Source organism: Taylorella asinigenitalis ATCC 700933 (genome assembly GCF_000687755.1).
GTDB classification, from domain to species: domain Bacteria; phylum Pseudomonadota; class Gammaproteobacteria; order Burkholderiales; family Burkholderiaceae_B; genus Taylorella; species Taylorella asinigenitalis.
This window is the reverse complement of record NZ_JHXN01000010.1, coordinates 1-49,112: the sequence shown is the minus strand read 5'-3', so window position 1 is coordinate 49,112 and position 49,112 is coordinate 1. Positions and strand designations below refer to the sequence as shown.

At 39.5% G+C, this 49,112-nt stretch carries 40 protein-coding genes and 2 tRNA genes; 22 read left to right on the top strand and 20 right to left on the bottom strand.

The window, feature by feature from the left end:
* Positions 1-682: 682 nt before the first annotated feature.
* The 3 genes from T432_RS07995 to T432_RS0106305 form a co-directional block, all read right to left on the bottom strand.
* On the bottom strand, positions 683-1,507 hold the full coding sequence (locus T432_RS07995; protein ID WP_081799302.1) for a nucleotidyl transferase AbiEii/AbiGii toxin family protein: 825 nt from the start codon (positions 1,505-1,507) through the stop codon (positions 683-685).
* Positions 1,500-1,931: a hypothetical protein gene (locus tag T432_RS0106310; RefSeq protein WP_248646291.1), complete on the bottom strand. Its 432-nt coding sequence runs from the start codon at positions 1,929-1,931 to the stop codon at positions 1,500-1,502. The genes T432_RS07995 and T432_RS0106310 overlap by 8 nt, the downstream gene beginning before the upstream one ends.
* Positions 1,932-2,234: 303 nt before the next feature.
* Positions 2,235-2,310, bottom strand: a tRNA-His gene (locus tag T432_RS0106305).
* Positions 2,311-2,431: 121 nt separating this feature from the next.
* Here T432_RS0106305 and T432_RS0106300 point away from each other — a divergent pair.
* Positions 2,432-2,508: transfer RNA gene (locus T432_RS0106300), tRNA-Arg, on the top strand.
* Between the two features lie 197 nt (positions 2,509-2,705).
* Here the strand turns inward: T432_RS0106300 and T432_RS0106295 are convergent.
* Entirely contained in the window at positions 2,706-3,044 is a 339-nt protein-coding gene (locus T432_RS0106295; RefSeq protein ID WP_028884608.1) for a helix-turn-helix domain-containing protein, read from the bottom strand.
* A complete protein-coding gene (locus T432_RS0106290; RefSeq protein ID WP_028884607.1) occupies positions 3,035-3,349 on the bottom strand; it encodes a transcriptional regulator in 315 nt (104 codons plus the stop codon). The genes T432_RS0106295 and T432_RS0106290 overlap by 10 nt, the downstream gene beginning before the upstream one ends.
* A 261-nt stretch (positions 3,350-3,610) precedes the next feature.
* Between T432_RS0106290 and dapA the strand changes: the two genes are divergently transcribed.
* From dapA to T432_RS0106215, 15 genes are all read left to right on the top strand, one after another.
* Complete coding sequence (dapA, locus tag T432_RS0106285) at positions 3,611-4,510, top strand: 4-hydroxy-tetrahydrodipicolinate synthase (RefSeq protein WP_028884606.1); 900 nt, start codon at positions 3,611-3,613, stop codon at positions 4,508-4,510.
* 12 nt (positions 4,511-4,522) lie between these two features.
* A complete protein-coding gene (locus T432_RS0106280; protein WP_028884605.1) occupies positions 4,523-5,851 on the top strand; it encodes an NlpB/DapX family lipoprotein in 1,329 nt (442 codons plus the stop codon).
* 93 nt (positions 5,852-5,944) lie between these two features.
* Entirely contained in the window at positions 5,945-7,891 is a 1,947-nt protein-coding gene (locus tag T432_RS0106275; protein ID WP_028884604.1) for an SrfA family protein, read from the top strand.
* Positions 7,892-7,908: 17 nt separating this feature from the next.
* Complete coding sequence (locus tag T432_RS0106270) at positions 7,909-10,944, top strand: virulence factor SrfB (RefSeq protein ID WP_028884603.1); 3,036 nt, start codon at positions 7,909-7,911, stop codon at positions 10,942-10,944.
* Positions 10,937-13,618 carry a putative virulence factor gene (locus T432_RS0106265; RefSeq protein WP_028884602.1) on the top strand — a complete coding sequence of 894 codons (2,682 nt, stop codon included), beginning with the start codon at positions 10,937-10,939 and terminating at the stop codon, positions 13,616-13,618. The genes T432_RS0106270 and T432_RS0106265 overlap by 8 nt, the downstream gene beginning before the upstream one ends.
* A 17-nt stretch (positions 13,619-13,635) precedes the next feature.
* Positions 13,636-14,838, top strand: coding sequence for a hypothetical protein (locus T432_RS0106260; protein WP_028884601.1), 1,203 nt, complete (start codon positions 13,636-13,638; stop codon positions 14,836-14,838).
* Positions 14,835-16,799: a vWA domain-containing protein gene (locus T432_RS0106255; protein ID WP_028884600.1), complete on the top strand. Its 1,965-nt coding sequence runs from the start codon at positions 14,835-14,837 to the stop codon at positions 16,797-16,799. Before T432_RS0106260 ends, T432_RS0106255 begins: the two co-directional genes overlap by 4 nt.
* 3 nt (positions 16,800-16,802) lie before the next feature.
* A complete protein-coding gene (locus tag T432_RS0106250) occupies positions 16,803-17,498 on the top strand; it encodes an ABC transporter ATP-binding protein (protein ID WP_028884599.1) in 696 nt (231 codons plus the stop codon).
* The gene (locus T432_RS0106245; protein ID WP_028884598.1) at positions 17,495-18,718 is read left to right on the top strand and encodes an ABC transporter permease; all 1,224 of its coding nucleotides are present in this window, start codon (positions 17,495-17,497) and stop codon (positions 18,716-18,718) included. The genes T432_RS0106250 and T432_RS0106245 overlap by 4 nt, the downstream gene beginning before the upstream one ends.
* Entirely contained in the window at positions 18,708-20,258 is a 1,551-nt protein-coding gene (locus tag T432_RS0106240) for a formylglycine-generating enzyme family protein (protein WP_044971190.1), read from the top strand. Before T432_RS0106245 ends, T432_RS0106240 begins: the two co-directional genes overlap by 11 nt.
* A 39-nt stretch (positions 20,259-20,297) precedes the next feature.
* A complete protein-coding gene (locus T432_RS0106235) occupies positions 20,298-20,978 on the top strand; it encodes a hypothetical protein (protein ID WP_028884596.1) in 681 nt (226 codons plus the stop codon).
* 9 nt (positions 20,979-20,987) lie between these two features.
* Complete coding sequence (locus T432_RS0106230) at positions 20,988-21,443, top strand: hypothetical protein (protein ID WP_028884595.1); 456 nt, start codon at positions 20,988-20,990, stop codon at positions 21,441-21,443.
* Between the two features lie 15 nt (positions 21,444-21,458).
* On the top strand, positions 21,459-23,093 hold the full coding sequence (locus T432_RS0106225; RefSeq protein ID WP_028884594.1) for a VWA domain-containing protein: 1,635 nt from the start codon (positions 21,459-21,461) through the stop codon (positions 23,091-23,093).
* A 22-nt stretch (positions 23,094-23,115) separates the two neighbouring features.
* Entirely contained in the window at positions 23,116-24,471 is a 1,356-nt protein-coding gene (gene gdhA / locus T432_RS0106220) for an NADP-specific glutamate dehydrogenase (protein ID WP_028884593.1), read from the top strand.
* A gap of 185 nt (positions 24,472-24,656) precedes the next feature.
* Entirely contained in the window at positions 24,657-27,164 is a 2,508-nt protein-coding gene (locus T432_RS0106215) for a TonB-dependent receptor (protein WP_049959891.1), read from the top strand.
* Between the two features lie 49 nt (positions 27,165-27,213).
* Here the strand turns inward: T432_RS0106215 and T432_RS08695 are convergent, their stop codons facing one another.
* The 4 genes from T432_RS08695 to rpsO form a co-directional block, all read right to left on the bottom strand.
* Positions 27,214-27,405, bottom strand: coding sequence for a YadA C-terminal domain-containing protein (locus tag T432_RS08695; RefSeq protein WP_248646290.1), 192 nt, complete (start codon positions 27,403-27,405; stop codon positions 27,214-27,216).
* Positions 27,406-27,494: 89 nt separating this feature from the next.
* On the bottom strand, positions 27,495-29,066 hold the full coding sequence (locus T432_RS07985; RefSeq protein ID WP_044971186.1) for an invasin: 1,572 nt from the start codon (positions 29,064-29,066) through the stop codon (positions 27,495-27,497).
* Between the two features lie 151 nt (positions 29,067-29,217).
* Complete coding sequence (gene pnp, locus T432_RS0106205; protein WP_028884591.1) at positions 29,218-31,419, bottom strand: polyribonucleotide nucleotidyltransferase; 2,202 nt, start codon at positions 31,417-31,419, stop codon at positions 29,218-29,220.
* A gap of 145 nt (positions 31,420-31,564) precedes the next feature.
* Positions 31,565-31,834: a 30S ribosomal protein S15 gene (gene rpsO / locus T432_RS0106200; protein ID WP_028884590.1), complete on the bottom strand. Its 270-nt coding sequence runs from the start codon at positions 31,832-31,834 to the stop codon at positions 31,565-31,567.
* Positions 31,835-31,987: 153 nt separating this feature from the next.
* Between rpsO and T432_RS0106195 the strand changes: the two genes are divergently transcribed.
* On the top strand, positions 31,988-32,536 hold the full coding sequence (locus T432_RS0106195; protein ID WP_028884589.1) for a hypothetical protein: 549 nt from the start codon (positions 31,988-31,990) through the stop codon (positions 32,534-32,536).
* Positions 32,537-32,567: 31 nt separating this feature from the next.
* Here the strand turns inward: T432_RS0106195 and T432_RS0106190 are convergent, their stop codons facing one another.
* From T432_RS0106190 to T432_RS0106150, 9 genes are all read right to left on the bottom strand, one after another.
* On the bottom strand, positions 32,568-33,911 hold the full coding sequence (locus tag T432_RS0106190; protein ID WP_028884588.1) for an alanine/glycine:cation symporter family protein: 1,344 nt from the start codon (positions 33,909-33,911) through the stop codon (positions 32,568-32,570).
* 147 nt (positions 33,912-34,058) lie between these two features.
* The gene (gene ilvC, locus T432_RS0106185; protein ID WP_028884587.1) at positions 34,059-35,075 is read right to left on the bottom strand and encodes a ketol-acid reductoisomerase; all 1,017 of its coding nucleotides are present in this window, start codon (positions 35,073-35,075) and stop codon (positions 34,059-34,061) included.
* Positions 35,076-35,087: 12 nt separating this feature from the next.
* Complete coding sequence (gene ilvN / locus T432_RS0106180; protein ID WP_014111817.1) at positions 35,088-35,579, bottom strand: acetolactate synthase small subunit; 492 nt, start codon at positions 35,577-35,579, stop codon at positions 35,088-35,090.
* Positions 35,579-37,330 carry a biosynthetic-type acetolactate synthase large subunit gene (gene ilvB / locus T432_RS0106175; RefSeq protein ID WP_028884586.1) on the bottom strand — a complete coding sequence of 584 codons (1,752 nt, stop codon included), beginning with the start codon at positions 37,328-37,330 and terminating at the stop codon, positions 35,579-35,581. Before ilvB ends, ilvN begins: the two co-directional genes overlap by 1 nt.
* Before the next feature lie 252 nt (positions 37,331-37,582).
* Positions 37,583-38,362 (bottom strand): peroxide stress protein YaaA, encoded by a 780-nt coding sequence (yaaA, locus tag T432_RS0106170; RefSeq protein ID WP_028884585.1) that lies wholly within the window; start codon positions 38,360-38,362, stop codon positions 37,583-37,585.
* Positions 38,356-39,693 carry a serine--tRNA ligase gene (serS, locus tag T432_RS0106165; protein WP_028884584.1) on the bottom strand — a complete coding sequence of 446 codons (1,338 nt, stop codon included), beginning with the start codon at positions 39,691-39,693 and terminating at the stop codon, positions 38,356-38,358. Before serS ends, yaaA begins: the two co-directional genes overlap by 7 nt.
* A 32-nt stretch (positions 39,694-39,725) precedes the next feature.
* On the bottom strand, positions 39,726-41,042 hold the full coding sequence (locus tag T432_RS07980; RefSeq protein WP_044971184.1) for a replication-associated recombination protein A: 1,317 nt from the start codon (positions 41,040-41,042) through the stop codon (positions 39,726-39,728).
* Positions 41,039-41,725 carry an outer membrane lipoprotein periplasmic chaperone LolA gene (gene lolA / locus T432_RS0106155; RefSeq protein ID WP_014111822.1) on the bottom strand — a complete coding sequence of 229 codons (687 nt, stop codon included), beginning with the start codon at positions 41,723-41,725 and terminating at the stop codon, positions 41,039-41,041. The genes T432_RS07980 and lolA overlap by 4 nt, the downstream gene beginning before the upstream one ends.
* A 1-nt stretch (position 41,726) precedes the next feature.
* Positions 41,727-44,153 carry a DNA translocase FtsK gene (locus T432_RS0106150; protein ID WP_028884583.1) on the bottom strand — a complete coding sequence of 809 codons (2,427 nt, stop codon included), beginning with the start codon at positions 44,151-44,153 and terminating at the stop codon, positions 41,727-41,729.
* A 63-nt stretch (positions 44,154-44,216) separates the two neighbouring features.
* On the opposite strand from T432_RS0106150, the gene trxB reads away from it, so the two are divergent.
* Genes trxB through T432_RS0106130 form a run of 4 tightly spaced genes read left to right on the top strand, consistent with a single transcriptional unit; the run spans position 44,217 to position 46,843 of the window.
* Positions 44,217-45,179 (top strand): thioredoxin-disulfide reductase, encoded by a 963-nt coding sequence (trxB, locus tag T432_RS0106145; RefSeq protein ID WP_028884582.1) that lies wholly within the window; start codon positions 44,217-44,219, stop codon positions 45,177-45,179.
* The gene (locus T432_RS0106140) at positions 45,169-45,957 is read left to right on the top strand and encodes a Smr/MutS family protein (protein WP_028884581.1); all 789 of its coding nucleotides are present in this window, start codon (positions 45,169-45,171) and stop codon (positions 45,955-45,957) included. Before trxB ends, T432_RS0106140 begins: the two co-directional genes overlap by 11 nt.
* Positions 45,954-46,412 (top strand): DUF441 domain-containing protein, encoded by a 459-nt coding sequence (locus tag T432_RS0106135; protein WP_015551297.1) that lies wholly within the window; start codon positions 45,954-45,956, stop codon positions 46,410-46,412. The genes T432_RS0106140 and T432_RS0106135 overlap by 4 nt, the downstream gene beginning before the upstream one ends.
* A gap of 2 nt (positions 46,413-46,414) precedes the next feature.
* The gene (locus T432_RS0106130; protein WP_028884579.1) at positions 46,415-46,843 is read left to right on the top strand and encodes a DUF1841 family protein; all 429 of its coding nucleotides are present in this window, start codon (positions 46,415-46,417) and stop codon (positions 46,841-46,843) included.
* Here T432_RS0106130 and T432_RS0106125 read toward each other — a convergent pair whose 3' ends face one another.
* The gene (locus T432_RS0106125; protein WP_028884578.1) at positions 46,844-47,863 is read right to left on the bottom strand and encodes a YeiH family protein; all 1,020 of its coding nucleotides are present in this window, start codon (positions 47,861-47,863) and stop codon (positions 46,844-46,846) included.
* 101 nt (positions 47,864-47,964) lie between these two features.
* On the opposite strand from T432_RS0106125, the gene T432_RS0106120 reads away from it, so the two are divergent.
* Entirely contained in the window at positions 47,965-48,423 is a 459-nt protein-coding gene (locus T432_RS0106120) for a hypothetical protein (protein ID WP_028884577.1), read from the top strand.
* Positions 48,424-48,511: 88 nt separating this feature from the next.
* Here T432_RS0106120 and T432_RS07975 read toward each other — a convergent pair.
* Positions 48,512-49,112 (bottom strand): autotransporter outer membrane beta-barrel domain-containing protein (locus T432_RS07975; RefSeq protein ID WP_028883956.1); only part of this gene is annotated, 601 nt, incomplete at its 5' end.

Sequence of the window (49,112 nt, the reverse complement as noted above, 5' to 3'; positions counted from 1 at the left end):
AAAAGCAAATTGTAGTTAAAAAAATAGAAGGCCAAAAATATCCTAGCTATCTCTCATATGAAAAAGATGGAGATAGATATAATTTTAAATTTGATAGAATTGTTCAAAATTGATGTCTTTTAGGGCAGAAAGTTTTGATTATTTTTATAAAAATTTGTAAAATATTCATGCAGTTAAAAATTGGTGACGTACTGCCTTAACGTACGGTCAAATTCATTGGTGACGTACTGCCTTAACGTACGGTTAAATTCATTGGTGACGTACTGCCTTAACGTACGGTTAAAAAATTTTAACTGTAAGGGCAATCTTTTGGTTGCCTTTTTTTTTGGGTAGATATACTTCTTTTACTCTAAGCGATTTCATTTTTGTGGTTCCTTTCTCTTTAACAAATATCCAAATTAATTTTTCCTAAGCTTCTCTAAAAACCATTCTCCCAAAATTACAATATTTGGAAGAAAAAAAATTTAAAACTTTGGATTTAAGATGAATTCAAAAATCAAAATTATTGAAACGATGCGAAGTATTGTTTTAATAGCTATAACGAAAATTTAAAAAGAAAAATGGATTTTCTAAAAAAGGTTAGTTTAAAAATTTAAAAAAATCCAATAAAAGATAAGGGCAGGAGTTAGAGTGATGTGCATTAAGGGTAAACAAAAGTTAGTAATTGTTTTGGTAGTCTTAGTTAAGATTTATAATCTTTAACCCATTTTCTAAATTCTTCTAATTTAAAATTATCGGGCATTTTTACAAATTCCCCTTCAACCCTCTTTATCATTTCTTCAAGATCATAGTTATTCCCATCGTTATCATGTTTTGAGTTTGTAGGATATATTGTTTTGTTTTTTTCTAGAAATGTTAATCTTTCAGTCATTCTTTTTTCTAAACTTTCAGTGAAATTTTTGAAATCTACAAATCCACTAATAGACAGATTGTGTTTATTGAATTCATATTCTAATAAATTGTTTAATTCATCTTCACCGCTGTAGTATAGTTTGGGAACAATAACTCTTAATAAAGATTCAGAGAAATTCTCTGGGTACTTTTTGAAAAGAAAGTTTAAGTCATATAGATCTCTAACTTTATCTCTACCAGTAAAAGCAGCGGTTTTCATGTGTATTAGTTCATCTATACCATAGACATTAACATTGCCATGTTTTTGGTACAAGTTAGGAAAATCTCTTAGTCTTTGAGTATTTCTTGCACTTACTTCAATTTTGAGAGGGTATGGACCTTCTTTAGATACAGCTCCATAATCTATCATTAATCTAAAAGCCGTCTCTGTGTTTTTTTTAATTGTTACTTTCCAGTCTTTAAAATCTCGGTGATTTTTTAATTTATTCAAAAAGTTCATATTAGAAGTTTTACAATCTAAGTCAACATCTTCAGAGTATCTATCTAAGCCATAGTATAGATATAGAGCGGTTCCGCCTTTTAATACAAATTTATCACCTAAAAGAGGTAAGATTTCTTTGATAAGTTTTATTCTGTCATATTGAGAATCAAGCATGGTTTTTATCCTCAAAATAAAGTTTTGTTAATTCATACCTCATGAATTGTTCAACATTTTTTGTTTTATTTATTATTTTCAAATAGTCATAAAGCTCTTTGGCGTCTTTTTCATCAAGAAAATCGTATACACAATTTTTTAGCCCATAGCATTGATCTAAATACACAAGATCAGCAATTGCTCTAGCGAAAGAGGCAACATAGTATCGATTTTTTAGAAATGGTATGTACCTAAGTTTAATCCCCTTAGTACCTAATGGCATACATTTATCTAAGGTATATAACTTAAAAGGCTTATCTTTTTGAAAATAATTTAGTGGATGCCAATCTGCTGTTAAACCCTTATCATTTGTGATATTTAGGGCTTCCCATCCAGATATATATTGAAAAGTCTCTTTATTTTCCGAATATAAAATGTTTTGCACTACTTTCAGATATACACATATAAATTGTAACAATCAATTAAAGAGTTCACTACTCATTACTATGATTGTATCCAATAAATTTCTCAAAGATCATATTATCTTCACTGAGAATTTTTTCTTATATTACTATCACTTTCATCTCATTTGTTACCGTATATAAGCTATGCTGTAAGGGTTATTAAGGGGGATTAGGAAGTGATAAAAGGAAATAAGAAAATCGTTTAACTCTATGATTTTACAGGTAAATATTCTTTCTAAAAAGTTTTAAAAAGTTGTATAGGGAAGTATGAGGATATGAGAAAATGGGGTGGCTGATGGGGCTCGAACCCACGACACCTGGAATCACAATCCAGTGCTCTACCAACTGAACTACAGCCACCATAAAGCTTGAAAAATAAGATTTTAATGCTAATTAGGCAACAAAATCAATACTAACGATATGTTTTAGGCTAAAAATATAGTTTTGTTGTAAAAAAAATAATATAATAATCTTCTTTTATATCCCCGTAGCTCAACTGGATAGAGCACTCGCCTTCTAAGCGAGGGGTTGTGAGTTCGAGCCTCGCCGGGGGTGCCAGCTAAATGCCTCATTAGTTAGAAGAATGGACTGTTCAGAATTTTGCTAGTGCTGTTCAGGATACAATACGAATTATTACTAATACGGTCGATAGTATGAGCCTACTATCTATCTACCAGAATATGTCAGTGAATATGATATCGAACAGTTAACAATTTGCGTTCATGGAAAAATATGGTGGGTTTCAAGGGATAACATTAAAGCTCTGAAATAAGTTCAGGACGTTTTTCAATAAGATTTATTAGCTTAAGTGCGGCACCACTTGGATTGCGTTGTCCCTGCTCCCAGGATTTGAGTGTATTAACAGATATGCCTAATTGATTAGCAAATTTAGCTTGAGAAAGCCCTGATCTATGCCTAATAGATATAATTTTAGGTACATTAATACGTGTAGCACTTGCGAACTTACCAGCCTTCACTTCATGTAATGCCCTTGTAAGACTTTCTCTGATTTGCTCAGCATCAGGATCATCCTTGATGACCGCCTCTACTATGCTATCAACATTCCAATTCTTTATTTTTTCTTTCACTTGCATTTTATATCTCTCCTTAACGTTTTCAGTTTTCCAGATTTAATATTTTCTTGCAGATTCTTTTTATATATATCTAACAGATAAATATATCCCTTTTGGAGTTCGTTGTAATAGATAACTCTTGCACCAGCCCTTTTACCCTTATTGGAACTACTCCACCTTATCTTTCTTAGTCCACCTGCACCAGGGATAACAACACCAGCTTCAGGATACGTAGCTATATAAATAAAGAATTCAAACTTTTCATCTTCACTCCAAATTTCCTTAACTTTTTTCTGAAAATCAAAAGTTTCAATAATTGTATACATGGACAATCCTTTATTATAATACTTTGTGTTATAACACAATATAGATATTTTTTCTAAGCACGGTATTTGTATTGAATTTTTTATATTCTATGCAACACTGAAAATGCATGAAATTTTAATGAAAGCCCTCGCCGGGGGTGCCAGCTTTATTCTTTTTCTCCTCATACATATCAAAAAAATTTCTTTTATTCCATAACAAAATTATTACAGCCCATAATTAATTAGTTAAACTAGTGCATTAATTAAGTTAGACTTTGGTTTATGATAGTTACTTCCAAATATCCTGTTTTTAAAGGCAGTCTTGTCGCTATGGTTACTCCGATGACTCCTTCGGGTGACATAGATAGGGATGCGTTTAAAAATCTTATTGACTGGCATGTCGAGGAAGGGTCTGATGCTTTGATTATTGTTGGTACTTCTGGAGAATCTCCAACCATCGATTTTAATGAACATGTTGAGTTAGTTAGTCTTGCTGTAGATCACTCTGCGGGTCGTATACCCATAATTGCTGGGACAGGCGGTAACTCTACCAAAGAAGCTATTTTTCTCGCTAATCATGCTCATAAAGCTGGTGCATCTGCAGGCCTGTCAGTTGTTCCATACTACAACAAACCTACACAAGAAGGTTTGTTTCAGCACTACAAAGCTATCTCTGAAAACTCAGAACTTCCAATTATTTTATATAACGTACCAGGTAGAACTGTTATCGACATGAAAAATGATACGGTTCTTAGATTATCTGAGCTACAAAATATTATTGGACTTAAAGATGCTACTGGAGATATCTCACGGATAACTGAATTAGTTTCAAATAAACCAGAACATTTCCAAATCTATTCTGGGGATGACTTAACAGCTGCGGCTTTGATTCTATTAGGGGCTCAGGCAAATATTACAGTAACTGGAAACGTTGCACCTAAATTAATGCATGAATTATGCTTTGCTGCACTAGAGGGAAATATTTTAAAAGTTAGAGAAATCAACTCTAAGCTTGATGAACTAAATCATATTCTTTTTAAAGAACCCAACCCTATTCCTGTTAAATATGCAGTTCATAAAATCGGGAAATCACAACTAGGCTATCGCCTTCCACTAACACAAATTACTGATGGTCTAGCAGAAAAAATTGACCAATCATTAAAAAACTTAAATTTAATTTGAAGCAGGTTACATATGAATTTTAAAAATAAACATCTCATTTGCTCGGCTTTAGTTGCATCAGCTGTTATGGTTGGATGTAGTTCCACAGATGACATACTGCCTGAAAAAGAAGTTGATTATAAAAGTGCAGTTAGAGGGGATCCGTTGGCATTGCCACCTGATTTATCATCTGCAGCAATAACTCCCCAATACTCTACTAGAGATGGGCAGGCCTCAGCGATTAAATTTAATGAAGCTTTAGCTAAGGAACAAGCAAACAAACGCAGCGGAAATGTAGTTCTTCCTCAACACGATAATATGCGTATCCTATCTAAGGGCTCTACTCGTTGGTTGCAAGTGGATGCAGACCCTAACGAAGTTTATCCACTATTACTTTCTTTCTGGGGTGATTTAGGTTTTACTATTGATCAGGACCGTCCTGAAGTTGGTATTATTCGTACTGATTGGGCTGAGGACAGGGCTAAAATCCCAGATACTTTACTTAGAAGAACTTTGGGTTCTCTAATCGATAACGTTTACGATAGCGGCGAACGCGAACGCTTCACAACTAGAATTGAACGCATCAACGGCAGATCTGAAATTTTTATCTCTAATGAAAGAATGGAAGAGACTGCAATGGATCGAAATCAAGACACATTCAAATGGTTGCCAGCTCCAGAGGATGAAAGTCTAAATGCACTAATGCTTGCTAGACTTATGAAGCACTTAGGAGCTAGCGATAATTTAGCTAAAACTGCTTATGATGGTATTGATTTCAAAAAATCTAAAAAACAACGTGAAGATGAACGCATTAAGAGAGCTAGAGAAAGAGAGCGTGAATACAAAGAGCAGTTAAAAGCAGAGAAAGCTGCTGCAAAAGCTGCAAAAGCATCTGAAACCAATATCGTTACTGCCATGCCATCGGAAGCTCCTGTAGTAACTGGTAAACCTAAAGCTCAAATGCCTACTAAGTCAGAAAAAGTTGTTCAAATGGTCAACTCATCTAGACCAGTATCTTTTGACCCAGGCGACATTTCTCTTGAAATACCTAATAAAGGAACCAGTTTTGAAACTGTTCAACAAGCTTTAAACAGAGCTGGTTTTAATGTACAAAGCTCAAACAGAGCTAATAACTCTTTTGTTATTCTGTATCTTGACACTGATACAGGAGAAAAAAGGGAGGGATCAAATCCCATCAGTAGATTGTGGGGCGATAGAGGTAACCTAACCCCTCTTCCTTACACTGTGATGATTAACGATGAATCGACAAAAAGTGTAATAAGGGTTCTAAATCCTAAAGGTGAACCTGAACAAACTAATACAGCGAAACGTATTTTGACGGTAATTAACGATAATCTTTAATCCTAGCCTTGATTTAAGACTCCTCTGACAAAGAGGAGTCTTTTTTTTCTTATATAATCTATTGATACAAATTGTAAAAATGGGGTTTGGTATATGAGTGCATTACTTAGAAGCGGAGAGCTTAAAAACTATACGGCCTTGGGGCAGGATGGACAGCCTGTTTATACTGTGGCCTCTCAATTTCGTAATGCCGTCAAATTCAAATGTGGAGAAAAATATGCTGATTTTTTAGCAGTTCCACAAAGAAATGAAATTGGAAATGTTATCGATTGGTATGTACCATTTGAAAGCACCAGAGCGGATGGAACACATCAAATTATCCCATGGACTTCTGCTACAGATGAAGAGCGTCAAACTGCTCTTGCTGAATTAGAATGTTTCAAATTAAAGATGGAGCAATTGGGAAAAGATTTTGCTACATCTACAAGTAGTGATCAACAAATCTTCTCAAGACTTCTATATCTCCCAAATGGGGAAATGAAAGACCAACTCACTGCGATAAGATTTCCTAATAATGAACATATTTATCTTGTAGACGGAAAACCTGTTATTACTTTTTGGGGCTTTATAGATAAAAATAGAGCCCCTTATTCCGACCCATTTATACAACTTCATTCTAATTTTCAACCGGCTGAAAAACCGCCTACCGTGGCGGTTCCGGCGGCATTGCCACCTAAAAAGAGCGGATGGTTATGGTGGCTACTACTTTTACTATTACTTTTATTATTAGCAGGGGCTGCATACTGGTTTTATTTCAAAGACCACGGCAAGAAAAATATCAGTGGTATCAATGTCCCTGATAAGATAGGAACTGTTGAAGCTCCTTTAAACAAAAATGATCCAGCTAACAAAATCACAGGACAGGAAACGAAACCTACTCCAGATCCCGCCCCTGCTCCCACTCCAGCTCCTGAGAAAGATCCCGTAAGTGGAAAAGAAACTAACAAAATTACTGGGATAGCGGAAACAAAAGAAGTTGTAGAGGAATGCAAAGACCCAATTACATACTACAAAGTTTCTGAAACTGTTTTAATGGATAAAGACGGTAAGTTTTTAACTATTAAACCAAGAGAGTGTGACATATTACTTCCATTTAAGGAAAATAATTATTATGTATCACGAAATGGTAAATGGTACATAGCAAATAGTGATACTGTAGTAACTGACACAGAGATTCTTAAAACTCTTGAAGGTGTAAATCTTCTTGATGGCACTGTTGTCGGGGAAGATGGTGTTGTTGTCGGTGAAGATGGCATAGCCGTAGGATCTGAAGGTGGTGTTGACGGCACTGGCACAGGCACTGGAACTGCTGAAGGCCTTGGATTAGGCGAAGGCGAAAAAGGGAAGGATAAGGGTCCTGAAGGTGAAGGTGAGACTAAGCCAGAGGATAATAATCCTGTTGCTCCAATACCTGATCCAGCTTTAACTGGGCAAGAAACTAACAAAGCTCCAGGCGAGGAAAACAAAAATGGTCCAGAAGGCAAGCCTGAAGCGGAAAACAATCAAGTCGATCCTGTTAAACCCGTCGACCCTAATTTGAACACTCAAAGTAACAATACTGTTGTTCCACCAGTAGATCCAGTTGGTATGAATAACAACACAAATAATACTAACAATGCAACTGGGTCTACAGGTGCTCCTAATGTTGCACAAAATCCTAACACTAAACCGTTGGCATTGACCGAGCAAAATATTAAATCAGGCGATATGAAATTCCTTAAGGGTAATTGGTCGTCAAATTCAGGCTTGCAGGATAATGCAACTGGACGCCCATTACGCCTTGCGTACAATTTCGACGACAAGGGAAATGGCACGGTTAAACTTAATCGCGGGGATGGAGTTTCATGTGAGACAGGCGTCACTTCAAGCACTGTTAACGGTAAGCTGGAGATTAATGCTAAAGGTAACGCAAAATGTACCGACGGAAGCTCGTACGAACTACCTAAAGTAACTTGCGATGCAGGTTCAAGCGGAAATGCTGATTGTAAGGGTTCCTATGGTGAAGGTAAGGCCTTCCCTATTCAAATAAAAACTAATTAACCAAATTCGAGGATATTATGCTGGCTGACATACACCCATTTGGAAAAGAAATTCCACTTATTATGAATAGTGGAATTCAGTTCATAGATTTTGGTTTAACCATAGATTGGAAAGACAAAAAGTGGAAAGAAAAGAATACAGGTTATTTTCTAGCCTCTTCTAATAATGACCCAATCCGTCGATTAGTTTTGGATAGAAGCGGTTCCGGATATTCAGACCCTGCCCTTCCAGGAAAAATCATAACTAATCCAGTTGATTTTAGTGTTGAGGAGTCTCTTAAATTATTCAATGGAATTTGGTTACCTATCCCAATTCTGAGAAGTATGCCTCCTAACCGATTCGATAACGGTCCATTTAACTGGGCTAGGGCTAGAATCGTTGAACTTGCTCAACCTGATGAGGATGGTCATACACATCGAGTAATACTTGCCATTGATACAAAAATATTTACTCATAGCTCAGACACCGCATATCTAGGGCCTATGGAAGATGATATTCGTGCAGGTTCTGTCTTCACATATGCATACCAATCAAACCATATTTCATGGTTCTTAGATCTAAAATGGGTGAAAGATTGGCTTGCTGAATTGTTTAGAGAACTTGCTCCTGAACCAGATAGGCTAAAAATTTATGAAGATGATATTGAGGAAGAGCTTAAAAATCATAGTCATGAAGCTCATTATCTGAACCTTTTAGCATTAATAGGTGAAGAACTCAATATTCCGAATTTCAAAATCATTGCCCACAATCGCAGTGATGTAAACCAAGGTATTGCCGTAGATCTTATCCTAGATGTAGGGAACTCTAGAAGCTGTGGAATTCTTGTTGAAGACCATGCACAAGAACAAGATAGCCTTAAAAAACGCTACGAATTATCAATTCGAGATTTATCGATGCCAGAGTTTGCTTATTCTGAACCTTTCGAGAGTAGAGTCGAATTTGCTCAGGCCTTTTTCGGCAAAGAACACTATTCTGTTCAAAGTGGACGCAGAGATGCATTCCAATGGCCTAGTATTGTTCGTGTAGGTAAAGAGGCTAGTCGATTAGCTAGCCGTCGTAAAGGAAATGAAGGCTCTACTGGATTATCAAGTCCAAAAAGATATTTATGGGATTTAACTCCATATGAACAAGCATGGAGATTTAACTCATCATATGTGGAGTCCGATAACGAACCATTTGCAACAGCCGCACCACTTTCAGGTTATATAAATGGTCAAGGTGAAGCTCTTTATGAACTCTCAGACGATATTGATGAAGAGTTTGAACGTAAGATGCCAGTATTCCAACCACACTATTCTCGTGGTTCATTAATGACATTCTTATTATCCGAAGTCTTACTTCATGCTTTGATGCAAATAAACAGCCCAGCTCAAAGAGCGAAACTTGAGCATGCAAAATCTCCACGTTTCCTAAGGTCAATAATATTGACTGTTCCACCTGCGATGCCATCGCCAGAAATAAATAATTTCAAAAACTGTATGCATCAGGCTATAGGTTTAACTTGGAAAATGATGGGATGGGATAAGACGGATGACCCTGTGGATTTTGCATATAGATTTGATGAAAAATATTGGCCAACATTGCCAGAGGTAATTGTGCAATGGGATGAGGCGACTGCAAGTCAAGTTGTCTACTTATTTAATGAAACTCAAATCAATTATGGCGGGCGTGCAGAAAAGTTTATAAGCGATATGGTGCGTCCCGATAAAACTTCAAATAAAAATGCTGTCACCATAGCAACTGTGGATATTGGTGGTGGTACTACAGATTTAGTGATTACTGATTTCACTTTAGACTATGGCAATGAGGAAGAAGACGGCCTACCTCAATCTTATGGTACCAATGTATTTATAAAACCTATCCAGAGATTTAGAGATGGGTTTAAGGTTGCGGGCGATGATATATTACTTGATATTATTCGGGATGTCGTGGTTGAATCTCTTAAGAAATACCTAATTTCAGAGGGTATAAAAAATTATGATTCATTGCTATCGGATTTAATTGGTTCTGGTGCAGATAGCGTACAAATCAGGCTTTTGAGACAGCAACTAACTTTACAAATTTTCCGTCCGATAGGACTTAAAGTTCTTCAAGCTTATGAACAATACGATCCATTAGAGCGTAAAAATAAATTGATGGGGGCTACATTTGGAAGTGTTCTTGAAGGATTTGAACCCCCTACTCAAAAAGTTCTTGATTTCGTAAATATACCTATCTCAAGAGAGTTGGGTAAAGATTTCAATATTCTTGATATTCCGTTGCAAGTTAATTTGCTTCAAATCCATAATAATTTCTTGCAAGGTCATTATGATATCTGCAAAACATTCCAGTCTTTATGTGAGATTATTTATTTCTACCAATGCGATGTATTGTTGTTAACTGGTAGGCCTTCATTGCTGCCAGGTGTACAAGCATACTTTAAGAATCAGTTGCCATTGCCATCTAATAGAATTCTTCCATTACATGGTTATAAGACAGGTAATTGGTATCCGTTCCACAAACAAGGCAGAATCGATGACCCTAAAACAACTGCTACAGTTGGAGCTATGCTTTGCTTTTTGAGCAAAAATTCGAGAATTCCAAGTTTTTACTTTAGGTCGATGGCTCTGAAACCTTATTCAACTATTAAGAATCTTGGCCTTATCGATAATAACAATACTATTTCAAAAGAAAACGTTTACTACTCCGATATCAATCTCGATAAAGAGGATTATGAATTGCCAGACCAATCATTCCCAATTCGCGGTAAAACGCGTATTGGCTTTAGGCAGTTAAATACGGAACGATGGGCAGCCTCCCCTCTTTATACGATAACTATCGAGAGCAATGAGTTACGTAATCAGATTGCAGAAGGACAAACTGTAAATGTGACTTTAAAACTTGACAAGAAAAATCGTCACAATAAACAAGTAGAAAATTTTGTAATTGATCAGGCATTTTTATCAAGTGGTCGTAAGACAAATGGATTAAAAATGACTTTGAATACGCTTTTAGATTCTGGTCTTAATGACTCGCAATATTGGTTGGACAGTGGGAGCCTTATAAATGAGTAAACTTTCTGAATCATGGGATAGTGTTTATGATGGGGCTAAAAAGGCCATCGATTGGGTTCAGGCTGCACGCAATGAAAGCCCACGCGTTGCCAGTGAGGCAAATAGTTTAATTGAAAGCTTAAGAAGACTTCGTGTTATGGCACGAAAACTTGGATACTCATCGGAGCATCCAGTTTCTGTGGGCCTTTTTGGATTGTCGCAAGCTGGTAAATCATATTTGATTTCATCTTTAGCCGCTGATGATCAAGGAAAGTTAACCACAACCTTCGATGGCCAAAAACTGGATTTTATGGATCATATTAATCCTACTGGTGGCGGTAAAGAGGCTACTGGGTTGGCTACAAGATTTACTAAGAGAGCTGATGTAGGAATTAAAGGCTATCCTATTGAACTAAGAATGTTTTCTGAAATTGAAATCGTAAAAATTCTTGTAAATGGCTTTTTTAACGATTTTGATCACGATAAGCTTTTGTATCAACCAGATCAACAAATGATCAATAAGCTTGTAAAAGAGCTTACTCCTAAAGTTCAATCTGACTATGTTGCTGGTGTAGCTGAAGAAGATATTGTTGATTTACAGGACTACTGTAATAACAATTTTGCTCGTTCTGTTACTGTTTATAAGGCTAATTATTGGTCTAAGGCTGCTCAACTAGCTCCTCACCTTAGTATCGAAGATAGAGCAAAATTATTTTCAATTCTTTGGTATGGAGAAAAATTCCCTGAGTTAACTGAAACTTATATTTTGTTTGCGAAAATACTCTCTAGCTTGGGGCATCCTGAATTTGTTTATGCACCATTAGATGTTCTTGTACAAGAAACTGAAGACGGAAATTTATCCAAAGCTTCTAGTATTATGAACGTTAATATGGTTGAACGTTTAGGTAAACCTGAAGATAACTATAAAGTCGATGTTATACCAGTTAGCTGGAAGGGTGAACTTGGTCAACCAGTAAATATATCTTTAGCTCAGTTAGCCATTCTAACTACAGAATTAATTTTCCCTCTTGAAAATGAGCCTCGATGCGATGTCGTTAATAAGGTTGATTTACTAGATTTCCCTGGCTACCGCGGACGTATGAAAATAGTTACTTTTGACCAAGGAGATAATACCGTAGGTCAAGTTATTCTTCGCGGTAAAGTGGCATATCTATTTGAAAGTTATACAGATAGTCAGGAGATGAATATCTTGATTATGTGTACTCCAAGTGATGCTCAATTAGAGATTAATGATGTAGGGCCAGTTCTTGAAAAATGGATTGATAAAACCCAAGGTGAAACAGCTGAAATTCGTGGAAAAAGGCTTCCTTCCTTGCTCTGGGCTTTTACAAAATTCGATAAAAGAACAGAAGTTAGCATTAATACATCTGAAGAAAATCTAAAACAATCTTGGGGAGTAGATGGTTTGCTTAAACAAACTATATTAGAGCGTTTTGGTCATTACAATTGGGTTAAGAATTGGTCTAGAGGAATACCATTCGATAACGTATTTCTAGTAAGAAAACCTGGTTATTCAGGTGGATTTATAGAAACATCCGAAGGTCGAGACGTGAAATATATGGACTCTCAAATGCCTAAGATGAATATATTGAGATCGACATTTATTCAAAACCCAGATATTCAGAAATATGTCGCTAATCCAGAAGAAAAATGGGACGCCATGCTTAAGCTTAACGATGGCGGTATGGAGTATTTGAGTGAATATCTCGATAAAGTTTCTGACCCATCGTTGAAATTTAACCGTTTAACTGAGCAACTTAATCGCGAAATCGAAAATGTAGTTCGTCGTTTCGGTGCTTGGTATGAGGGCGAAGGCGACCGTGCTGTTGAAGATAAAAAACGGATAGCCAACGATATCTATGCTTTACTAAGACAGCAAGCTGGTATCTTAGGAGAATTCTTAGATAATTTAACACTCCCGCAGGAGACTATTCGTTCGCTTTATTTTGCGGTCGACTATCAAGATGTAGAAGATGGAGAGGATAAATCTTCGGGAAATACTGATTTCTCATTTGACGGTATGGAAGGTTTTAATCTATTTGATGATGCCCCTACTCCAGCTGCAAATACTGAAACTAAAAAATCAAATATCGCTTTATTTTCTCAGTCCGTATTCGATGGATGGGTTGAACATTTGCGTGGCTTAACATCTGATGAGAGTTTTTTGCGATATTTCAATCTATCGGTTCAAAACAAAAATATTATCGATAATTTCATAAGTGAATTAATTACTGCGGCCGTTCGGTTGCAGTTGCTTGAGAAGCTTAGTGATAAATTCCGTGAAACCGAGAGAGCAGGTCATAAACGCGAACAACTTGCTTCAAGACAAGTGACCAATGCTTACACTCATATTGCGGACTTTATTTCGTGGTTGGGATTCGGGGACATTGCCATCGCTGATAGGCCTTTGAGTAAGATAAGGCCTGGCAAATCCTTGTTTGAGCCGCCTGTATTCAAGACCACGCCAAATAACGATAAGATTCCGCTATTGTCTGAAACGCCTGAAAAATTTACTTTGATTTATTTGATGGACTGGTTTACAGCTCTAGCAGAAATTACCGTTGGCAATGCGGGACATAGGGCCGAACGTGAGATTTCGGCAGCATTAAATACTCTCCTTGGCCAGATTTTGAATCAATTTGAAGATGCTCGTATTGAAGACGCTGAAATCTAATATCAAAGAGGAATGAAGTGACATTTATAGTTTCACTAAAAGAAAACAGACCTGGGTTTGCTGATTTTGAAATTAAGAGATGGTCAGGGTCAACTGACTCACCTCTTGAATTTACTATTAAACGCAATCAGGATGAAAGATATCTTGCAGGGCACGAAGAATGGAAAGTAGAGCCTGTATGGCATGCACTTGGATTTTCTGAATTTAACGGCAATTTAGTAGGTACATTTGAACCTTGGGTTACGGACAGCCTTGTTCATACTGGCGGTCAGACTATGTTCATGATGTCACTCAGAGAATCTAGTGGCTCTTTTAGGGATGACGGTGTTGTTAGGATGGCTAGTAACATACTTGCATCTTCAGCAGCGGGTAATTTGAACAGAACTCAACTAAATAACCCCACACCACAATCTCCTTCAGCACAAGCACACACACCTTATGTTGAACCTGTGCCTGAACCTGAGCCAGTGATAGAGACATTTACAGATCCTGAACCTGTATCTGAGCCTTTTGAAATTCCTGCGACTGATATGGAGGCGGGGGCAATGCCACCTGTAATGGAGCCCGTTATAGACCCTCAAAATGCGTCCAATATTGGGGGTGCGAACTTTCCTACTATAGAGGATGATTCATCAAAAAGAAGAACTAGTCCAATTGTTTGGATTATTTTAATGATATTGCTTATCGCTGCTATTGGAGCGGCTGTGTGGTGGTTTGTGTTTAGGGAGGACCCAAAATCAGCTCCCACACCTAAGCCTAATCCTGTGCCCACACAAAATAATAATCAACCACCTGCACCTAAACCTACTCCTAAGCCCGAACCAAAACCAGAACCGAAGCCAACCCCTGCTCCTGCTCCTGCTCCAGCAGCTGCTCCTGCGGAATCGGCATGTACAGTTAAGAGCGGTTCAGATGTGATGGCATTTATTCAATCATGTCTCAAAACAAACCCAAACACGGATCAAATTTTAAAAATTATCAATGAAGCAAAAGCCGCAAAAGAATGTGATTTAGCACGAAGACTTTACGCAAACAAAGCTCAGAGTGGAAATAGTGTCATTGCATTTGCATATGCAAAAGAATATGACCCTAAAACAGCTGCTAGTGAGGGATGCTTTAAGGAAGATAAGGGTACGGCTATATATTGGTATGAGACTGGGCTCTCAGATGATCCTAATAATGCGGAGGCTAAAGCCCGTTTGCAGGAGTTACAAAAATGAAGAAATTTCTAAGCACTTTTTCACTTTCACTACTTTCTATTGCCACTGTCTATGCGGCTGAGCCATTACTTCAAGACGGTAAAAAGACTTTATATCAAAGGGTACTATCGACGCCAGAGTGTTCATTGACACAAACAATTGGGCAAAAAGGGAAAGCTGTACCTGCCTTTTCTCGATATTATATTTATGAGAGAAAGACCGAAAATAATACGGAATGGCTCAATGTAGGTGCCGATCCATATGGAAAAACTTTAGGGTGGCTTGATGCATCTTGCACAATTCCTTGGAATATGCAGATGACTTTGACATTTACAAATCCTGCAAATCGCGACAGACTTTTATTTTTTAAATCCAAGGAAGATTTAGATGCAGTGATGTCCTCTGATAAACCTGCAGAGGAATACGAAAAAATCAGGCAATCTCTCAATTCTGAAGGCAAGTCAGACAAGATAGTTTCTATTGAGCCTGCTGAGCCTGTAGATTTTCAAAAGAACTTCTATTTACTACCTATTCTGCAGGGTGAGGAAGTTATGAATAATGAGGGCTTCTATCAACGTGTGTTAGAAGTCGCATCTGTAAGCAAAAAGCCTGAAAAAGCAAATGAGCCCGAGCCAAAACCTGAGCCTAAGAGTGAACCTTCTAAATTGACGGAATTCAAAGCGGCTGTGGTGTTTGTAATCGACTCCACAATTTCGATGGATCCTTATATTAATAAAACTCGTGATGCCGTAAAACAGCTTTATACGCAGATTGAAAAAGAAGATTTACTTGATCAGGTGAAATTTGGTTTAGTAGCCTTTAGATCTAGTACGGAGGCGGTTCCTGGCCTTGAATACACTTCAAAAATGTATGTAAATCCTAATGAAGTGAAAGATGGGAAAGACTTTATGGATAAGGTTGCTAGCCTAAAACAAGCACAAGTTTCAAGTAAGGAATTTAGTGAGGATTCGTTTGCAGGTATTAATCAAGCACTAAGCGACATTAATTGGAATGATTTCGGTGCTCGTTATATAGTGCTTATTACTGATGCTGGTGCTATCGATGGCAATAATCCCCTATCCTCCACTGGACTTGGAGCTGAACAGTTACGTCAAGAAGCTCAGCACAAGGGCGTTGCCATCTATACTCTTCATCTAAAAACTCAAGCGGGTACTAAAAATCACCAAGAAGCGGAGTCGCAATATAGTGCATTGACATTTAATGATTATTTAAATAAATCTCTTTACTACCCCGTAAATGCAGGTGATGTTAATGAGTTTTCCACCAAGATTTCTCTTCTATCCAAAGCACTTACTGAACAAGTTAAAAAAGCTTATACAGGTGAGATGTCTGCAGGAAGCTCACTTGCAACTGAGACCAAAAAAGAAGAGCCTAAAGATAAGGAAAATGCGGCCATGCTTGAGGATTCCGAACTTCTCGGAAAAGCTATGCGTCTTGCATATTTAGGTCGCACAAATAATCAGAAAGCACCGTCATTTTTCAAAGCATGGATAAGCGACAGAGACTTTGCCAAACCAGATATCCCTACTGCTGAAGTTCGCGTGCTCTTAAGTAAGGAGCAATTAAGTGACCTTAGTGAAGTAGTTAAGAAAATTTCGGATGCGGCTACTAGTGGGCTTATTGCACCTGACGATATGTTTAAGCAACTAAAATCTGTGGCCGCAGCTATGGGCCAAGATCCTGAAAAAATTAAGGACAACAAATCTACTAAGATTGCAGACCTTGGTTTACTTGGAGAGTACTTGGATGGACTTCCATACAAAAGCCAAATCTCAAATATCGATGAAGAGACTTGGAAGAATATGGGAAGTCTTCAACAAGAAAAATTTATTATGGATCTTCAGAAAAAACTAAGACTATACGAAAAATATAATGCAGACTCGAGCCGCTGGATTCCACTAAATCCTGAGAGCGATCCAAAAGACTATGTGTATCCAGTGGTTCTAGATGCACTTCCATAAGTCATGCTTGAAATCAGCGAGCTACTTATAACTAGAGGTGAGGGATCTCAAGCATTTGAAATTGAGCTCTCTCATTTTGTAGCAAACTATGGAGAGGCCGTCGCATTGTGTGGCCAAAGTGGATGCGGTAAAAGTAGTATCTTGGAAGTTATTGGGCTTATTCTAAAACCAGATTCTTTAAAAGCGTATAGTCTAGGAAGCGAGGATATTGCCACCCCGATACTAAATGCACAGCATGCAAAACTAGCGAAATTAAGGGCACGAAATTTTGGATTTATGCTTCAGACAGGCGGTCTATTGCCCTATTTATCAAGCCTTGAAAATATTGCTTTATCTTGCAAAATAATCGGCGAAGAACTTGATGAGCCCTGGCTTTCCCCTATTATCGATAGGCTTGGGGCCAGTCATTTGCTATCAAAATATCCAAGTCAACTCTCCATAGGTGAAAGGCAAAGAGTATCGTTTCTAAGGTCAATAGCTCATAAGCCTCAAGTGCTATTAGCAGACGAACCTACAGCTGCACTAGACCCGCACAAAGCGGATGAATTGTTCGATATTATTCTTGAGTCTGTGGCTGAACTTGAGATGTGTGCCATTATCGTAACGCATGATTGGAGTCATGTTGTGAAGCATGCATTGCCAAGCTATACGGCCGAGGTATATGAAAGTAGGTCTGTATTTTCTAAGGTTCAATTATGAGAATAGGCCTACTTTTAAACTTAGTTTTTAAGGATTTAAAACACGATTGGAAAGTATCATTCTTTGTAATATCTGCTCTGGTGGCTGTTATTGCTCCCCTACTTTTATTATTTAGTTTAAAATTTGGAATTGTAAATCAGCTTCAGTCGCAACTTTTAAACGACCCAAACAATCTTGAAATCAAGATTCATGGTGTAAAAAGCAATGTCTCAATAAATAAGAAATGGCTTGAAGAAAAACAAAATGATAAGCGCATTGGTTTTGTTATTCCCATGACGCGTTCACTGAATATGCAGGCTAACTTAAGAAAAGACAACAAACACTTTTATAACGATGTAGAGCTTATTCCAACAAAAGCCAACGACCCTCTTATTCCTAAAGAGATTCAATTAAGTACAGACACTGATTTGATTATAAACGAGATCATTGCCCAAAAACTTGATGCGAAAGTTGGTGATATTGTGGGCCTTTATTTTGGGCGAACCCTAGAGGGGCGAAACCAGATGGCCAATATCAAAATGAAAATTGTAGGGATTATTAAAGAGAGTTATTTAACAAGACCAGCGGCTTTTGTGGCATTGCCACTGTTAGAGGCTATAGAGGATTATAGAGACGGATTTAAGCTAAATAAATATATAGAAAAACCAAGCGACGGTTCGGAGCGCACCAAACCACGCGATCGATATGCGAAAGCAAGAATCTACGCAAAATCTTTGGACGATGTGGCTCCATTGGCCGCTGAACTGCGCAAAGAAGGCATTGATAGCCGCACACAAGCTGACTCCATTGAAAGCGTGAAATCAATTGACCGAGTGCTCAATACTGTGTTTCTTATTATCGCACTCACTACAATCGTAGGCACGATTCTCTCATTGTTCGGTTCTTTTCTTGCAAACATAGAAAGAAAACGAAAGGATATCTCCCTATTAAGTCTCTATGGCTTTAATAGGCTCGGAATAAGATTTTTCATAGTACTTCAGGCCTTAATCTTAGCTACAACTGCATATATTTGTTCATATTTGTTATATATTGTAAGTAGTAACATTATGAATAGGGTACTAGGTCAAAACCTAGACGAGAGCACATTTGTGAGCCTGTTGCTACCTGAACATATTCTTATTGGGTATGGAGCGACGGTTGCTATATCCGTATTAGTGGCTCTAATTGGTGCTCAGCGAGCAGTTAAGATTCAACCATCGGAGAGTTTACGTGAAGCTTAATTTCCAAACCGTATTTGTTATATCAAGTTTTATTTTTGGCATGCAGTCTAATGCCACGGCTGCTTGGGATGCGAAATTCTTCGATCCAAAACCGAGCGATGACACTGTGTTTCTTCCTATGCCGTGCGATGGTTCGATGGCTTTTAGAATTGTGCATACAGATACAAAGAAACCGCTTGAGGACAAGCCCATTATTTTAGGTGATGATTCTTCTGAGCAAGGTTTTTCGGAACACGCAACGCCAAACTATATTTCTGGAAGCTTTCCAGATAAGGGTGGCGATCGCTATTTTTTAATGGGTAAATATGAAGTTTCACAGCTTCAGTACGATTCTATTATGAAAGGTATTGACGGCGAATGTCCTAAAGCAAATATGAAAGGTCGCCTTCCAGCTACGAATATTTCATGGTTTGAGGCCGTTCATTTCACAAAAAGATACTCAGAGTGGTTGCTAGCAAATCATCCTGATAAACTTCCGAAAGATGATGGAACTTCGGGCTTTGTACGCCTGCCTACTAACACAGAGTGGGAGTATGCGGCTCGTGGTGCAAATAATGTGAGCGAGTCGGAATTTCGCGAAAAAGTATACCCGCATCAAGAGTCTTTGCAGAAAACGGTTTGGTTTGCTGGGAGCTCATCTTCGAACGGGAAGTTGCAGTTAGGTGGTCTTCTTGAACCTAATCCTGTTGGTTTACATGATATCCTTGGCAATGCTTCCGAGTATGTCCTCGATTCTTTTCGAATGAACAAACTCGATCGCTATCACGGTCAAAGTGGTGGTATCACAATTAGAGGCGGAAGTTTTCTTACTCCTCAAGAGCAAATCTCTAGTGCCTTCCGTGTGGAAGCCCCTTATTACAATTCCTCTGGCACTGCCTATTCATCTAAAGAAGTAGGATTTAGGGTGGCTGTTGTAACCCCTATTGTTACTTCTAATAAACGTGTTCAAGAACTAAATAATGAGTGGCAAAAATTAGGAAAAGAGTCTAAAAACGGTGATAGCATAATCGTCGATAATCTTACAGATATCACGAAAGCTCTTAACGATGAGAAACAAAAAGCTGAGCTTAAAAAATTAGAAGATGCATTAAGGGCGTCTAATCAAGCTAAAGACGAACAGAGAAATTCTGCGGTTCAATCCAATATTCAGCTAGGCGCCTTTCTTTGTGCAAACTCCTCAGATCTGCAATCGGCTTATGATGAGAAAAAGGCAAGATATGAAACTCTTTGTCAGCCAGGTGACACCACTTTTGAGCAAGAATGCCCTGACCTTAAGGTGATTGCTGAAGAAGGGCTTAGAGCGAGAGATTTTGTAGTTCGATATTATGCGGACAACTTGGTAGCGACCGCAACAAACTACCCTTACGATTTAATTGAAAGTCAGATAGTACCCGTTATCTCCAAAATGCAAAAAAGACGTAGATCGAATCTCAATGAATATGTAAATGTTTATTGGAAACATCTTTCAACTTTTTACAAAGATGGCAATGTTAAACGTGATGAATGGCTTAAAAATTGCACAGATATCAAATCTCAATAGGAAATTTGCTATTATTAATGTGTAACAAAAGGGGTGCTTATGAATAAGTTTCAAAAAATCGGTATATCTGTATTCTTTTCAACCGCCTTAATGGCTTGCCAAACTACTGGCACTGATCAATACGGAAAGAAAAAGGCTGATCCATTTAGCCAATCTGGTCAAATGGCTTGTGCTGTAGGTGGTATTATCGGTGGTGTAATCGGTTTACTGATTAACTCTTCTCACGACAATGACCCTGCACTCGGTTTAGCTGTAGGAGCATCATTAGGTTGTGGTGCAGGTGTTGGGGGTAACTATTTACTTGAACGTGAAAGAGTAAGCTATAGAAATCAAGAAGATGCCCTAGCTGCTGAAACTAGACGCTTAAAGCAAATCAATCAAATTTCAACGGAAATCGTTAGTCAAACTCAAGCTACGATTAATAGTGATAGACGTAAAATTGATAAATTAAATCGTGATATTGTGGCTAAGAGGGCTTCTAGTGCACGTATAAGACAGGAAAAACGTGAATTAGACGCTAATATCCAAGAGATGGAATCTCTAGTTAAAACTTTAGAGAATGAAAGAACTGCATCTGTTCAGAACATTAGGCAAGCTAGAGCCGCTAAGTTAAATACTGCACAAGCTGATGCTCAAAGAAGAATTCTCGACGGCAAAATTGCTAAGCAAAAAAAACTCATTGCCATAGCTAAACGCAACCGTTCAGCTATTAAGGCTTAAGGATATCATATGAAGTTATATATCACTGCACCTATACTTTGTGCGGTTTTGGCTGCATGCCAGTCAAGCCCACAAACTTGTGACCCAAATGTAGAAATGAACTTTTTCGATAAGCTTGGATGTTCTACAAGCGGTAGCTACGACAAACGTATTGAGCAGAAAGAAGCAAATCTTAATGCTGAACAGTATCGAAACAAACAGCTCAATTACAAAAAGTCTCAACTTGAGAGTAAACGTAAGGCCACTAGAGCACAGAGAAATGCTAAACAAAGAGAATCTAATCGCCTAAGTACATTAAACAAAAAGATGCAGGAAGATCTAAATAATAAAAAACGTGCACAATCTGCATTTAGAAATAGTAGAAGTGGAGATGGTACGGAAAGCATTGCCACACCTTCAGAGGACAATTCTTTAAAGGCAAAACGTTTGCAATTAGAAAAGCTAAGAAGATCAAATAAATTATAAATACTGAGGGATTAAATGCAGAGATTAACAAGAACCCCGTACAGTGAACATAACCAGGGCTCTATTGATTTATTTCTTAAATTTCAATCCCTTTATTCTTTATTTAGAAGTTCATTGCCACCGAGCACCTTTACTATTCTTGCAGAACCAGTAGTAAAGGGGGACATGGTCGAATGGTATACGACGCTTGAGGGGCAAGCCTATGAGGTTCCAGAAAAGGATTTATCGCCTGAGATAGCAGCAAAGATCTCAAACAAGCTTACAGCTATCCGAGACTATCTTACGCACCTTAAATCCCAGGGGGAAATTTCACCTGAGGACTATGCATCTATAAATAGCCTGCTTGCCACAGCTCAATCAAGTAGCAAGAAAATCTATGTCATTAACAATGAACCTGTCCTTGTGGGATGGGTTGATGCGACACCAGTAGCGGCGGCACCGCCATTGGCACCTGTAGCGAGTAAACGTAGGAGCTTTGCGTGGCTTTGGTGGCTATTAATTTTACTTTTATTGATTGGTCTTGGATGGTGGCTTTGGGATAGATATATCCGCGGCACCGATAGGTTAAATCAATGGTTTGGAGATTGGTTTAACTGGGGATCCAAAACAGCCGTAGTTAAGAAAAATGACCCACCGCCTGCACCAAAAATTATTGACAATCGTCCTGCACCAGTTATAAAAATTAATATTCCAGATATTAATGTTCCTGAGCCTCCAAGGCCTAAGCCACCCCCTCCTCCACCACCAGAGCCAGCAATAGAGCCTATAGAACCTGCATTTGAACTTGACGATCCTTTGGCTGTAAAACCGCCACCGAGACCGCCTGAACCTGAACCTGAGCCAAAACCTGAACCGAAACCTGAGCCTAAGCAAGAACCAAAACCTGAACCGAAACCAGAGCCTAAGCCCGCACCGAAACCTAAGGTTGTAAAAAAAGAGGAACCCGTTAAGAAAGTTGTCCAAAAACCTAAGGGGCCAGTATGTAGTAAGGAGCTTACACCACAAGAGCGTCCTCAGATGGTTTTAGTGTTTGACAATTCCATGTCTATGCTTCAATCAATGGATGGTTCTATGGCTAATTTAGAGGCTCAATTACTAAACTCTATGCTTTCTGGCTTTGGAGCTCCAAGTGGGTTGATGAAACCTACAGGACCAACTAGAATTGAAACCGCAAAAAAAGCGGCAAATTCAATTATTAATAAAATCGACCCGTATATCGACATAGGATTTATTTCACTTGATAGATGCCCTTCAGCTACGAACCATGGATTTTTCCCACCTTCTAGAAGATCACAACTTAAAAGCACCATTAATCGCATGAATACAAATAATAGTAGTGGTACTGTACTAGCTAACGGCATTCAAAAAGCGGCAAATATGGTGGATGGGGTTAATCGTGAAGCATTTATTTTGGTCCTAAGTGATGGTGCGAGTACGTGCGGGCCAAATATTTGTAGTGTCGCTTCAAGCACAAAAAAGAAAAAGCCTAAGCTTAAAATTAATGTTGTAGACATCGGAAGTACTGGAGCAGCGAATTGCTTAGCTACAATAACAGGCGGAAAAGTATTTAAAGCTAATAATGCTTCTCAGCTTACAAAAATGGTGAATGCCGCTGCAGCTCCGATGAAAGTAAGAGAAGTTTGTAAATAAAATTTTTTTATAGGAAAAATATATGCCAAATTTAATTGAACATACATTAAATGATTTAAAAAAATCAAGCCCAGCTCAGCCTGAGTTTTATCAAGCTGTAGAAGAAGTTGTAGAGTCGCTTGAACCCTTATTCCAAAAAGAAAAAAAATATCAAGAGCACAATATTTTGCAACGTATCGTTGAGCCAGAGCGTCAAATATTCTTCCGCGTATGTTGGGTAGACGATAAAGGCCAAGTTCAAGTAAATAAAGGCTTCCGTGTTCAATTTAATTCTGCTATTGGTCCATATAAGGGCGGGCTTCGTTTCCATCCAAGCGTAAACGCAGGTATTATTAAATTCCTAGGTTTTGAGCAAATCTTCAAAAATGCATTGACAGGCTTACCTATCGGTGGTGCAAAAGGTGGTTCGAACTTCGACCCTAAAGGTAAATCAGATAACGAAATTATGCGTTTCTGCCAATCATTTATGTCTGAGTTATATCGTCATATCGGCGACACTATTGATATTCCTGCAGGTGATATTGGTGTCGGTGCTCGTGAGATTGGATATTTATATGGTCAGTATAAACGTCTAACTGGTTCTTATGAGGGTGTACTTACTGGTAAATCCTTGAATTGGGGCGGTTCTCTAGCACGCCCAGAAGCTACTGGATTTGGTTGCGTATATTTCGCTCAAAATATGCTTAAAGCTAAAGGCGATTCATTAGAAGGAAAAGTTGCTCTAGTTTCTGGTGCTGGAAATGTAGCAATGTTCACCATCAAAAAACTTATCGAGCTTGGTGCAAAACCAGTTACTTGCAGTGATTCACGCGGATTTATTTATCATAAAGCTGGTATTAATTTTGATACTTTAGCTGAGATTAAATCTAACGCAAATAACTCTCTAGAAGAGTATGCAAAACGCCATTCTGACGCTAAATATACTCCTCGCTCGTCTTATCCAGAAGGATATAACCCTCTTTGGAATACTAAGGCTGATATAGCTTTCCCATGTGCTACACAAAATGAGATTAATGAAGAAGATGCAAAACATATAATTAACAATGGGGTTAAAGTAGTTTCTGAAGGTGCGAATATGCCATCTACTGCAGAGGCAGCTAAAGCATTCTTAGAAGCTAAATTGCTTTATGGTCCAGCTAAAGCGGCTAATGCAGGCGGTGTTGCTGTAAGCCAATTAGAGATGGCACAAAATGCTAGTATGAGTGTATGGACATTTGAAGAAGTCGATAATCGTCTTAAAAACATTATGTCTCATATCTTTACTCTCGCATCTCAAACTGCAGAGGAATTTGGTCAACCTGATAACCTAATTTTGGGAGCAAATATTGCTGGGTTTAGAAAAGTTGCGGATTCTATGATCCAACAAGGTGCCCTATAAACTGCACACCAATCCAAGACGCAAAAGCGATTTAAGATAATTTAAATCGCATAAATTTTAGGCTCACTTTAGTGGGCCTTTTATACGCTTGAAATTACAATTTGTTACCCCGCAAAAGCCACGAAAATCACATTGCATTAACAATATTATGAAATCATTTTCTTAACTAATTTTTGGAAATGATTATGTATTTTCATAAATATTTGCTAGTTACATTATCCTTGCTAGGATTCTCAAATATAGTAGCTGCTCAGACTCAGGAAATAGAAGATATTGATGTAGAGGAGAGCATTGCCACCTTTCATTCATCGCCTTTACAAGCCAAAAAGCCATCGGACTCAATAGTAGAGAAAGAAGTCCTTAAAATGAGATCTGCCACTTTGGGCAATGCTCTTTCAAATCAGCCTGGCATTCACTCAAACGCATACGGAGGCGGTGCGAGCAGGCCCGTAATACGTGCTCAAGAAGGTGTGCGCATCAAGATCCTGAATAATAATATGGATGTAATCGATGCCTCAGCCATCTCTCCAGATCACGTTGTAGCTGCAGATACGCTTTTATCATCGCAAGTTGAAATTCTCCGTGGTACCCCCACCCTGCTCTACGCATCTGCATCGCCAGCTGGTGTGATCAATGTTATAGATAATAGTGTTCCGACTTCAATTCCTGCAAAAGGCTATGAAGGTGAGGCCATAGTTCGATATAACACCAATAATAATGAAAAAGTGGGCACCATAGGGGCGACATTTGCCATTGGAAAATTTCTCGCTCTTCGCTTAGAGGGTCTTAAAAGAAATGCGGGCAACTACAAAGTCCCATCCATGAAAATCAATGGAACGGAAACTACCACAATGCCTGATTCGTACAATAAATCGCAAGTCGCATCGCTTGGTCTTTCCTTTGTCTCAGATAAAGCCATGCTAGGCGTGGCGTATCGTGATCGTCGCGATAAGTATGGAATTCCAGGCCACAATCATGAATTTGATACATGTGCTGAGCATTTTATGACATGGGAAAAATATTGGCTCGGACCCTATCCACACCTTATGGAAGACGAAGATATAATCGGCTTTCCGCACTTTGATAGGTGTCGGCGAGCACATTATCACGATGGTGTGTTGCATGAGCCTGGTAAGCCTGTGAATTTTGAGAATTATTCATCTGGTCCCTGGATCGATATGCATACGAAAAAATGGGATGTGCGAGGCGAGCTAAAGAATCCGTTCGCTGGAATTGAGAAAATCAATCTTTCCTATACATACTCAGATTATTTTCATGATGAAAAAGACCCTGGGGTTCAAAATGAGCAGACGAAGAATTTCGATGAGCTTATAAATTATGGCCATCCGACGGCGAACTTCAGTCACAAGGGGCACAATTTGCGTCTCGAATTCCATCACAAGCCTGTCGATGGGTTAAAAGGCGTATTTGGCATGCAATATCAGACTCTCGATAGCATCGCTCAAATTCCCTATCTGCCCACCGATCAAATGAATGCATGGCTTTCTGGCGTGGATTTAAGTGAAGCCGATCCACGGCATTTATTGCCACCTCATAAACTAAAACAGATTATTTTTTTTGGTCTGGAGCAGCTCCGCGTTGGCAATGTTCTCTTATCCGCCGGCTTTCGTTATGAGCGACAACATATCGATATAAATTACGATTTCGATATTTTAGAGAGACATAGAAAAGCGTTTGGCATAACTAAGCCGATAGCGTTTGAACATAAGGACCCTGACTACTCTGCATATGATGAACATGCAATATCAATGTCTCTAGGGATGATATGGGATATAAACGATTATTTATCTCTGTCTGGCACGATTTCTCACAATGAACGGCTTCCTTCGCCTATGGAGCTATATTTTCACGGCAAACATCTTGCCACCCACTCATTTGAACATGGAAATAAAAATCTAAAACCCGAAGCTTCAAACAATTTTGAATTAGGTCTTAGTTTTTATTCTGAACACTGGGAGGCGAATCTAAGTGCCTACGTGAATAATTTCGAAAACTATATATTTAACGAAGACATTGCCAGAGATGAGACTTTATATATGCGGCGGTTTGCTCAATCGAAAGCTAGAATTTATGGGCTTGAGGGAAGCATTACGTATCGCTTTAACGAAAATCACAAATTCACTGTTATGGGCGATGTTGTAAACGGTAAATTGAGTGGATTTTCGGATTTTAAAGGGGCGAAAATATATGGTCCTGAATACGAGTGCTATGACGAAGAGTGGGAGGAATGGACTTCTTGCTGGGATGTGATTGGCATAAATAAAATTGAGCGACCTGATAGAACACCGCCTCGTTTGCCGCCTGCTAGGTTGGGCTTGCGATGGGAGAGCAAGTTTAAAAATGGCTGGGCATTCTCGATCGATTATTTGCATGTGTTCGATCAGGACAAAATTAGTGTATCGACTTTAGCGGATAGGTCGCATAGGGATGATATCGATACGCCTGAGGATGAGAGCTTAGTTAAATATGAGGTGCGTGAATTGCCGACTAAGGGATATGGCTTGCTTGGAGTGGGAGTTCAGTATGAGAAGAAATTCAAAGATATGACTTTCACGATGGATTTGCGAGGCGATAATCTTTTAAATCATAAAGTTCGGATACATAACTCTGCATTGCCATATGTCTCGCAGATGGGAAGGAATTTTTCTTTAAATCTGGGACTGCGATTTTAGATAATGTGAAAAAAAGGGTGTCCCAAAAGACACCCTTTTCATTGATAGATTAGTGGAATTGGAAGCCTACAGCCGCAGCTACGCCAACACTTTTACCTGAGTTACCTGAAGCACTAGCTTTAATAATAACTCTTTGATTTGGTGTTAGGTACGAGAAGCCCACTGCATAACCATACTCGCCTGAATAAGTAGCACCGCCTATAGAAACAAGTCCTTTTCCAGGAATAGTTGATTGTGGCAATGTCCCCGCCGCTAACGCCTGAGCTACTCCAGCTTTTGTAGCTTTTGAGTTTTTAGCGATTGCGTTTTCGAGTTGTTTATCCTTCTCTTTTAGTTCTGTAATAGTATTTGAAATACTAGTATTAGACTGTTGGATTTCAGAGATAGTTTGCTCGATTTTAGTATCTCTTTTTGAAGCTCTTTGATTAAATTATCTTGAGAGCCATCTTTTTCTTTCAATTTAGCGATTTCTTGGTCGTGAACCTCATCTTTTTCATGTAAGGGTGTTAAATCAACTGCTGGAGGTTGAGGAGGATTAGGGGGTTGTGGGGGTTGTGGGTCTGAACCTCCAATAGCACTAGCTAATTTTTTTTCTAAGGCTTTAAGTTGTGCGACATTAACTGCGTCTGTATCACTCGAACCCGCAGCTACGTGGGTGATTTGACGGGTTGCATTTTCATTTCCCACAGAGATTTCACCAAGGTTACCTTTAAAGGTATCCTTTACCTTACTATCGGATACTTCCAAATATTTTTCATCACCTAAATAAATATCTGTTGGGGCTGTAAAGACAACACTATCTGGATTTGTGGGTGTGGCAGTAACTCCGTATGTTCTTTTTGTTTCAGATCCAGTACCTAATGCTACAGATTTAAAGGTTTCAGATTTAGCTGAAGCACCAATTGCAACGCCACCGTAAGCGGCTTCAAGAACTTTAGAGGTATATCCGACTACCGTTCCTTTTGTAGAATTAGTTTCGTTAAGACTTCCAATCGATACGGAATATATACCATTTGCTGTGTTATCATAGCCAACAGCTGACGAATATTTTCCATAAGCAAAGTTATCATAACCTATTGCTGAAGCCCCCTCAAACTGAGCATAATTTTTATAACCAACTGCTGTAGTGTATTTTTCAACCGTATTATTTTGGAAACCTAAAGCAGTAGATTTTTCGCCATCTATAAAATTACTATAACCCAGTGCTGTACCAAATTTTGCTGTACCATCTGCTGTATTACCGTATCCAATAGCTATTGAATGTGTAGCACCTTTGTTTATTGTATTTGAATACCCCATAGCCGTAGATTGTTCCGCTAAGGCTTTATTAAAAGCACCAAAGGCATTTGATAGCACAGCTTCAGCTTTATTCTGAAATCCTACAGCAGAAGAACTTTCAGCTAACGCTTTATTTAAATAGCCAAAAGAGGATGAATCTTTCCCTTCAGCAGTATTTTCAACGCCTATAGCTGCAGAGTTTTCGCCTTTAGTTACATTACTTTTCCCAACAGAGGCCGAAAATTTTCCATGAGCGCTGTTATTAAAACCTAAAGCAGAAGACATATATCCAGTTGTTCTATTTTGAGCCCCCAACGCAACTGAATAATCTCCATTACTGGAATTTAAGTAACCTAGAGCTACAGAATTAAATGCTTTCGCATAAGAAGTCAATCCTATAGCTACAGATTTATCATCCATGGCTTTAGTATCTTTACCAATAGCTACTGATTCATTCCCATCAGCAATGTTGTCCTTACCTATGGAAACGGCCTTATTGCCCTCAGCAGTACTTCCTGGGCCAAGTTCATAAGATCCGGTTCCTAACCCAGCAGCACTGCCTGCAAGCGTAATCAAAGCAGATGCGAAAGCTAAGCTTATAGCATTAAATTTAATATTTTTCATAGCATTAATAATTAAATAGATTGAAAATTTGAATTACAAAATTTTACAATTTATTAGATATATATACAATTCATTGAGGCAATTAATTTTTTAAGCATAAAAAAAGGGTGCCCCAAAAGACACCCTTTTCTTCAAAATATGCTAGAAATAACTACTCTGAATCAGATTCATCCTTTTGTTGATCAACAACAGAATCCTTCGCTTCACTCTCTTCCGAATTAGATTCTTTTGCATTTGGGTCAACCAATCCTGGAATTCCACCAATAGCTTTAGCCGATAAACGAATACGTCCACGATCATCAGATTCGATGACTTTAACGTTAACCTTCTGTCCAATCGAAAGCACATCGTTAATATCCTTAATGCGGAAATTCGCAATTTCAGAGATATGCAATAGCCCGTCTTTTCCAGGCAAGATTTGAAGAACACCGCCAAAATCAAGCATCTTAATAACAGTACCCTCGTACACTTTCCCGATTTCTACCTCAGCTGTAAGCTCCTCGATACGTCTTTGAGCTTCTTGTGCCGCTTCCAAATCTGCGCTGGCAATGGTTATGTGTCCATCATCTGTAATTTCAATTTGGCATCCAGTTTCTTCAGTTAATGAACGAATAGTAGCTCCACCTTTACCGATTACGTCACGAACTTTATCTGGATTAATAGTCATACTAATCATGCGAGGTGCAAAAGATGAGAGTTCCTCACGAGAACCTGAAATTGCTTCCCTCATTTTTCCAAGAATATGCATACGACCTTCACGTGCTTGAGCTAAGGCAACTTGCATAATCTCTTTGTTGATACCTTGGATTTTGATATCCATTTGTAAAGCCGTAATACCCTTTTCGGTACCCGCAACTTTAAAATCCATATCACCTAGATGATCCTCATCACCTAAAATATCAGTTAGAACAGCAAATTTATTTCCCTCTTTGATTAGACCCATCGCAACACCTGCAACATGGTCTTCTACTGGGACTCCTGCATCCATCATAGCCAATGAACCGCCGCACACAGAAGCCATAGAAGATGAGCCGTTTGATTCAGTAATTTCAGAAACTAAACGAATGGTATATTGGAAATCATCTTGATTTGGCAATGTAGCTACCAATGCCCTTTTCGCTAATCGGCCATGTCCAATTTCTCTTCGTTTAGGACTACCGAAACGACCGACTTCACCTGTTGCAAAAGGAGGCATATTATAGTGAAGCATAAAGTGTTCGCGAACTTCGCCCATAACAGAATCAACGATTTGTTCATCTTGTTTTGTGCCTAATGTAGCTACAACTAATGCTTGTGTTTCACCTCTAGTAAATAATGCACTACCATGAGTGCGTGGTAATACACCTAATCTTATAGATATAGGTCTTACACTACGTGTATCACGACCATCAATACGTGGTTCACCATTTAAGATTTGACCACGAACAATTGAAGCTTCTAAATCAAACAGTATATTATCGATTTCGACTTCATCTGGAGCATCAGTCTCAGCTTCCTCAGCCTTTTTAGCTAAAGATTCTTTAACTTGAGCAGAAACCTCTTTTAATTTATTTGAACGTAGTTGTTTTTCTCGAATTGAATAAGCCTCTTTTAAAGAAGCTTCCGCTTGTTCACGTACAGCAGAAATAAGTTCTTCATTTTTAGGAGCGGCTACCCAATCCCATTCAGGTTTACCAGCTTGTTTAACTAATTCATGAATAGCGTTGATAGCCAATTGAAGTTGTTCGTGCCCAAACACCACACCGCCGAGCATAACATCTTCTGATAGTTGTTTAGCCTCAGATTCAACCATAAGAACAGCTTGTTCAGTACCAGCAACTACTAAGTCCATTTGGGAATCTTTAATTTGAGATTCAGTTGGATTTAAAACATATTGACCATTAATATAGCCTACGCGAGCTGCACCTAGAGGTCCATTAAAAGGAACACCCGAAATAGCTAAAGCAGCAGAACTACCAATCATAGAGGCAATGTCTGGGTCAATCTCAGGGTCAACAGATAAAACATGAACAATGACTTGAACCTCGTTATAAAATCCCTCTGGGAATAACGGTCTTAAAGGTCGATCGATAAGACGGGAAGTAAGAGTTTCTTTTTCTGTAGGTTTGCCCTCACGTTTGAAATAGCCTCCTGGAATACGACCAGCAGCATAGGCTTTTTCTACATAATCAACTGTAAGAGGGAAAAAATCCTGACCAGCTTTTGCTTCTTTAGCTGCAACTACAGTAGCTAAAACTACTGTACCACCCATAGTAACAACAACTGCACCTGAGGCTTGGCGAGCGATTTCGCCTGTTTCGATAGTGACATCATGGTCACCGTACTTGAAAGAAGTACTGAATTTATTAAACATAAATTTTCCTAAAAAATGCTCTCATCACGTTAATGCACCAAGACACTGTACATTTTGAAAGCGAACTAAAAATCTTCGTAATTTATTATTATATAGCACAAAAAAACCGCTCAACTGAGAGCGGTCTTTCAAAGCAAAAGCTTTATTACTTACGAATACCTAATTCTTTGATAAGTTCAGAATACGTAGATGGCTTGCGATTTTTTAAATAATCAAGAAGTTTACGACGACGGCTAACCATGCGAAGAAGACCACGACGAGAGTGGTGATCTTTAACGTGTTCTTTAAAGTGAGTATTTAACTCATTAATACGGGCTGTCAAAAGAGCAATTTGAACTTCTGGAGATCCAGTATCACCCTCAGCACGTGAAAATTTTGAAATGATTTCTTTAGTATTAATATCTTGAACTGACATATAATTTCCTTATAATTACAAGCGCTTAGGCAAGAAATTATTTATAAAAATTTATCCTAAGCGTGAGATTAATTATGCTTTTTTAAGCGTTTACAAAATTAATCGATTATTTTACTATAAACATATAAGAAAACATAATTTTCTGGTGTTATTATGAACCTTAAACTTATTTCTAGCTTAATTGCAACAGTTGCATTGACTGCATGCACAACGTTTAGGGATATCCCACCAAACAGCAATATTACCGAAGTAAATAAAGTCTTAGGTAATCCTCAGCACTCTTGCCCTATCAGTTCCGATGGTTCTCAATATTATCTGTGGGGAAGTGCTTCAGCAGGTGATGTTGTAGGTGCACAAGTTAATGCAAGTGGTACAGTTGGACCATTCACTGAGGTACACACTGAGAAATCTTTTGCTAGATTAGATACTGGTATTTGGACCCAACAAGATGTTTTATGTTCTTTTGGACATCCCTATGAAATTGAAAGATTAGGATTCGGCGAAAAAAGAGCTCTTATTTGGACTTATCGTTACGAGAAGGATGGCACTTGGCCAGCATTAATGCATGTTTATTTTGGGGGAGATGAAACCAAAGTAACTCACAGACACTCGGGCCCTGATCCTATGTATGAACCCGATTGGGGTTGGCCATATCCATTTTGGGGATTTGGCGTTGGATTCGGATTTGGCTTTGGCTTCTAATAAAAAAGCGACCTATTTGGTCGCTTTCATTTTAAATTAATTCACCTGATTTTCTTTTATCTAAGAAATCCTTAGTTTCTTTAACTACTACACCAGATAGAATAATTAAACCAATTAAGTTCGGTATAGCCATTAAGCCATTAAATGTGTCAGCTAAATTCCAAACTAAATCCAAACTTAAGACCGTACCCATCATAACAGTAGCTACATAAACAAGGCGATAAATGTTTAAAGACCGTTCACCAAAAAGATAAGTTGCACATTTTTCACCGTAGTAACACCAACCCAATATTGTTGAATACGCAAAGAAAACAAGACCGAATGTAACTAAAGCTCCACCAAGGCCAGGAAGCATTGCTTCGAAAGTTGAAGTTGTTAAAGCAGCCCCAGTTTCTCCTCCGATAAACATATCACCCATAACCAATACAATACCAGTAATACTACATACTACTATCGTATCTAGGAATGTGCCTGTCATAGAAATCAATGCTTGACGTCCAGGATGGTCAGTTTTAGCTGCAGCAGCGGCAATAGGTGCAGAACCCATACCAGCTTCATTAGAAAATACTCCGCGAGCAACACCATATCGAATTACTGCATATACCGCACCACCAGCTACAGCCTCTCCTGTAAACGCATCGGAGATAATGCTTTTTATAGCTGGTACTAGTAAATCCACATTGCTAAAAATAATAAACAGTCCGCCTAAAACATATACCACAGCCATAATAGGCACGATAATAGAAGCCGCACGAGAGATAGACTTAATACCACCTAAAACCACAATTGCGGTGAGTACAGTAAGCACTACACCAGTAATCCAAGGATCAATATTTAAACTAGTCTGCACAGAGGCAGCTACAGAATTTGATTGCACCGAACTACCAATCCCAAAAGAAGCCACTATCGCGAAAAATGCAAATAAAACAGCTAACCATTTCATTTTGCACCCTCTTTCAAGATAATACATAGGACCGCCGCTCATCTCGCCCTTTTCATTTACGATGCGGTACTTAACAGCCAAAATCGCCTCCGCATACTTAGTAGCAAGCCCAAATATCGCAGTCACCCACATCCAAAAAATAGCCCCAGGGCCGCCAAGCACTACTGCAGTAGCCACACCCGCAATATTACCCGTCCCGATAGTCGCGGATAATGCAGTCATAAGAGCACCAAAATGAGAAACATCTCCCTCATGCCCATCGCTTTCATCTCTTGAAGTGAAGGCTTGTTTTAATGCAAATGGTAGAAGTCTGAATTGAAGAAAAGCCAGGCGAATCGTATAAAGAATACCTGTCCCTACCAAAAGTGTGAGCATGATGGGTCCCCACACAAACCCGCTTACAGTATTAATAAGCTGATTGAATTGTTCCATATGGACTCCAAAAAAACAATTACTAATTAATACCAAAAAATCTAGAGCTTGTAACTAATACAAAACCCTAATATTCAAATAAAAAACCCGACCAAATCAGGTCGGGTGTTATTTTATGTTTGTGGCAATGCTTTCGCATCCCTCAATTTAATTTTTACTTTGATCAACCAATTTATTTTTCGCAATCCAAGGCATCATCGCACGAAGTTGAGCACCAACCTTCTCGATTTGGTGTTCAGAGTTGATTCTACGACGAGAGGATAAAGTAGGAGCTCCCGCAGCATTTTCAAGGATAAAATTCTTCGCATAGTCGCCTGACTGAATATCTTTGAGGCACTCACGCATTGCCACCTTGCTTTGTTCTGTAATAACTTTAGGACCTGTAACGTATTCACCATACTCAGCATTATTCGAAATTGAGTAATTCATATTTGCGATACCGCCTTCATAAATCAAATCTACGATAAGTTTTAATTCGTGAAGACATTCAAAATACGCCATCTCAGGGGCATAGCCAGCTTCAACCAAAGTCTCAAACCCAGCTTTAATAAGCTCTACTGCACCGCCGCAAAGAACAGCTTGCTCACCGAATAGGTCAGTTTCAGTTTCCTCTTTGAATGTAGTCTCAATAATGCCTGCACGGCCACTACCTATAGCAGAAGCATAAGAGAGGGCAAGGTCGCGTGCTTTTCCTGACTCATCTTGATATACGGCGATAAGAGCTGGTACGCCCCCACCTTGCGTATATGTGCCGCGAACTGTGTGTCCTGGAGCTTTAGGAGCAATCATAACTACGTCAATATCTTTGCGTGGAACAACTTGACCATAGTGAATATTGAATCCGTGAGCAAATGCTAATGTCGCACCCTCACGTAAATTTTCATGAATTTGTTTTTTATATACGTCGGCAATGCTCTCGTCTGGCAATAAAACCATAACTAAATCAGCAGATTTAACGGCTTCAGCAACCTCAGCTACTTTAAGACCCGCATTCTCGGCCTTTTTCCAAGAAGCACCATTTTTACGCACACCAACAACTACATTTACTCCTGAATCGTGCAGATTCAATGCATGTGCGTGGCCTTGTGAACCATATCCAATTATGGCAACTTGTTTACCCTTAATAAAACTTAAGTCGCTATCTTTATCGTAAAAAACTTTCATATTTTCTCCTATTTATAATTTCAAAATTCGTTCTGCTCGTCCAACACCAGTAATGCCCGTTCTTACGGTTTCAAGTATGGCCGAATGATCCAGTGCTTTTAGAAAAGCATTATTTTTTTCCTGAGTTCCAGAGAGCTCAACGGTGTAAGATTTATCTGTCACGTCAACAATATGACCACGGAAAATCTGTGACAAACGCATAACTTCATCGCGCTCTTTCCCTACCGCACGCACCTTAACCAACATAAGCTCGCGTTCTACATATTCCGCATCTGTAAGGTCCACCACCTTTATTACATCAACTATGCGATGCAAATGCTTAGTTATCTGCTCAATTACATCTGCTGACCCCGTTGTAGTTATCGTAAGGCGCGAAACCGAATTATCTTCAGTCGGTGCTACAGTCAAAGTCTCAATGTTATAACCACGAGCTGAAAATAAGCCGACTACACGAGAGAGAGCACCAGGGGCATTTTCAAGCAAAATGGAAAGTATATGTTTCATTATGCCTCTCCTTTAATGCCTAATACTTCACGTGCATGTGTTGGATTTAAGAGCATCTCAGTAAGCCCTTTTCCAGCTTGAACCATAGGCCAAACATTCTCATCTCTATCGGTTAAGAAATTTAAGAACACAAGCCTATCCTTGTATTTTCCAAAAGCCTCACGCATAGCAGGTTCCACATCAGCCTTAGTCTCAATTTGCATACCGACATGCCCATACGCCTCTACCAATTTCACAAAATCTGGCAATGATTCCATATACGATTGCGAGTATCGTTTCGAATACTCAAGCTCCTGCCACTGACGTACCATACCAAGATAGCGATTATTTAAGCATAGAATCTTCGGATTAAAACCATATTGCTTACAAGTAGCCAATTCCTGAATATTCATCTGAATTGAACCCTCACCCGTGATGCATGCAACAGTTGCATCAGGCTTCGCTTTCAAAACACCCATCGCATATGGTAGACCAACACCCATGGTTCCCAAACCACCTGAATTTATCCAATGTCTCGGTTGATTAAAACGATAATGCTGAGCCGTCCACATCTGATGCTGTCCCACATCCGAAGTAATATATGCATCTCCGCCCGTCATTTTGCATAAAGTTTCAAGCACATATTGTGGCTTTATAAGTTGCGATTCACGGTCATATGAGAGTGAGTCTTTAGAACGCCACTCCTCAATTTGCTTCCACCATTGCTCGTTATGAGTGCGATATTTTTCACTAAATCGTCCATCGCTAGCAAGCAATGCATTAAGCTCCAACAGCACCTCACGCACATCTCCAACAATAGGGACATCCGCTTTTACGCGCTTAGAAATTGAAGATGGATCTACATCGATATGAATTATTTTTCGTGGCAATGAATTGTAATTCCGGACATTTCCGATAATACGGTCATCCAAACGAGTGCCTACGGCAATTAGTAAATCACAATTATGCAAAGCCATATTCGCCTCATATGTGCCGTGCATTCCAGGCATTCCAAGATAATTTTTACTATCCGCTCGCACTGCTCCAAGACCCATTAGTGTCAGTGAACATGGTGCATTTGTTAATTCCACAAGTTCCTTAAGCTCAGCCGAAGAATTAGATAGTATCGCCCCACCACCCGCTAAAATTATGGGTCTTTGGGCACTTGCAATTATCTGAGCCGCCTTCTTAATTTGGCCCGCATGCCCTTTCACTACTGGGTTATATGAACGAATCTTAACTTCACTCTCAGGTGGAGAAAATTTGCACGAAGTCATCGATACATCTTTTGGTATATCGATAAGAACTGGGCCTGGCCTTCCTGTGCGAGCAATGTGAAATGCTTTGCGCACAACATCCGCCAAATCTCGCACATCATTTACAAGAAAATTATGTTTAACACATGGTCGCGTAATGCCTATAGCATCACACTCTTGAAATGCATCCTGACCAATAAATTTTGTGCCCACCTGCCCACTAATAACTACAAGTGGAATAGAGTCCATATGCGCTGTGGCAATGCCCGTGACTGCATTCGTAAGTCCCGGACCGCTCGTAACAACACATACACCAACTTGATCAGTTACACGTGCATATGCGTCGGCCGCATGTACAGCTGCCTGTTCATGTCTTACTAATATATGTTCAAAGTGTTTTTGTTTTTGGATGGCGTCGTAGATATAGAGAACTGCACCACCAGGATATCCGAATACGTGCTTCACGCCTTGTTCTGCAAGGCACTCAACCAATATTTCTGCTCCGATAAGTTCCATAAGAAAATCCTTTCATTACTTGCTTTGCGGGCCAACTTACACCTCGTTGAATTAACGCAATCCTCATAGTGCTTAGGTACTCACAGAGCCCCTCCACAAATGAACATCTCGTATTCATCGAAGCATCGACCTACTCCGCAATGCGAAATTCGCTGCTAAAGTACGAAATAGATAAGTACCCTAACAGCTTTTGACCGTTAGGTTACTGTCATAAGTTAATTAGTCTAATTGATGGCGATAAATTAATCAAGGTCAAACCGACCTTCTAAAATAAAAATTGCCCTCATCTGAGGCATCCGCATCAAATGCATACCCCTCAATATCAAAGCCCTGCATGCTTTCAGGCTTCACAATCTTATTATCGATAATAAATCGCGTCATAAGTCCGCGTGCCTTTTTCGCATTAAAGCTAATTATTTTGTACATATCACCACGAAGTTCTTGGAATATACACTTCACGATACGAATCCCAGCCGCCTCTATAGCTTTTGCATCTAAAGCTTTGAAATACTCATCTGATGCAAGATTTACAAGCACATTGGACCCAGACTCATGCACTAAATCGCACAATTGCTTAGTGAGTGACTCTTTCCAGAACTTATATAAATCAGCCCCTGCAGCGTTTTTAAGTTTCGTACCCATCTCTAATCGATGTGGTTGAATTAAATCAAGCGGTCGCAAAACACCATATAAGCCACTTAAAATGGCCACCCTCGTTTGAGCCCAATTTAATTTCCCTTGTGGCAATGCCCTCGCATCCAACCCTTCATACACATCACCGTTATAAGCCAATATCGCTTGTCTGGAATTCTCCAAAGTATGTTTTTTAGTCCATGTCTGATTGCGTTCAAAATTTAATTCCGCTAAAGCCTCACTAATGCCCATAAGCTTCATCAATTCTTTTTCCGAACACTTCTTCAAAATATCCATTAATTCTTTGGACTTCGCAAGATTCATAGGCTCAGTGAACGATTCCGTCTTAAGCGGCGAATCAAAATCAAGACTTTTCGCTGGTGACAATACAACTAACATAATTTTTCGCAGCCCATAAACGCACGCAACACCTCAGGAATTTCAATCTCGCCTTTCTCAGTTTGATAATTTTCCATAACTGCCACAAGAGCACGACCCACAGCCACTCCAGAGCCATTTAACGTGTGAACAAATTCATTTTTGCCTGCTGAGTTTTTAAATCTCGCTTGAAGACGACGTGCTTGAAACGCCTCACAATTAGATACCGATGAAATCTCGCGGAAAGTATTTTGTGAAGGAATCCATACCTCTAAGTCATAAGTTTTTGCTGAGCTAAATCCCATATCTCCAGTACACAACTGCACAACTCTATATGGCAATGCCAACGCTTGCAATATATTCTCTGCATGCCCAAGCATCTCTTCTAAAGCCTCATAAGATTTTTCTGGATGTGCAATTTGCACCATCTCAACTTTATCAAATTGATGCTGACGAATAATACCTCTCGTATCACGACCACCGCTCCCAGCTTCAGACCTAAAGCATGGACTGTGAGCCGTCAATCGCATAGGCAAATCCGCTTCCGCAACAATCGAATTTTTTACTGTGCCTGTGAGTGTAATTTCACTTGTTGATATTAAATATAAATCTTCTTTCTGTTCAGCCACCTCTGAATCAGAATCCATGCCCTCACCACCTTTAGTGACCCAGAACATATCCTCCTTAAACTTAGGCAATTGACCAGTACCAAAAAGTGTAGAACTATTTACGATATATGGCGTATAGCATTCCGTATAGCCATGCTCAGCAGTATGCGTATTTAACATATATTGAGCTAGAGCTCTATGAAGACGTGCGATACCACCTTTCATAAAAGAAAAACGTGATCCCGTAAGCTTTATCGCACAATCAAAATCTAGTCCCAATGGCTCGCCCAAAGTTACGTGATCCTTAGGCTCAAAACCCAATGGCTCCACACCTACAGAGGCTTCTACATAACCGCCACCAGGTAACCATCGCTTAAGCTCAACATTTTGCGATTCATCCGCCCCATCAGGCACAGATGCATGTGGCAGATTTGGAATCCCATGCAACATAGACTCAAGCGACTCTTTGATCCCACTTAATTTCGCTTCCAAAGTCTTTAATTTTTCAGGAATCTCCGCTGCTTGTTTCATTAAATCCGAAGCATCCTCGCCCTTAGATTTCGCCTGCCCTATTTGCTTAGCAATACCATTACGCGAGGCTTGCAATTGCTCAGTTTCAACCTGAACAGCCTTACGCTCCTCTTCCAATTGTTGAAAACGAGCCTCATCAAAACTCACACCTCTGCGTGCAAGCTGAGCCTTCACAAAATCCAAATCTTTGCGTAGTAATGCAATATCTAACATAATCTAAAACGTACGGATGATAAATGACTATTTTAGTCTTTTTTTGTGGCAATGTTCCCGTGCTTCTCCACCCACTCACGGTCAAGCTCTCTTAGTTTTTCTAATTTTTGAGCAATCTGCGACTCAAGTCCCCGCATAACAGGTCGATACCAATTTTGTGCGTGCATACCCTCTGGAAAATAATTCTCTCCTGCCGCATAGCCCTCAGGCTCATCATGTGCATATCTGTATGCAGAACCATAATTCATGTTTTTCATAAGCTTCGTAGGTGCATTGCGTAAATGTAATGGCACCGAACGACTCGTATCCTTAGCGACAAAAGCTTTCGCTTCATTAAAGGCTTTATATCCCGCATTGGATTTAGGGGCCACTGCAAGATAAATCACAGCCTGAGCCAATGCCAACTCGCCCTCAGGACTGCCAAGTCGTTCGAATGTAGCTGCCGCATCATTTGCAATTTGCATGGCACGCGGATCCGCAAGCCCAATGTCCTCCCAAGCCATACGCACAATGCGACGCGACAAATAGCTTACATCAACTCCACCATCAAGCATGCGACAAAACCAATATAACGAGGCGTTCGGATCAGAGCCTCGCACAGATTTATGTAAGGCACTAATTTGATCATAAAAAACTTCACCGCCCTTATCGAATCGCCTAGTATTTTGTGTTAAATACTTCTCAATATGCTCTTTTGTGGCAATGCTCACGCCCTCAACATCTGCCGCTTCAAACACGATCTCTAAATTATTTAAAAATCTACGTGCATCCCCATCAGACCACTGAATTAAAAGTTCCAGTGCCTCATCCTCAAGATAAAATGTCGCATTTTGCTCATTCAATAGTTTTAAAGCCCTAGCATATAGTTGCTTTAGATCCTCAGATGTCAATGGCTCTAAGACATACACTCGTGCCCGTGAGAGCAAAGCCGAATTTACTTCAAATGAAGGATTCTCAGTGGTCGCACCTATAAATGTAAATAGCCCACTTTCAACATACGGTAAAAATGCATCTTGTTGTGATTTATTGAATCGATGAACTTCATCCACAAATAAAATGGTCTTTTGACCTAGATTTTGTGCAGCTTGAGCCGATGCAACCGCATCACGTATATCTTTAACGCCACCCAATACTGCAGAAATCGCTATAAAGTTTGCATCAAAACCATTAGCCATCAACCGAGCAAGAGTAGTTTTTCCGACCCCAGGAGGTCCCCAAAAAATCATAGAGTGGGGACGTCCAGATTTGAAAGCTGTGTATAGAGGTTTTCCAACATCTAGCAGATGCCGTTGCCCTACAACCTCATCAAGGGTTTTCGGACGCAACCTTTCTGCTAGTGGCGAATTCATAGCTTAACTCGATCTACGTTTTTAGGTATGTTTTGAAGTTTAAAAGCTGAAGAACCTTTTGGATTCCCCTCTTTAAGAGAAGTGAATTTAATCGAGGTCATTTTATCGAATGAGTCGAGTATAAGAATTTCTACTGGTTTAGAGTCCACTAAATGTATATCAAGGTACTTCATACCTGAATCGGATTGTTTGGGTGTAGCACGCAACCAGCCTTCTTTTTCGGGTAGATTTGTAAGTTTAAAACTCTCTTCGATTTTAGAATTACCAAATAGAATCGAGGCAGGAGATGTACCGATGGCCTGCTTAACGTTACGTTCAGTAACTTGCAATAAATCTGGATCGTACTGATAAAGTTTTTTTCCATCAGACACTATTTGTTGTTCGAGCGGCTCTTTTACAATCCATAAGAATTTACCTGGACGCTCGAAGATAAATTCACCCTTTTGCAAATCAGATGTTTTTAAAGTTTGCCCTTCTGCAGCACCCCATCCCATAACAACCTGAGCTTGTTCAAAAGTTCCAGAAGCCGACTGAACATTACTTATAAAATTTTTAAGCTGTGATCTAGGTGAAACTGAGATAGAGGTAAACACCAACTCCTCTCCTTGAGTTTGAGCAAATGAAGTTCCCATGTTTAATGTGAACCCAACCACACAAATCAATCCACTCAATAATTTACGCATATCATTCCTCCCCGTTAGGACCAGGTACAAGGACAGTTCGATTATTATTAGATTGCATAGGAGATACGATACCGCTTGATTCCATTTGTTCTAGTAAACGTGCGGCACGGTTGTACCCAATGCGAAGCTGTCTTTGAACAAAAGAGATTGATGCTTTCCTTGAGCTAATAACAATCTCTACAGCCCTATCATAGAGTTCATCCTTTTCACCGTCAATGCCATCAAAGCCCCCACCATCAAATCCGTCAGAGCTTGAAACACCTTCTATGATACCGTCTACATAATCAGGTTCACCTTGTTGTTTGAGAAAATCTACAACACGTGCAACCTCATCATCTGCAACAAACGCCCCATGAACACGAAGTGGAAGTCCAGAACCAGGTGGCAAATAAAGCATATCGCCTTGCCCTAAAAGTGACTCCGCCCCCATCTGATCGAGAATAGTGCGTGAATCAACTTTTGAAGACACTTGAAATGATATACGAGTTGGAATATTTGCTTTAATCAAACCCGTAATTACATCTACACTAGGTCTTTGAGTAGCTAATATTAAATGAATTCCCGCTGCACGAGCCTTTTGAGCAAGCCTTGCGATTAATTCCTCAATTTTCTTACCTGATTGCATCATTAAATCGGCAAGTTCATCAACGATAACCACAATCATTGGAAGAACCTCAAGCGGCTCTGGATCCTCTGGTGTCAATGTAAATGGATTCGTAAGTGGCTCGCCCTTAGCTTCAGCCTCTCGCACTTTATTGTTATACCCAGCTAAATTGCGAGTGCCTACTTTACTCATAACCTTATAACGTCGCTCCATCTCAGACACACACCAATTAAGAGCATTTGCTGCATGAGACATATTTGTAATGACTGGAGCCAACAAATGCTGAATGCCTTCATACACACTCATCTCTAGCATCTTCGGATCAATCAAAATAAGCTTAACTTCGTCTGGTTTCGCTTTATAGAGAATCGATAAAATCATCGCATTAATGCCTACTGATTTACCCGAACCCGTAGTACCCGCAACTAGCAAGTGAGGCATCTTTGCAAGGTCCGCAACAATAGGGTTTCCTGCAATATCCTTACCTAATACAACAGTTAAGAGAGACGGACTTTTATGATAGACCTCAGACCCTATAATCTCGCAGATATTTACGTACTGCCTGCGTGGATTGGGTAACTCAATCCCCATCAAATTTTTACCTAATATAGTTTCGACCACACGAATACGCACAAGGCTTAAAGATCTAGCTAAGTCCTTAGACAGGTTTACAATTTGTGTGCCGCGAACACCAGTTGCGGGTTCGATCTCATATCTTGTGATTACAGGACCTGGCTGAGCGGCCACGACCTTAACATCTACACCGAAATCTTTTAATTTTTTCTCGATAAGTCGTGAAGTAAATTCAATAGTCTCATCTGTAACTGTCTCGACTTCTGCCGATGGAGGGTTAAGCAAATCAATAGATGGCAAATCCACTGATGATGAACCGTTTAAGAATAACCCCTGTTGAGAAACAGCTTTTTTCACTACAATTTTTTGAGGTTTAATCGTAGGCTCATTAGGTGGCAATGCCCCCGCATTCATCCCACCCTTACTTAATTTCGGTTCTATACGAACTTCATCATCTATATCAGAGTCTGATTCGTTTTTAGTACTTAGAATGCTATCGATTGGGTCTGATTTAGTACTTGCGACTTCAGGCTCAGTTTCATCCTCAAACTCAGCTGTTGAGCGTCGGTTCGCAATTGCAGCCTCACCTGCTTTACGATCCGCATTTGCCTCACTGACTTCGGAAAAATAACCAAAAAGCCCTAAAAGACCTGCACCTACCCACTCAAAAATATCAAACCAAGAAAATTTTAAAGCTAAGGATATACCAATCAAAAACACAAATATCATAAAAATATTTGTTGGTATCACGCCTATAAAACTTTGCATTGCTGAGGCCAAACTTATGCCAATTACGCCCCCTGCTCCGCCAGGTAAATTAGAAGAAATATCATGAAACTGCGAGGCTTCAATAATCATGGCCGATATCATGACCATGGCAAAACCAATCCAAATCTCCCACTCCACACGTGGCAATACAAAATCTGGATCTAAAACTAATTTCTGATATGTACGACGGGTAAGGCTTAAACCACGCACCAGTAAAATCAATACGATGAACCACGATGAATAGCCCATCAAATACAAAATTCCTTGAGAAATATAGGCTCCAAAGTAGCCTAAATAATTATGAACATAATCGTTTGAACTAACTGTACTTAACCAACCAGGGTCAGCAGGTGACCATGAAAAAAGCATAAGTCCAAGTCCAAGACTTATGATCATAAAAATTAAACCCTTGATTTCGTTAAGCAACGACCCGAAGCGACTTTGAGGCTTTGGAGCCGGTGGAGATTTCTTAGAGAGTGCCATAATCTAATTTATAATAGTTTGCAAAATATTATAACTAATACAAAATTTATGGAGCACTTAAGAATGTCCGATTTCGTACATGAAAAAGTGGTTGTTTTAGGCTCAGGACCAGCTGGATATACGGCTGCACTATATGCCTCAAGAGCAAATCTAAAGCCCTTACTAATAACTGGACTTCAACAAGGAGGACAACTAACTACTACGACCGAAGTAGATAATTGGCCAGGAGAAGTAGATGGCATTCAAGGACCAGAACTTATGGACAAAATGCTCAAACATGTTCAAAGGTTCGATACAAAAGTTTTATTTGATTCAGTTATCTCCTGTGATTTATCTGCACGCCCTTTTAAATTAAAAACAGATGGAGCAAGAGAGATAAGCTGCGATTCACTAATCATTGCCACAGGGGCGTCAGCTCGTTATTTAGGTCTAGAGAGCGAACAAGAATTTATGGGACGTGGCGTCTCAGCTTGTGCTACATGCGATGGATTTTTTTATCGTGGAAAAGATGTAGCCGTTGTAGGCGGCGGGAACTCGGCAGTAGAAGAGGCACTCTATCTCTCTAATATTTGTAAAACCGTACATCTTATTCACCGACGCGATAAATTTAAAGCCGAACCTATTTTGATTGAAAAATTAATGGCGAAAACTGGTGAAGAAGGAAATATAAAACTTCACTTACATAGCACTCTTAAAGAAGTAAAAGGAGATGCCCTTGGAGTTACTGGCGTGGAGTTGGAATCTACACTTGACTCTAGTAAAAAAGAGCTGGAGGTGAGTGGCGTTTTCATTGCCATAGGGCATACTCCAAATACAAAAATATTTGAGGGGCAGCTGGAGCTGAAAAACGGTTATATCGTGACACGCAAAGGAGGCGAAATTTTCTCCACCATGACATCAGTGGAGGGTGTGTTTGCGGCTGGAGATGTGCAGGATGATATCTATAAGCAAGCGATAACTAGTGCAGGAACGGGATGTATGGCAGCTCTCGATGCACAGGCATGGTTGGAACAAAATGCCCTCTAATAAAAAACAAAGGCTTGGGCTTAAGGATTTAAAGGATTTTAAGGCCTCAAAATCTGCTCAAAGCGAGAACGAGAAAGCACAATCGTCTGACCCCAAGCCTAAGTCCTCTACGAAAGAGCGATCGCAAACTACGAGCACCAAAAAAACAAGCAAAGAGGGGCGAAGCGAAATATCCAAGCAGGTATCTCCACAAAATGTTAAGTTTCAAGTTAATATTTCGCCAGAGGACAAGCTGCTATTTATTAAATCAATTAAAGGTGTCGTAAAACTAGAAAAAGCAAATCGCCACGAAAGAAAACCTCAAGAAAAAAAGCTCACAGAAGTATTCAAAAACAAACGACTTCAAGCAGAAGGACGGATTGAGAAACCTAAGAGATCTCTTAAAGATACAAAACCTCAGAAACAACGCAAGGACATTGCCAAAGTAGTGGACAATTACGGACATGATTTTTATCTTGCTCCATCCATAGGACATGATGTAATCAAGAAATTAAAGCATGGGCATTGGGCTATTGAATCGACCTTGGATTTACATGGATTCACGGAAGATGAGGCATACGAACGGTTTGAGCGATTTATGAGTTCATGTATTATCCATAAGGTGCGTTGTTGCATGGTAATACACGGAAAAGGCTTAGGGTCAAAAGATGGTGTACCTGTATTAAAATCGGCTGTTATGTCTTGGTGTCGGGATAGACCAAGTGTTGCGGCTTTTGTGCCTGCTCCAGAAAGTATTGGCGGCGATGGGGCACTCTTAATTCTAAATAAAATAACATGATAAATTTTCACTTCAATGCGGTTACAGGGCTTTTGATTGCTCTAGTTTTACTTGGGTATTTTGGGCATAACGTAGCGATTGCGATATCTGCACTCGTGCTGTTGATTGTGCAACAGACGGGGTTGGCGGCGGCATTGCCATGGATAAATAAAAATGGCATTAATCTAGGGATTATCATTTTAACGATAGGCGTATTGAGTCCATTGGTTTCAGGAAAAGTATTACTGCCGTCATTAAAAGAATTCTTGGATTGGAAAATTATCTCCGCTATTGCGGTAGGCGTTTTAGTCGCATGGTTTGGGGGTCGCGGGGTAACATTAATGAAGTTTCACCCTACCCTTATTACTGGGCTAATAATTGGAACGCTTATAGGTGTCGCTTTCTTTAGAGGCGTGCCTGTCGGGCCTCTTATCGCAGCCGGTATGCTTTCTCTTTTCGTATCAAGCTCTGAATAATTATGTCTTTATTTAACCCTACGGTCAATCAGGTTCGTGAATTTTTTGTTGGCACTTTTGGGCGCTACGAACGTAACGAGCCACTTGATGCGATGGGCAAATTAGCGATTAAGTGGATCCTTCAGCATCCCGAATATTTTGCTTTGTTGCGCAACCCTGATGCAACGCATGCGGAATTTACGGTTGCGGCTGGGCAGACTAATCCTTTTCTTCATCTATCTATGCATTTATCGATTGAAGAGCAGCTATCCATCGATAGTCCTCGCGGTATACGTGCAGTATTCGAAAAGCTTGCCGCAAAAAAAGGCGAACATGAGGCCCATCACGTTATGATGGAGAGTTTAGGGCAGATTATTTGGGAGTCGCAACGTGCGGGTCGACCCCCTGATCAAGATCGATATTTGGAGCTTCTGACTTTGCGTTCTGAATAGCTACTGAGTGACCAATATCGATGCACCGATATAACAAATCAAAATCAGCCAGCAAAGCATAATAGTCGCAATTATATAAGGCTTAAATCCAGCTTTTTTGAACATATCCTTCTGTATTGATAGCCCTAGGGCGAACATCGCAACGGTGAGTAGAAAATCGTCTATCAGAGCGATTGTTGGAGTAATAGTTTGCCTTATGTTTAGTGGCAATAACGACGCAACTATCACTACAACCAAAAACCAAATTGCGAATACTGGAATAGACTTGCGAATAGATGAAGCCCCTTCAGGAGAGCCAAAATACGCAGAATTCAATCCAAGCATCAGTAAGAATGGAACAAGCATAAGTACACGCAGCATTTTAATAATAACGGTGATTGAGCTTGCTTCTCCGCCTACAGAGAACCCAGCTGCAACCGCATGTGCAACTTCATGCAAACTGCCGCCCATAAAAAAGCCCATCTGAGCCTTTGTAAAACCTAATATGCCTGATTCGTAGACCAAAGGGTAAACAAACATACATGTGGTGCCGAATACGACCACAGTGGCTACAGCAATACCAACTTTCTGACTACTTCCTTTAACAATACTTTCAGTGGCAAGAACAGCTGCAGCCCCACAGATTGCACTTCCTGAGCTTATGAGCGAAGCAGATTGCCTATCCAGACCCATAGCTCGCGAAGCGAAGAAGCCAACAAAAAAAGTAGTAAATACGATAATAAATGCGTAGGCAATGCCTTCGTATCCCACAAGCATTATTTGATCAAGCGTTATCCTAAAACCATACAAAATGATTCCTAGACGAAGAGCCTCTCTAGTACACTTTGCGTAAACGCCGCTTAAAACTACAAGCTTGAGAATGCGGGGAACGATATTACCGACTAAGGCTCCAAGCAAAACTGCAATAATAAGAGGACTTAAATGTAAGGAGTTAATCGGTGGTATATGGGACAGAATCATTGCAACTAAAGCCATACCTAAAACTATTAATGCCGCCCTGATTTTCAAATCCCTAGTCACTTCAAAACCCTCATATTTATAACTAAAAATTATAAGTATATAACTAATAAGAATATAAGTGGCAATGTTAAAATAATTTATTTATTTTCTGTCCGCTCAAAATGAGAAAAATTTATAAATATTTAGGCTTTTTAAGTGTTCAACTCCTGTGTGCTGCTTCTGCTATTTCTCAAGAGAGCGGTTCAAACTTGCAGTCCGATTTTCTCGCAAAATTGTATGTCGCTGTTCTTGAAAGCGGCGGCAAAGCTAAATCTACGGATGTTGTTTATGGAGCGGCCTCAAGTCGATTAAAAGATTCTTTGTTGAAACTTGAGAAATCAACACGCAACGGTAATTCTTGCGGTGTAAAAGAAAATATTATGTGGAATGCGGATAAGCCTGATTTCAATCAATCCATCACATTTAGTGAAATCACAAAAAATATTTTGCTCGCTAAAATCGGAGAATCTGAGGTTGTGATCTGGGATGTGAATTGCTTAAGTTCTGGAGCATGCGAAATTAATGATGTGTATTTAGATGGTGACTCTTTGAATAAAAGCGTAAGTAAGAACTGCAAATAATTTTTTTTTGCATATGATTAAGCCCACCTGAGACGGTGGGCTTTTTTGTATCTTGGGCTTATCGCAAGGGTCCAAAGGACCCTTACTACTACCAACTATACTTAAGACCAATTTGACCTTTGATTCCTGAGCGATCTTTGCTGCCTACATTAGTCTGTACTCTTATATCACCATATAGGTTCAAAGACTTACTCATAGATGCTTGTCCTCCTAAGCCAATCTCTAAGAATGTGCGGTTGAATTTCTCTTCCACATTATCCTTACCGATTTTCACTTTCGGATTTGATGTTATATCTGTGATTAAGTTAGCTGTCATATACACCGAGCTGCCTACTGCAGATGCTTTAGGGGCTAAGTCATATCCCATCCTTACACCAACTCTGCCTCTTAGGGCATTTGCATCCACTCCCTTGACTTCACGAGCTTTGTCTTTAAAGTCATCTAGGCTTAGATGTTGGTAGGCAAGCTGTGCTTGTGGTTCGATAAATCCACCTGCAGTACCAAGTGCAAACTTATGTCCAATCTCTGCCGATAGCAACGCACTCCAGCCGCTTTGATCAACCTTAATACCATTGCGTGCATTGTATTTGTTTTTAAGCTTACTCACTTGTCCTACTAAATCAAAGTACGAACCATTAGGGTTATAGTTAGTGTGATAGACTCCTAGGCTTAGGGCATCTGTTGTGATA

Excerpts from the sequence above, each read along its gene's own strand:
- T432_RS07995 (WP_081799302.1), bottom strand. The coding sequence starts at position 1,507 with ATGCTTGATTCTCAATATGACAGAATAAAACTTATCAAAGAAATCTTA.
- T432_RS0106295 (WP_028884608.1), bottom strand. The coding sequence starts at position 3,044 with ATGCAAGTGAAAGAAAAAATAAAGAATTGGAATGTTGATAGCATAGTA.
- T432_RS0106290 (WP_028884607.1), bottom strand. The coding sequence starts at position 3,349 with ATGTATACAATTATTGAAACTTTTGATTTTCAGAAAAAAGTTAAGGAA.
- dapA (WP_028884606.1), top strand. The coding sequence starts at position 3,611 with ATGATAGTTACTTCCAAATATCCTGTTTTTAAAGGCAGTCTTGTCGCT.
- T432_RS0106280 (WP_028884605.1), top strand. The coding sequence starts at position 4,523 with ATGAATTTTAAAAATAAACATCTCATTTGCTCGGCTTTAGTTGCATCA.
- T432_RS0106275 (WP_028884604.1), top strand. The coding sequence starts at position 5,945 with ATGAGTGCATTACTTAGAAGCGGAGAGCTTAAAAACTATACGGCCTTG.
- T432_RS0106270 (WP_028884603.1), top strand. The coding sequence starts at position 7,909 with ATGCTGGCTGACATACACCCATTTGGAAAAGAAATTCCACTTATTATG.
- T432_RS0106265 (WP_028884602.1), top strand. The coding sequence starts at position 10,937 with ATGAGTAAACTTTCTGAATCATGGGATAGTGTTTATGATGGGGCTAAA.
- T432_RS0106255 (WP_028884600.1), top strand. The coding sequence starts at position 14,835 with ATGAAGAAATTTCTAAGCACTTTTTCACTTTCACTACTTTCTATTGCC.
- T432_RS0106250 (WP_028884599.1), top strand. The coding sequence starts at position 16,803 with ATGCTTGAAATCAGCGAGCTACTTATAACTAGAGGTGAGGGATCTCAA.
- T432_RS0106245 (WP_028884598.1), top strand. The coding sequence starts at position 17,495 with ATGAGAATAGGCCTACTTTTAAACTTAGTTTTTAAGGATTTAAAACAC.
- T432_RS0106235 (WP_028884596.1), top strand. The coding sequence starts at position 20,298 with ATGAATAAGTTTCAAAAAATCGGTATATCTGTATTCTTTTCAACCGCC.
- T432_RS0106230 (WP_028884595.1), top strand. The coding sequence starts at position 20,988 with ATGAAGTTATATATCACTGCACCTATACTTTGTGCGGTTTTGGCTGCA.
- T432_RS0106225 (WP_028884594.1), top strand. The coding sequence starts at position 21,459 with ATGCAGAGATTAACAAGAACCCCGTACAGTGAACATAACCAGGGCTCT.
- gdhA (WP_028884593.1), top strand. The coding sequence starts at position 23,116 with ATGCCAAATTTAATTGAACATACATTAAATGATTTAAAAAAATCAAGC.
- T432_RS0106215 (WP_049959891.1), top strand. The coding sequence starts at position 24,657 with ATGTATTTTCATAAATATTTGCTAGTTACATTATCCTTGCTAGGATTC.
- T432_RS07985 (WP_044971186.1), bottom strand. The coding sequence starts at position 29,066 with ATGAAAAATATTAAATTTAATGCTATAAGCTTAGCTTTCGCATCTGCT.
- pnp (WP_028884591.1), bottom strand. The coding sequence starts at position 31,419 with ATGTTTAATAAATTCAGTACTTCTTTCAAGTACGGTGACCATGATGTC.
- rpsO (WP_028884590.1), bottom strand. The coding sequence starts at position 31,834 with ATGTCAGTTCAAGATATTAATACTAAAGAAATCATTTCAAAATTTTCA.
- T432_RS0106195 (WP_028884589.1), top strand. The coding sequence starts at position 31,988 with ATGAACCTTAAACTTATTTCTAGCTTAATTGCAACAGTTGCATTGACT.
- T432_RS0106190 (WP_028884588.1), bottom strand. The coding sequence starts at position 33,911 with ATGGAACAATTCAATCAGCTTATTAATACTGTAAGCGGGTTTGTGTGG.
- ilvC (WP_028884587.1), bottom strand. The coding sequence starts at position 35,075 with ATGAAAGTTTTTTACGATAAAGATAGCGACTTAAGTTTTATTAAGGGT.
- ilvN (WP_014111817.1), bottom strand. The coding sequence starts at position 35,579 with ATGAAACATATACTTTCCATTTTGCTTGAAAATGCCCCTGGTGCTCTC.
- ilvB (WP_028884586.1), bottom strand. The coding sequence starts at position 37,330 with ATGGAACTTATCGGAGCAGAAATATTGGTTGAGTGCCTTGCAGAACAA.
- yaaA (WP_028884585.1), bottom strand. The coding sequence starts at position 38,362 with ATGTTAGTTGTATTGTCACCAGCGAAAAGTCTTGATTTTGATTCGCCG.
- serS (WP_028884584.1), bottom strand. The coding sequence starts at position 39,693 with ATGTTAGATATTGCATTACTACGCAAAGATTTGGATTTTGTGAAGGCT.
- T432_RS07980 (WP_044971184.1), bottom strand. The coding sequence starts at position 41,042 with ATGAATTCGCCACTAGCAGAAAGGTTGCGTCCGAAAACCCTTGATGAG.
- lolA (WP_014111822.1), bottom strand. The coding sequence starts at position 41,725 with ATGCGTAAATTATTGAGTGGATTGATTTGTGTGGTTGGGTTCACATTA.
- T432_RS0106150 (WP_028884583.1), bottom strand. The coding sequence starts at position 44,153 with ATGGCACTCTCTAAGAAATCTCCACCGGCTCCAAAGCCTCAAAGTCGC.
- trxB (WP_028884582.1), top strand. The coding sequence starts at position 44,217 with ATGTCCGATTTCGTACATGAAAAAGTGGTTGTTTTAGGCTCAGGACCA.
- T432_RS0106140 (WP_028884581.1), top strand. The coding sequence starts at position 45,169 with ATGCCCTCTAATAAAAAACAAAGGCTTGGGCTTAAGGATTTAAAGGAT.
- T432_RS0106135 (WP_015551297.1), top strand. The coding sequence starts at position 45,954 with ATGATAAATTTTCACTTCAATGCGGTTACAGGGCTTTTGATTGCTCTA.
- T432_RS0106130 (WP_028884579.1), top strand. The coding sequence starts at position 46,415 with ATGTCTTTATTTAACCCTACGGTCAATCAGGTTCGTGAATTTTTTGTT.
- T432_RS0106120 (WP_028884577.1), top strand. The coding sequence starts at position 47,965 with ATGAGAAAAATTTATAAATATTTAGGCTTTTTAAGTGTTCAACTCCTG.